General features: G+C 43.6%; 43 protein-coding genes, 1 other RNA gene and 1 pseudogene (1 of these 45 running past the window's edge). 12 read left to right on the plus strand and 33 right to left on the minus strand.

Going from position 1 to position 57,671, the window contains the following annotated elements; all coding sequences use genetic code 11:
• Positions 1 to 4: 4 nt before the first annotated feature.
• The 3 genes from HXT41_RS03875 to HXT41_RS03885 are packed head-to-tail and all read right to left on the minus strand — an operon-like array spanning position 5 to position 3,871.
• A complete protein-coding gene (locus tag HXT41_RS03875) occupies positions 5 to 1,894 on the minus strand; it encodes an ABC transporter ATP-binding protein (protein WP_116432085.1) in 1,890 nt (629 codons plus the stop codon).
• Positions 1,895 to 1,915: 21 nt separating this feature from the next.
• Entirely contained in the window at positions 1,916 to 2,863 is a 948-nt protein-coding gene (locus tag HXT41_RS03880; protein ID WP_064621662.1) for an ABC transporter permease, read from the minus strand.
• A 24-nt stretch (positions 2,864 to 2,887) separates the two neighbouring features.
• Positions 2,888 to 3,871 (minus strand): ABC transporter permease, encoded by a 984-nt coding sequence (locus tag HXT41_RS03885; RefSeq protein ID WP_033888405.1) that lies wholly within the window; start codon positions 3,869 to 3,871, stop codon positions 2,888 to 2,890.
• A 563-nt stretch (positions 3,872 to 4,434) separates the two neighbouring features.
• Here HXT41_RS03885 and HXT41_RS03890 point away from each other — a divergent pair.
• The gene (locus tag HXT41_RS03890; RefSeq protein WP_116995003.1) at positions 4,435 to 5,877 is read left to right on the plus strand and encodes an aminopeptidase C; all 1,443 of its coding nucleotides are present in this window, start codon (positions 4,435 to 4,437) and stop codon (positions 5,875 to 5,877) included.
• Positions 5,878 to 6,211: 334 nt separating this feature from the next.
• Here the strand turns inward: HXT41_RS03890 and metG are convergent, their stop codons facing one another.
• Positions 6,212 to 8,083: a methionine--tRNA ligase gene (gene metG / locus HXT41_RS03895; RefSeq protein ID WP_041160534.1), complete on the minus strand. Its 1,872-nt coding sequence runs from the start codon at positions 8,081 to 8,083 to the stop codon at positions 6,212 to 6,214.
• Between the two features lie 307 nt (positions 8,084 to 8,390).
• Here metG and HXT41_RS03900 point away from each other — a divergent pair, with 307 nt between their 5' ends.
• Positions 8,391 to 8,999, plus strand: a complete 609-nt coding sequence (locus HXT41_RS03900) for a hypothetical protein (protein WP_004108009.1) — start codon at positions 8,391 to 8,393, stop codon at positions 8,997 to 8,999.
• Positions 8,990 to 9,253 carry a hypothetical protein gene (locus tag HXT41_RS03905; protein WP_004108011.1) on the plus strand — a complete coding sequence of 88 codons (264 nt, stop codon included), beginning with the start codon at positions 8,990 to 8,992 and terminating at the stop codon, positions 9,251 to 9,253. Before HXT41_RS03900 ends, HXT41_RS03905 begins: the two co-directional genes overlap by 10 nt.
• A 31-nt stretch (positions 9,254 to 9,284) precedes the next feature.
• Here HXT41_RS03905 and rsmI read toward each other — a convergent pair whose 3' ends face one another.
• On the minus strand, positions 9,285 to 10,187 hold the full coding sequence (rsmI, locus tag HXT41_RS03910; protein WP_004108018.1) for a 16S rRNA (cytidine(1402)-2'-O)-methyltransferase: 903 nt from the start codon (positions 10,185 to 10,187) through the stop codon (positions 9,285 to 9,287).
• Between the two features lie 129 nt (positions 10,188 to 10,316).
• Between rsmI and HXT41_RS03915 the strand changes: the two genes are divergently transcribed.
• Positions 10,317 to 11,159 (plus strand): alpha/beta hydrolase, encoded by an 843-nt coding sequence (locus tag HXT41_RS03915; protein ID WP_004108020.1) that lies wholly within the window; start codon positions 10,317 to 10,319, stop codon positions 11,157 to 11,159.
• Positions 11,160 to 11,333: 174 nt separating this feature from the next.
• Here the strand turns inward: HXT41_RS03915 and HXT41_RS03920 are convergent, their stop codons facing one another.
• From HXT41_RS03920 to ptsP, 7 genes are all read right to left on the minus strand, one after another.
• Positions 11,334 to 12,851, minus strand: a complete 1,518-nt coding sequence (locus tag HXT41_RS03920; RefSeq protein ID WP_410311047.1) for a formate--tetrahydrofolate ligase — start codon at positions 12,849 to 12,851, stop codon at positions 11,334 to 11,336.
• Positions 12,852 to 13,123: 272 nt separating this feature from the next.
• Positions 13,124 to 14,731 (minus strand): C69 family dipeptidase, encoded by a 1,608-nt coding sequence (locus HXT41_RS03925; protein ID WP_076003091.1) that lies wholly within the window; start codon positions 14,729 to 14,731, stop codon positions 13,124 to 13,126.
• A 110-nt stretch (positions 14,732 to 14,841) separates the two neighbouring features.
• Positions 14,842 to 15,393, minus strand: coding sequence for a YbhB/YbcL family Raf kinase inhibitor-like protein (locus HXT41_RS03930; protein WP_102703472.1), 552 nt, complete (start codon positions 15,391 to 15,393; stop codon positions 14,842 to 14,844).
• 222 nt (positions 15,394 to 15,615) lie between these two features.
• Entirely contained in the window at positions 15,616 to 17,148 is a 1,533-nt protein-coding gene (locus HXT41_RS03935) for a PTS ascorbate transporter subunit IIC (RefSeq protein WP_012914509.1), read from the minus strand.
• A gap of 116 nt (positions 17,149 to 17,264) precedes the next feature.
• Complete coding sequence (locus tag HXT41_RS03940; protein ID WP_004104746.1) at positions 17,265 to 17,534, minus strand: PTS sugar transporter subunit IIB; 270 nt, start codon at positions 17,532 to 17,534, stop codon at positions 17,265 to 17,267.
• Between the two features lie 63 nt (positions 17,535 to 17,597).
• Complete coding sequence (locus tag HXT41_RS03945; protein WP_004108034.1) at positions 17,598 to 18,047, minus strand: PTS sugar transporter subunit IIA; 450 nt, start codon at positions 18,045 to 18,047, stop codon at positions 17,598 to 17,600.
• A 104-nt stretch (positions 18,048 to 18,151) separates the two neighbouring features.
• A complete protein-coding gene (gene ptsP, locus HXT41_RS03950) occupies positions 18,152 to 19,810 on the minus strand; it encodes a phosphoenolpyruvate--protein phosphotransferase (RefSeq protein ID WP_033888406.1) in 1,659 nt (552 codons plus the stop codon).
• Between the two features lie 275 nt (positions 19,811 to 20,085).
• On the opposite strand from ptsP, the gene HXT41_RS03955 reads away from it, so the two are divergent.
• Positions 20,086 to 20,352 carry an HPr family phosphocarrier protein gene (locus HXT41_RS03955; RefSeq protein ID WP_004108039.1) on the plus strand — a complete coding sequence of 89 codons (267 nt, stop codon included), beginning with the start codon at positions 20,086 to 20,088 and terminating at the stop codon, positions 20,350 to 20,352.
• A 99-nt stretch (positions 20,353 to 20,451) separates the two neighbouring features.
• On the plus strand, positions 20,452 to 21,531 hold the full coding sequence (locus HXT41_RS03960) for a LacI family DNA-binding transcriptional regulator (protein WP_004108041.1): 1,080 nt from the start codon (positions 20,452 to 20,454) through the stop codon (positions 21,529 to 21,531).
• Between the two features lie 12 nt (positions 21,532 to 21,543).
• Here the strand turns inward: HXT41_RS03960 and HXT41_RS03965 are convergent, their stop codons facing one another.
• From HXT41_RS03965 to HXT41_RS03990, 6 genes are all read right to left on the minus strand, one after another.
• Positions 21,544 to 22,722, minus strand: a complete 1,179-nt coding sequence (locus HXT41_RS03965) for a DNA polymerase III subunit delta' (protein ID WP_064621982.1) — start codon at positions 22,720 to 22,722, stop codon at positions 21,544 to 21,546.
• A gap of 54 nt (positions 22,723 to 22,776) precedes the next feature.
• Positions 22,777 to 23,481, minus strand: coding sequence for a dTMP kinase (gene tmk / locus HXT41_RS03970; RefSeq protein ID WP_162861150.1), 705 nt, complete (start codon positions 23,479 to 23,481; stop codon positions 22,777 to 22,779).
• 47 nt (positions 23,482 to 23,528) lie between these two features.
• Entirely contained in the window at positions 23,529 to 26,375 is a 2,847-nt protein-coding gene (topA, locus tag HXT41_RS03975) for a type I DNA topoisomerase (RefSeq protein ID WP_421788572.1), read from the minus strand.
• A gap of 131 nt (positions 26,376 to 26,506) precedes the next feature.
• The gene (locus HXT41_RS03980) at positions 26,507 to 27,841 is read right to left on the minus strand and encodes a phosphatase PAP2 family protein (protein ID WP_004108062.1); all 1,335 of its coding nucleotides are present in this window, start codon (positions 27,839 to 27,841) and stop codon (positions 26,507 to 26,509) included.
• 45 nt (positions 27,842 to 27,886) lie between these two features.
• Positions 27,887 to 27,983, minus strand: an RNA gene (ffs, locus tag HXT41_RS03985) — signal recognition particle sRNA small type.
• Between the two features lie 41 nt (positions 27,984 to 28,024).
• Positions 28,025 to 29,167 (minus strand): inositol-3-phosphate synthase, encoded by a 1,143-nt coding sequence (locus HXT41_RS03990; RefSeq protein ID WP_033888408.1) that lies wholly within the window; start codon positions 29,165 to 29,167, stop codon positions 28,025 to 28,027.
• A 172-nt stretch (positions 29,168 to 29,339) separates the two neighbouring features.
• On the opposite strand from HXT41_RS03990, the gene HXT41_RS03995 reads away from it, so the two are divergent.
• Positions 29,340 to 31,664 (plus strand): transglycosylase domain-containing protein, encoded by a 2,325-nt coding sequence (locus HXT41_RS03995; protein WP_033888409.1) that lies wholly within the window; start codon positions 29,340 to 29,342, stop codon positions 31,662 to 31,664.
• 94 nt (positions 31,665 to 31,758) lie between these two features.
• Here HXT41_RS03995 and HXT41_RS04000 read toward each other — a convergent pair whose 3' ends face one another.
• The 12 genes from HXT41_RS04000 to HXT41_RS04055 all read right to left on the minus strand — a co-directional run bounded on the left by HXT41_RS04000 (position 31,759) and on the right by HXT41_RS04055 (position 46,326).
• On the minus strand, positions 31,759 to 32,502 hold the full coding sequence (locus HXT41_RS04000) for an HAD family hydrolase (RefSeq protein ID WP_076003096.1): 744 nt from the start codon (positions 32,500 to 32,502) through the stop codon (positions 31,759 to 31,761).
• Between the two features lie 139 nt (positions 32,503 to 32,641).
• Positions 32,642 to 33,238 carry a heat shock protein transcriptional repressor HspR gene (locus HXT41_RS04005; RefSeq protein ID WP_076003097.1) on the minus strand — a complete coding sequence of 199 codons (597 nt, stop codon included), beginning with the start codon at positions 33,236 to 33,238 and terminating at the stop codon, positions 32,642 to 32,644.
• Between the two features lie 87 nt (positions 33,239 to 33,325).
• Positions 33,326 to 34,387: a DnaJ C-terminal domain-containing protein gene (locus HXT41_RS04010; protein ID WP_415692841.1), complete on the minus strand. Its 1,062-nt coding sequence runs from the start codon at positions 34,385 to 34,387 to the stop codon at positions 33,326 to 33,328.
• A 124-nt stretch (positions 34,388 to 34,511) separates the two neighbouring features.
• Positions 34,512 to 35,210 carry a nucleotide exchange factor GrpE gene (gene grpE / locus HXT41_RS04015; protein ID WP_012914519.1) on the minus strand — a complete coding sequence of 233 codons (699 nt, stop codon included), beginning with the start codon at positions 35,208 to 35,210 and terminating at the stop codon, positions 34,512 to 34,514.
• Complete coding sequence (gene dnaK / locus HXT41_RS04020; RefSeq protein ID WP_004104772.1) at positions 35,210 to 37,093, minus strand: molecular chaperone DnaK; 1,884 nt, start codon at positions 37,091 to 37,093, stop codon at positions 35,210 to 35,212. The genes grpE and dnaK overlap by 1 nt, the downstream gene beginning before the upstream one ends.
• A gap of 267 nt (positions 37,094 to 37,360) precedes the next feature.
• Complete coding sequence (locus HXT41_RS04025) at positions 37,361 to 38,092, minus strand: HesA/MoeB/ThiF family protein (protein ID WP_033888410.1); 732 nt, start codon at positions 38,090 to 38,092, stop codon at positions 37,361 to 37,363.
• A gap of 35 nt (positions 38,093 to 38,127) precedes the next feature.
• Positions 38,128 to 38,940 (minus strand): thiazole synthase, encoded by an 813-nt coding sequence (locus HXT41_RS04030; protein WP_004104776.1) that lies wholly within the window; start codon positions 38,938 to 38,940, stop codon positions 38,128 to 38,130.
• A gap of 82 nt (positions 38,941 to 39,022) precedes the next feature.
• Positions 39,023 to 39,229 (minus strand): sulfur carrier protein ThiS, encoded by a 207-nt coding sequence (gene thiS / locus HXT41_RS04035; protein WP_004108127.1) that lies wholly within the window; start codon positions 39,227 to 39,229, stop codon positions 39,023 to 39,025.
• A gap of 123 nt (positions 39,230 to 39,352) precedes the next feature.
• Positions 39,353 to 40,423 carry a glycine oxidase ThiO gene (gene thiO / locus HXT41_RS04040; protein WP_004104781.1) on the minus strand — a complete coding sequence of 357 codons (1,071 nt, stop codon included), beginning with the start codon at positions 40,421 to 40,423 and terminating at the stop codon, positions 39,353 to 39,355.
• Between the two features lie 504 nt (positions 40,424 to 40,927).
• Positions 40,928 to 43,615 (minus strand): TIM-barrel domain-containing protein, encoded by a 2,688-nt coding sequence (locus tag HXT41_RS04045; RefSeq protein WP_421788575.1) that lies wholly within the window; start codon positions 43,613 to 43,615, stop codon positions 40,928 to 40,930.
• Positions 43,616 to 43,711: 96 nt separating this feature from the next.
• Positions 43,712 to 44,548 (minus strand): TraX family protein, encoded by an 837-nt coding sequence (locus tag HXT41_RS04050; protein ID WP_004108130.1) that lies wholly within the window; start codon positions 44,546 to 44,548, stop codon positions 43,712 to 43,714.
• A gap of 77 nt (positions 44,549 to 44,625) precedes the next feature.
• Positions 44,626 to 46,326: an alpha-amylase family glycosyl hydrolase gene (locus HXT41_RS04055; protein WP_102703474.1), complete on the minus strand. Its 1,701-nt coding sequence runs from the start codon at positions 46,324 to 46,326 to the stop codon at positions 44,626 to 44,628.
• A gap of 258 nt (positions 46,327 to 46,584) precedes the next feature.
• Between HXT41_RS04055 and HXT41_RS04060 the strand changes: the two are divergent.
• The 5 genes and pseudogenes from HXT41_RS04060 to malQ all read left to right on the plus strand — a co-directional run bounded on the left by HXT41_RS04060 (position 46,585) and on the right by malQ (position 55,147).
• Positions 46,585 to 47,813 (plus strand): annotated as a pseudogene (locus tag HXT41_RS04060) (extracellular solute-binding protein).
• A gap of 159 nt (positions 47,814 to 47,972) precedes the next feature.
• Entirely contained in the window at positions 47,973 to 49,379 is a 1,407-nt protein-coding gene (locus tag HXT41_RS04065; protein WP_004108136.1) for a carbohydrate ABC transporter permease, read from the plus strand.
• Positions 49,376 to 50,299 (plus strand): sugar ABC transporter permease, encoded by a 924-nt coding sequence (locus HXT41_RS04070; protein WP_004104797.1) that lies wholly within the window; start codon positions 49,376 to 49,378, stop codon positions 50,297 to 50,299. The genes HXT41_RS04065 and HXT41_RS04070 overlap by 4 nt, the downstream gene beginning before the upstream one ends.
• Positions 50,300 to 50,610: 311 nt before the next feature.
• Entirely contained in the window at positions 50,611 to 52,620 is a 2,010-nt protein-coding gene (pulA, locus tag HXT41_RS04075) for a type I pullulanase (protein ID WP_004108138.1), read from the plus strand.
• Between the two features lie 277 nt (positions 52,621 to 52,897).
• Complete coding sequence (malQ, locus tag HXT41_RS04080) at positions 52,898 to 55,147, plus strand: 4-alpha-glucanotransferase (RefSeq protein ID WP_116773616.1); 2,250 nt, start codon at positions 52,898 to 52,900, stop codon at positions 55,145 to 55,147.
• A 296-nt stretch (positions 55,148 to 55,443) separates the two neighbouring features.
• Here the strand turns inward: malQ and HXT41_RS04085 are convergent, their stop codons facing one another.
• The 3 genes from HXT41_RS04085 to HXT41_RS04095 form a co-directional block, all read right to left on the minus strand.
• Positions 55,444 to 56,052 (minus strand): hypothetical protein, encoded by a 609-nt coding sequence (locus tag HXT41_RS04085; protein ID WP_004108152.1) that lies wholly within the window; start codon positions 56,050 to 56,052, stop codon positions 55,444 to 55,446.
• Positions 56,053 to 56,239: 187 nt separating this feature from the next.
• Positions 56,240 to 57,073 (minus strand): carbohydrate ABC transporter permease, encoded by an 834-nt coding sequence (locus HXT41_RS04090; protein WP_004104804.1) that lies wholly within the window; start codon positions 57,071 to 57,073, stop codon positions 56,240 to 56,242.
• On the minus strand, positions 57,070 to 57,671 hold the 3' portion of the coding sequence (locus tag HXT41_RS04095) for a carbohydrate ABC transporter permease (RefSeq protein ID WP_004118392.1). The gene runs 250 nt beyond the window's last position; only the last 602 of its 852 coding nucleotides appear in the window; its start codon lies beyond the right edge, outside the window — the gene reads right to left on this strand; it ends in the stop codon at positions 57,070 to 57,072. The genes HXT41_RS04090 and HXT41_RS04095 overlap by 4 nt, the downstream gene beginning before the upstream one ends.

The following is a 57,671-nucleotide window of genomic DNA, read 5'->3' on the forward strand; positions in this document are numbered from 1 at the left end:
TGAATTACCTAACATCGTCAAAATTATCTTCTTCAGAAAGAATAATACGCCTACGGTTCTTCTCAATTGTAGGATCCGGAATTGGCACAGCGCTAATCAAAGCCTGAGTGTAAGGGTGCTTTGGATTATCAAACACCTCATCCGTTTCACCAGATTCAACAATTCGACCGTGATACATAACAGCAATACGGCTAGAAATGTGACGAACCACAGCCATGTTGTGAGCCACGAACAAGTAAGCAACACCCAACTTGTCTTGCAAATCTTCAAGCAAGTTAATAATTCCAGCCTGAATAGAAACATCCAAAGCCGAAACTGGCTCATCAAGAAGCAAAAGCTTAGGATTCACAGCCAAAGCGCGAGCAATAGCGATACGCTGACGCTGACCGCCGGAGAACTGCGTTGGGAAGCGATCAACTTGATCAGGATTCAACTCAACCAATTGCATAAGCTCAGCAATACGCTGGCGAATTTCTTCCTTCGACTTCTTTTGCACGAGCAAAGGCTCGGCCAAAATATCGTAAACAAGCATACGAGGATCAAGCGAGCTCATTGGGTCCTGGAACACGTACTGAATCTTAGAACGAAGTTCGCGACGCTGCTCACGAGTCAACTTATCGTTCAACTCAGTACCAAAAACTGTAATAGAACCAGACTCAGGCTTCTTCAAGCCCATAATCTCCATCAAAGTCGTGGACTTACCAGAACCAGACTCGCCAACCAAAGCCACAGTTTCGCCTTCACGAACCTCAATACTCACACCATCAACCGCGCGAACTTCGCCAACCTTGCGTCGCAAGAAGCCACCGCTAGTAATTGGGAATGTTTTAACCAAGTTCTTAACATCCAAAACAACTTTTCGTTGTTCACGAGGAATGCCTTCAAACATTGGCTTAATTGGCTTTTCGGTTTCCGCATGAAGCAACGAGCGAACAGTTTCGCTTTCAGCTTCAAGACCCATCATTGTGCTGTCGTCGCCGCTTTCTTCTTCAGCCATAAGCATATCCATAGTCGGCTTAGAAATTGGAGTCAAACGACGAGTGCGCTTTTGATCAACGCGAGGAACAGCACCCAACAAGCCAATAGTGTACGGCTGAGTTGGGTGAGCAAAAATCTCTTCAACGCTATTATGCTCAACCAAATGACCCGCATACATAACAATAACTTCGTCTGCAACGCCAGCAATTACGCCCAAATCGTGAGTAATAAAAATCATTGCAGCGCCGGTTTCGCGCTGAGCTTTCTTCAAAACTTCCAAAACCTGAGCCTGAATAGTCACATCCAAAGCGGTAGTAGGCTCGTCGGCAATAATAATGTCAGGATTATTGGCAATAGCCATAGCAATCATCACGCGCTGGCGCATACCACCAGAAAACTCGTGAGGGAAAGCCTTCAAACGCTCAGCCGGCTTAGTAATACCAACCAAATCAAGCAATTCAATAGAACGCTCGCGAATCTGCTCTTCAGTCATGTCAGGATTATGAATAACCAAAGCTTCCTTAAGCTGATCACCAATAGAGAAAACAGGGGTTAAAGCAGAAAGAGGATCCTGGAACACCATAGCAATATTCTTGCCACGAATCTTACTCATTTCTGCATCAGACTTAGTTAAAAGCTCCTCGCCCTTATACTTTACAGAGCCTTTAACGCTAGCGTTTTTATCCAGCAAGCCCATAACAGCCAAGGACGTAACCGACTTACCAGAACCAGATTCGCCAACGATACCAATAGTCTTTCCGCGGTACAAATCAAAATTCATTCCGCGCACAGCATGCACAGTACCAGCTTCAGAAGCGAAGCTAATTTGCAAGTCGCGTACTGAAAGCAACGGTTCGTTGTTTTGATCTTCCATCGTGGTTTCTTCCTTAATAGCGTTATTTGCAATATCAGTCATGTTTATCACTCCAAACGCTCGTTAGTCGGCCTTACCAACAGACCTAGAATATGGATCAATGGCATCACGCAAACCGTCACCAATAAGCTGCACGGAGAAGGTTAGCAAAACAAGCACTGCAGACGGCACCAAAAGCACCCACGGAGAAGTCTGCACAACGCTTTGGCCAGCATTAAGCAAAGTACCAAGAGAAGTATCCGGAGCCTTAATACCAAGGCCCAAGAAGCTCAAAGCAGTTTCGCCGTTAATCGCACCAATAACACCAAGAACCGTGTTAATAATCAATACAGAACCCAAGTTTGGAACCAAGTGGCGCACAATAATGCGGAACGAAGAAACGCCCTCGAACTTAGCTGCACGAACATACTCACGTTCGCGCAAGCTCAAAGTCAACGTACGAAGAGTACGAGCGTAACCAATCCAACCAAAAGCTGTTAAGCCAAATGCCAACCACAGCCAATCGCTACCACCACTAGAAGCACTAATGATTAAAGCAATCAGCAGGAAGGAAGGAACAATCAGCAGCATGTCCAAAAGCCACATACCAACCTGCTCAAACCATCCTTCGAAGTAAGAAATAGCAGTACCAACCAAAGCAGCAATAACTGTAATGGTAATAGAGCTGACAATACCAATGGAAAGTGAACGACCAAGTCCGCGCACAACCATTGCGTACATGTCTGAACCGCCTGGCGTAGTTCCCAGCCAATGCTCTGCAGAAGGAGGAGTTGCTAGAGAAGAAAAGTCTGGTTCGTCGTAGCTCCACTTTGAAATCTTTGAGCCAAACAAAGCAAAAAGAATCAAAATTACGAACATAACCAAGCCCACAACTGCAGACGGGCGACGGAAGAATCGACGCGTATAAAGCGTCATCTTACCAGTGCGCTTAAAGTTGCCCCAGGCACCAGCAGTAGCTTTTCTATCTGCAGCAGATTCTTGAGGTTTTGAAGATACATCTTTTTTATTCATATCAAATTCACCTACACTGTTCTGCTAGTTCAAACGAATACGTGGGTCGAGCCAAGCAGAGAAGATATCTGCAAGCAGAGCACCAACTAAGGTACATACAGCACCAAACGCTGCAATAGCAACAGAACCGTTAATATCGTTCTGCATAATGGTCTGAACGAAGTAGCTACCAAGGCCGTTAATAGCAAACACGGTTTCAGTAATCACAGCACCCGTAAACACGCCTGCAATAGAGAAGGCGACGTCAACAGCTGTTGGAATCAAAGAAGTACGCAAAGCGTGGCGGCGAATAGCCAAATTCAAAGGTAAGCCCTTAGCGCGAGCCGTACGAACGTAATCAGCATTCATAGTATCGAGAAGATACGTGCGCTGCGTTAAATGATACCCAACCATGCCAGGAATTGTCATAACAATCGTCGGCAAAATCAAATGCTGAAGGAAGTCAAGAAGGAACATGAACGGGTCAGAACCTTGGTAAGAGTGCAAACCAGTAACGTAGAAAAGTCGCACGCCTGTTGCGTGGTTAATGCTAATAGCAGCAAGCACAACCATCAAACCCAAAACTGCTGCAGGAACAACCAACAGGAAGGTTGCGGTGGAATTAAGAACTCTATCTTGCCACTTGTACTGACGGATAGCAGTGTAAACACCAACGCTAACACCGAGAACAATGCCAAGAATTGTAGCGCCAGTAACCAGCTGAACAGATGCGCCAATACGAGACATAATTGCCGGGCCAACTGGAGCCTGATCTGGGCTCAATCCCCAATCCCACTTAGTAAAAATGTTGTAAATCCAACGGCAATAACGAGTAAACACTGGAGTCTGGTCGTTAATATTTGCCAAATCCAAAGAACGGTTGATTGATGCAATAGGTGGATGCGGATGCCTAGACATGTAGTTCGAACGCGGTCTCATAAAAGCACTTGTCAAGAAATATGTCATGGATACGGCAACGAACAACATCACCACATAATTCAGGCATCGTTTAACGATGTATCGTATCATTGTGACTCTTTTCTACGACTAGCCATTTTTTACCTCCATTCGGCATCCATAAATCTTGTGATTTACAGTATTGCCGATCTAACACTCGACCTTGAAAAGGGCGTGTTTGAATCGACCCTTGTCAATCCGGGACACATAATTAGTATATTTTTAGCCAAGCTATGTACAAAGAGACAAACAGAAAATATTTTTACACAACACTTTTCTCAATACCCAAGGGAAAAATTTCGTATATATAAGTTACATTATACATATCTAAACATGCAAAAAAGCGCAAAATATCAATGATTTCTAGCTATATTTTTACACAAAGATATGTATTTTAAAATCAAAAAAGTATTTTTATACATACAAAATACGTTTTATAAGCAAATATAATAAATTCAAAATTTAATTACAAAAACTGAATATTTACCGAAAAAATTGTAGTTTTACTAAAATAATTAATAGTATTCAAGCAAATGCCGAAAATAGGCATAGACAAGAAACACACGCGAGACATTGAGCAGTATACAATATTTTTTATTCGTACTTTCAACTCTAAAAGGAGAATGAATAAGCTCATGGCTGAAAACATCAAAGCCGTAACTCTGGAACATGTAAAAAATTATTCCAAACATTTCAACAAACAGCGCGCAAATCTTCTCGCAGCAAATGCAGCAGTAACAAATGGTGTGCTTAAAGCCGCAACAAGCTACCAAGGCAAGCGTGCTCTTCCTCGCGAATTCTCAATAGAATTAAAACAAGGCAGCATTACCAATCAGAAGCGCTCCGGACGCTGCTGGATGTTCGCCTCACTTAATACTTTGCGATACGAAGTAATGCATAAGTGGAATTTAGACGACTTTGAGTTTTCAGAAAGCTACCTATTCTTCTGGGACAAGATTGAAAAAGCAAACGCTTATTTGGAAAATGTGCTTTCAACACTTGATGAAGATGTTAATAGCCGACTTTTTGAGAGCATTAACTATGGTCCAATCGATGACGGCGGCTGGTGGCAAATGTTCGTCAACTTGGTAAACAAGTACGGACTTGTGCCAAAGAGTGCATATCCAGATTCACAGAACTCAGTCGACTCTGATGCATTCGTACAATACATCAATACCAAGTTGCGCGAGTTTGCATACGAATTGCGTGAAGCTCATAAGAACGGAACTTCTTTGGAAGAATTGCGCGAAATGAAAGTTCGCGATTTGGAAACCGTTTATCGCATGACAACTATTGCCCTGGGTGAACCACCTGCACAGTTTGACTTCTTCGCACGAACTAAAGATGACGATGACGATAAGAAGGACGGCGAAAAAGACGAAACCAAGAAAGATGGCGAGAAAACCGGCAAAGCTGACAAGCCAAAAACCGGCAAAGATGAGCGTCCAATGATTTGTGAATACGGAATTACTCCACTTGAGTTCGCAAAGAAGTACGTTCCAGTTGACGTAAACGACTTCGTAACAATATGCAACGCGCCTATGGAACGCACACCATTCAACAAGCTCTACCAATTTAAGTACAGCACCAACGTAGCTGAAACAAAGGAAATGGAATTTGTTAATGTGCCTCTCGATGTATTCAAAAAAGCAGCTGTAGACCAATTAAAAGATGGTCATCCAATCTGGTTTGCATGCGATTGCACGCAGTTCTCCTTGCGTGACAGTGGCTTCTTCGATCCTGCAGTTGTGCGCGTAGATGAATTGTTTGATGTGAAGTTTACATTCGATAAAGCTCACGGCTTGGAATATATGGATTGCCCAGGAAATCACGCAATGACATTCACTGGCGTGAATCTTAACAAAGATGGCGAGCCAGATCGCTGGAAGATTGAGAACAGCTGGGGCAAGGATGCTGGCGAAGACGGCTATTATGTTGGCTCAGCAGAGTGGTTCGATCGTTATGTGAACGAAATAATCATCAACAAAAAGTACCTTGACAAAGAAACTTTAGCTGTATTGGATCAAGAACCAGTAATGCTTGAACCGTGGGCGCCACTTTCGAAGCGTTGCCGTTAAATCGTTACCATTAAAATTAAGTTTGGTAACTATGTGAGCGCAGATTGCTTTTGCAGTTTGCGCTTTTATTTTTTGTTTTACTTTTTTTCACAAATTAAAAAGAAGCCCGGCGGGAAGAGAAACCCGCCGGGGCAGAGAGAAAGAGAGAAGAAGGTTTCAATTATGGGGTTCGAAAACGAACCTCGCTAATGGCGAACCATTAACATATGTTAGTATAGCTAAACATTCGTCCAAAGAAAAGAGTTTTTCCTTAAAATTTCCTTAAAATATTTTCTTTTAGAGAACCATTTGCTATGTTCTTTAATTTTACAATTTATTTATTGAGAATTTCAACCTATTTCTCACTATTTTCCAAAGATTTTTTTGCTGCAGCAAGTCTTTCCGCTTCGACACGCTGACGCTCGGACAAAGCAGATGCAAAACGCTCAAGCTCCTCCTCAACTGCTTCTTTTGAAATCTTGGCAAAAATAGGACTTGGCTTAGGCACAGGCGTACCTGCTACCAACTCCTCACTCTCCCAAGGATGAACAGTTTCCCCCAAGCGATAATCGCCCGTAATAATCGGATACTTGAAGTCTGGATTATCCAAATCTTCAACTTCTTCAATATGAGGCAAAGGCGAGAATACGCCAGTGCCACCAAGTGCTTCCCAAACTTTTTGAGCTGCATGAGGCAAGAATGGCGCAAGCAGATGATTAGCATCCGAAACAGCCTGAGCCGCAACATGCAACACAGTACCAAGGCGAGCCTCATCATCTTTAATTTTCCAAGGCTCAGTTGCAGAAATATATTTATTAATATCCGCAACTACTCGCATTGCTTCAGTAAGAGCATTCTTCTGACGATGACGCTCAATCAAACTACCAACCAAAGCAAAAGCATCAGAAGTTTGATCGAGAAGAGCGCGATCCATTGCAGTCATAGAATCTTCATCAAGAGGAGGAATTACACCAAAGTTCTTATTAATAAGATTTGCCACACGATTGACAAGATTACCCCAGCTTGCAGCAAGTTCTTCGTTATTGTGACGAGCAAACTCAGCCCAAGTAAAATCAGCATCAGAATTTTCTGGACCCGCAATAGAAATGTAGTAACGCACAGCATCTACAGGGTAACGTGCCAAAATATCCTTCACATAAATCACGATTCCGCGCGAAGAGCTGAACTTCTTGCCTTCCATAGTCATGAACTCAGAAGCAACAACCTGTTCAGGCATGTTCAATGGGCCATAAATGCCAGCCTCACCACCTTTAGAACCAGCACCGTTGTAGGCAAGCATTTCCGAAGGCCAAATCTGAGAATGGAAAGTAATGTTATCTTTGCCCATGAAGTAGTATCCAGGAGACTTAGGATCACACCACCAATCACGCCAAGCCTCTGGCTTGCCTTGTCGACGAGCCCATTCAATAGATGCAGACAAGTAGCCAATAACAGCATCAAACCAAACATATAAACGCTTATTTGGATTATCAATCCATCCTTCAACAGGAACAGGAATGCCCCAATCAATATCGCGCGTAATAGCTCGCGGCTTTACTTCATTAAATAATCCAAGCGAGAAATTAATAACATTCGTGCGCCAACCTTCGCGAGAATGAAGCCAGTTAACATTCGCTTCAGCCAAAGCAGGCAAATCTAGGAAATAATGTTCAGTTTCTTCAAAGCGCGGAGTTTCACCATTAATTTTAGAAACTGGATTAATAAGCTCATCCGGATCAAGCTCGTTTCCACAAGCATCACATTGATCGCCACGAGCACCATCTGCGCCACACAATGGGCATGTGCCTTCAATATAACGATCTGGCAAAGTACGACCAGTGGAAGGAGAAATAGCAACCTTCTGAGTGCCCTTGTAAATATAGCCGTTCTTTAAGCACTGACGGAACATTTCTTGCACAACATGCTCGTGATTTGCAGTGGTAGTACGCGTGAACAAATCGTAGCTCAAACCTAAATCGCACAAATCCTTAGTAATCACACGATTATAACGATTAGCAAGCTCTTGTGCAGAAACACCTTCCTTATCTGCTTCAACCAAAATAGGTGTACCGTGCTCATCCGTGCCAGACACCATTAATACGTCATTACCTTTCATGCGCTCGTAACGCGCATATACGTCTGATGGGACCCCGAAGCCTGCGACGTGACCAATATGACGAGGGCCGTTAGCATACGGCCAAGCAACATTCACCAAAATATGACTCATAGACAATTATTATCTTGTTCAACGCGGACAGTACATAAGAACATTGCAAAAAGAATCCCAAATATACGAGAAAAACACGCTGGATAACAAGCCTCACACGAGTTCATCCACATATCCACAAGTTATAAAACCAGCCTGGAATTGAAGCAAATATAAACATAATCTCAACTTATGCACTACGAAACTAATGCACTAGAAAACATGCACTAAAAAACAACAATATGCACAATACGAATCGTAAATAATCGCGCTGAAAAATAAATATGCAAAAAGAAAGGATTAAAGAAAATTGAAAAACCAACAAAATATGCGCAATTTATTGGATATTTGCGAAGAAACACAAACGCAATTCCCAGAATTACTTGACGACAACCATTTACCAGGTCCAATGTGCATGAAAAAACTTTCTCAAATTGGTGTATTCAATAGGCTTGATTTAAATGCAGGATATTCAAATAAGGCAGCTATTTCCACTCAAGGAAGAAGCAATATTGTGAGCAATCTTATGCCTACAGAAAGCATAGCCTGTTTATTTACTGCAGCATGGGTTTGGATAGGAGGTCATTTTCCTGAAAATATAGATGTTATTGATTATGGGCACAGAAGAAAAAAGCCGCACGGTCATGCGATTCGCGCATTTCGAAGACACTTAAACAATGAAGAATACGTAATACTTGGAAAAATTAGAATAACAACGCCAGAACGAACAATTTGCGATTTAGCGTACACTCCAAGCGAAAACGAAGAGCACGAACCTTATAGAAAAGATATTGCTCACCTATTGATATCTAAATACAGCATTGACTTGCGAAAATGCAAACGTACTATTGACGGAAACCCATATTTCCCAGGCTCAATACATGCAAGAAATTGGATACGAAACATTGCGAAAGAAGCAAACAAACCATGGAAATGAAGAACTCTTATGCAACTAAAACAAACAGCCCTCCAAAACCACCTATAATACTCACGCCATCTGTTGCTATCGACCCTGCAACAAAAATGGAAGTGCTATGGTACATCGCGCAAAAAATACCGGAACTTCGAAAATGGATTATTGCAAACCCTTCAGCAGACGCGCAAATTTTAGAATATATTTCTCAACAAGGTGGACCTGACGTTCGTTACAGTTTTGAAGTGCTATTTTCTGCGTATGACAGCAATGAATAGAAAGCAAAAAATAGTAGCAAAAGCAGAAATCTTATTTTTGATCAGGTTTATGCTCAAGACAAGACGCATAAACTTGCTTACGATTAGCAAAAGATCCGTCAGCAAACGGATGCTCTTTTACTACTTTTGTAATTGCTTCTTTTATGCGCAAACCTTCGGATTCTGCACATTCAAGCGAAAGCTTTGCAAGAGCATCAATGCTTAAATCTGTGCTTTCAGACTGCACTTCTTCATCACTTGCACCACCGATAACTAAAACTATTTCACCTCGAGGAGGATCCGCTAAAACACCATCGTGAATACTTTGCACAGTTCCACGACGAATTTCCTCAAAATCTTTTGTAAGTTCACGGCATAACGCCATTGGACGATTAGAACCAAGTACTGCCAATATGTCTTCCATTGCTTCTGCAATACGATGTGGAGCCTCATAAAATACTATTGTTCGTCGCTCGGCTTTAAGTGAGCGCAAATGCTGTTGACGCTCACCAGATTTACGAGGCAAAAAGCCTTCATAACAGAAGCGATCGGTTGGCAATCCAGAAAGAGCAAGCGCATCTAAAACTGCACTAGGACCAGGCGCGCAAGTAACAGGCAAATCTCGCTCTATTGCACGTCGAACAACAGCAAGACCCGGGTCGTTAATGGTAGGCATACCTGCGTCTGAAACAACAAGAACAGTGCTACCCTGCTCAACTTTGTCTAGCAAGCCATCTGCCTTATTTCGCTCATTATGATCGTGGTATGCGATTACGCTACCAGAAACATGCACACCAAGGCGATTCGCTAAATCATAAAGCCTACGCGTGTCTTCAGCAGCAACAATATCAGCAGTTTCAAGAAGATTAATTAATCGTGCAGAAGCGTCTGCCATATTCCCAATAGGCGTAGCAGCTAAAACAACTTTACCTAAACTATCTTCTTCGTTACACATCTTGAATCTCCTTATAAAACTTCTTAAAACTCTACACGAATTTATAAAAGAACGCACTTACAAAGCGAGGTATTTGATTAGAATTATGCTTAGTGTAATTGCAATATAAGCGAAACGAAAAGAGACACTATGAAGATTATAAATCAGAAAATAAAAAGTATAGATGGAAGCGATGCGCAGCTTATTGGGTATATTTTAGACGATAATTTAGATAGCAAAGGCTTGCAAAACCGTCCTGCAATTCTAATTTTGCCAGGCGGTGGCTTCTTGCGCGTATCGAATCGTGAGGCAGAGCCTGTTGCCATGAAGTTTGCTGCAGAAGGATTCCACACTTTTGTGTTGCGATACTCGCTTACTCCAAGCACATACCCAACTCAGCTTTTAGAAGCAGCAGAAGCGATGAGCTTAATTCGCAAAAACGCAAAAGAATGGCACGTAGATGCGCAAAAAGTTGCAATTATTGGATTCTCCGCTGGAGGGCATGTGGCTGCAAACCTTGCAACTAGCGTTAGCGACGAAGTTGAGGAAGCAAACGGGTATGCTGCTGATGACGTGCGACCAAATGCTCTTATGCTCGCATATCCTGTTATTTCTGCTGGGAAATATGCGCATAAGCCAACGTTCGATCGTCTATTTGGAGAAGTTAGCAACGAAGAGCGAACTGAACTTGTCAATAAACTTTCGCTGGAAAATCACGTGGATCGTAAAACTCCACCTGTATTTGTATGGCAAACCATTACTGATCAAACAGTTCCAGTAGAAAATTCAATAATGTTTGTGAACGCTTGCGTTGAAGCTGGAGTAAGTGTTGAAGCGCACCTGTTCCCTAAAGGACCTCACGGCTTAGCTTTGGCAGTTAAAGAAACAGCAAAACGCGACGAAAACGGAAATGTGCTTACTGAATTTGTTCAGCCAGAAGTTCAGCAGTGGGTTAAGCTTGCTTGCGATTGGTTGCATCGCACTTTTGCGTAATTTAACTTCAACTCTCCCGCGTTTGTTCCCTTTTTAACCCATTTGGTAAACAAAGCAAAAACAAAACGTCGCCCACACACCATGATTGATATGTCGACGACGTTTTGTTACTTGCTATTAATAAGTAATTTTAATTAATCTCAATATTTAAGAGAAAATCACACTATTAATATTTCACACTATTTTTGGCATTGGAGTAGTTAGTGAAGATGTGAGATTTACTTGCACAACTCCAGCTCCAGCGTGAACTTCCACTTTCTTCAATGTCACAGTGCGCTCTTCAGCAGACTTATGATCGTCGTCAGTCATAGTTGCAGGAGATTTAACAGCAACTAGCGCAAGACTGTTAAAATCAGCGCCAGCATTCGCGCACAAATCCTCAGCTGCAGATAACGAATCTTCAAAACCAGCTTTTTCAATCACACGTTCAGTTGGAACACCGTAAGCTTCTGCGCACAGCAAGTTAATTCGCTCCCTAAGCGTCTTTCCACGCCTACTTTCTGGAACTTTCGTTTCAACATCATCAGTTATTGCAGACACAAAATCGTCCAGCTGATTTGCCAAACCATCGCCACCATCGCGGAATAAATTGCCAACAATCGGCTTTCTGAATCCTAAAGACTTAGCTTGTTCCAACAATTCAGGAACTTGATTATCTTCACCTTCCCACAAATTAATCAACGGGAACGTAGGGATGTTAAGAAATTCCAAACGAGAAACATGGAATGGGTAACGCCAAGCCAAAGTTTCGTCATCTCGCCAAGTAGTTGCGCGAGTAACTACAACTGCAGCAGCAGGCCACTTTGCACCAAACTCGCGAGCAGCAATATCTAACCACTTTTGAGCACCAGCATCCGTACCATAACCTGCTTCTACAACCACAACATCATGCTCAGCGCAAGCCATTTCAACGCTTACAAGGCTTGGAATACCAAGCGAAACGTTCGCAAACGGGCCACAATGAACGTAAATTGGAGAACCATTAATCGTCTCAGTTTTTGCAGGCTTTACAGCGTCGGCAAGAATATTGGTGATTCGCCACAAATCCACAAACTCGCCAAACTGAACAGGCTTACCGTCTTTTGTGCCAGCAATCATTGAAGAAACACGATGAGAAATCTCGTCCATACTGCGCGACAACACTACGATTTGCATGAGCTCGCAAGTTGGCGTCAAAACGACGCGCTCAGGAACAGTCCCCTTGCCAAAATCAACAGCAATGCTTCGCAAAGATCGCGAAGGAACTTCGCTAACTCGAGGAACTAAAATAGTATCAAGGGCACCCTCGTCGACTGCTTTTTCCGCAAACGACACAAGCAAATTCTGCGCGCAAGCAATAGCAGCCATTTCACCACACAAACCCCAGTCAATCAACTCAGGGTGAGAAAGCGAAGACTTACCGCCACCACTTGCACCACCTTTAGAACCAGCAGCTGTAATGCCCATGCTTGGCTGACGAAGAACTGCAGCTGCGTCCACACCTCGCTCACGCAAAGCATCAACCAACGCAATAGTTGTAGTCGTTTTACCTTCTCCGCGAGAAGCTTTCAAAGGAGTATCAGCAGTAACAAGCAGAACTTTACCGCGCTTCCTAGGCTCCTCTGGATGTTGCTTTAAATAATTCAAGTACCCAAAGGCATCAATTTTTTTAACCAAACCGAATGTTGTAGTGTATGAATCAAGAATGCTCATGTACCCCTCTTTCATAGGCATATTGGCACAACTATGCATGCGGATAATGTTAATTACATGATTCATACTATACGATTGTTTGTTCGCAGCATAGGCACCACACGCAATATCTATACGCGCTATTAGCAACGTCTATAGCAAAATAACAAAAGATAACAAAAATGCCTTCCACATGAAATAAAAAGTTCATTTCTTAGGAAGGCATCTGAGTTATTAAATTATTTTCGTAAGTTTTTCCATATTAATTACGAGAAAACTTATTTAATTGCATTTCAGTGATCGGAACGATTAAAACCATTCTTCATACGCATGCTAGTGATGTACAGAACTGTGTCAAGCAAAGAATCGGTTTCTTTCTTCAACTTTGCTGCCATGTCGTCATTTGCTTCAGCCAAAACCTCGCGCACTTTGTCGTTGCGAAGCTCTGCAATAATAGCTTCAGGATCGCGAACTAAATCATCGTAATCTTCGCCTTCATTATCTTCACGCTCTGGCTCGTAATCAGCCAAATCAACGCCAAGAAGATCTGCCACGGCAGCATCCGTAGACTTGACCATTGCGTGACCAAGGGAACCGACAACTTCCTGGTAGCGCTCAATCGAGTTTGCAGTATCGTTAAATGCGGCATCCGCAAGAGCAGCAATAATGCGATTCTCCCAATAGAAGTTTTCGCTTGTTACGCGAGTAGTCGTATCTTCCAAATACTTTGGAGTGCGATTTACGTTTGGATAGAACGGAATCAAAGAATTGAAAGGATTAGAACCGTAAGTAATCCACTGAATTGCACGCATTGCTTCCGGCATGTAAGGGCGGATTTGCATTACAGCAAGCTCGCTTTGACGGTTAATGCCGATTGGACGCAACATGTGACGAGTATGCTCATCTCCAAGCTTGCCGTAAGGATCATACTCAGTGCCCTGATAGTGCGAGCTCAAAACGTACTTAACGTCTTCAATTGTTACCTTGCGCTCAGGCTGGCGAGCCCAAGGAATATCGTTGCTGTCCGGACGATGATCAGCGTCTTTACCATCCCACACTTCGTCATACGGATTCAAGAAGCGCTCCATGAACCATGCACGAGGAGTGTTGTAAACGTGGTCGGCATCCGAATGAGAGCCGAAAGCGTCACGAGGGTTAAACGGGGAAGCGTTTTCAACCGACAAATCCAAGTGATTTTCTTCAATAAACTCAAGCAAATCAGCCGAGCACATATGCTCCTCTTGAGTGTCAAAAGCATCATCTAAATCAAACTCGTCAATTCCAAGCTGGTTTGGCATAACAACATAAGCTTCATCCGGCACACGCTTAGCAATCCAATGATGACCACCGACAGTTTCAAACCACCAAATCTCGTTCACATCCGAAAATGCAACGCCATTCATCTCATAAGTGCCGTACTTTTCAAGCAATGCACCCAAACGCTCAACGCCTTCGCGAGCACTACGAATATAAGGCAAAACAAGCGTTAAGAAATCTTCTTCGCCAATTCCACCCGGCACTTCCGGCTTATAGTCAGCATCTCCAACTTTGCCTTGTTCTTTTTGAAGTTCAACCATTGGATCTGCGCCTAACACACGCTCGTTAGATGTAAGCGTTTCGGTTGCGCTCATCGCCACGTTTGCTTCGTTAACGCCAGCTTCTCCCCAAATTCCTTCGCGCAAGTCTGCGTTTGGCACGCTTGTGTATTGCATTGGATTATCCGGCAACTCAACTGTTACGTGGCTAAGAACAGACTTATAAACGCGAGGTTGATCTTCCGGCTTTACTACCACTAAACGCTTTGGATTAAATTCGCCATTGGCTGAGTCTTCATTGCGCGCAATAAGCGTGGATCCGTCGTAACTTGCTTTTCGACCAACAAGAATTGTTGTGCATGCCATATTTGCATCCTCTGTTTTTAGATTTTATATTTTATTTTAGATCTATTACTGTTTGATTCTAGCGCTTAGGCGTTAACTGCTGACCTAATTGGTTGCCCTCGTGCTTGCGTTTAGGCTTTACCAGTAAGGAACATGCCACCAGCATCTACACCTGAAGTTACGTTTCTTACTTCACGCAACAATTCATTCATATAGAATCCCGGTTTAAGGTTTGGCAAAGGCTTTTCTGTACCAAAAACTTCAAACATGTATTCATGATCTTTATCAGGAGGCTGAGGGCCGTTGTATCGCATAGTAATTGCTGAATCATTGCAACCAATAAATCTGCTTGCCTGCGAATTACGACCTTGAAGAGCTTCCGGAATCATAGAAGTCATTGTGCGAGAAAAATCTTCCGGTATTTGTAAAGCGTGAGAATCGTTAAAATCAAACATTAACGCTTCAATAGGCACGTTCGCGGCAGTCCAGTGAATCCATTCAAAACCGCATACCGGTATTGCGTCGTCGTCAACAAAACGCCAATGCAAATAATGCACGAAAGATGGCAATTTATCTATATAAAATGGAAACGAAACTACTGGAATTCCATTGATTTTATTCTGCTCCGGCGCAGCTTTAGAATAATCGTCTGGGACAGTAGTGAAATCTGTAGAAATATTCATAATTTAAGTATCTACCATTACACAACACTAATCAACTGCGCGAGTAACAAATAAACGCAAACGTTCACGTAATTTAATTGTTCAAGCAGATTGTGACGCTCAAGCAAAAAACACTACAGAAACAACGCTAACTGCATAATTTGACGGTCAATATAAAACGTGCGCCCAGAAAAATCTAAACTGGGCGCATTAACTAAAATGTAATTTTTTACCGTACTCTATTTATTTTGTAACAGCCTCCTCATGAGTTTCAGCAGCCTTAGCTGCCATAGCTGCTTTCTTAGCAGCACGCTCTTGCTTCTTAATTTCTTCAATGAACTCAGCATGCTTTACTGCAGGAAGCCAGCCAGTGTTAACAACCTTAACCTGCCATACCCAAGCCAAGGCAAACAGAATAACAGCAACAATAATCAAGCTTATAGCACCAACGCCAGCACCGAGGTGAGCGAAGTTACCCACAACAGTACCAATCCAACCAAAGTCAGCATCGCCGAAGGTGGAGTTTGCCAAGCCGAAGGAACCCATAACAGTAAGCAATACTGCTGGAAGGAATGTAATAATTAAACCGTTAATAAAACCACCGAGAATAGCACCACGACGACCACCGGTTGCATTACCAAACACGCCTGCACCACCACCATCGAAGAAGTGAGGCACCATTCCTGGGAGAATCAATGCCAATCCCCAAGCTGGACCCATCCAAATTGCAATAAGTCCGAGAGCTACAAGACCTCCAACGAAGGAAGACAAGAAGCCAATAAGAGAAGCATTAGCACCGTATGGGAATACGATTGGAATATCCAATGCTGGACGAGCGCCTGGAACGACCTTGTTAGCAATACCCTGGAATGCAGGAACCAATTCACCTAAAATAATACGAACGCCGTAGAGGATGACACTAACACCAATTCCAAATTGCAAAGCCTGAGCAAAAGCCGCCATGTAGAAGGCACTATAGTCCGTAGGATGAGACGCGAAAATCTTGAAGAGTTCCTTTACTGGCAACACAACCGAAGCCCACACTGCGAATACCAAATACAGCACAACCATCAACAAAGTCGTGGAGACCATTGAATCACGCAAGAAGCTCAATCCCTTAGGGAAGTTGATATCTTCAGTAGACTTAGACTTCTTACCAACAGCAGCACCAACAGCACCAGAAACAATGTAACTTAAGGAGTTAAAGTGACCAATCGAGAGCTTATCGCTACCAGTAATACGGTTCATAAAAGGCTGCGCAAAAGCTGGTAGAACAACCATAACCGTTGCCATAATGACAGAGCCGACAATAACAATAAGCAACTGGTTGCTTGCGCCAAAACCAACGGAAAGAACTAGAGCCAAAAGCATAGACATGAACACCATGTGGTGACCAGTCAAGAATATGTACTTCAGAGGAGTAAAGCGTGCAGCAAGAAGCATAAGAACGAAGCTGAGCACAATAATGTACGCAGAAGTAGCACCGTACTGACCTGCAGCCTGAGCAGTAATAACCTCATTTGTAGGTACAACACCATGAGCACCAGTAGACTTCAAAACCAAGTCACCAAATGGAGCAAGAGCGCCAACAACAACGCCAGCACCTGCACCCAAAATGAGGTAACCCATAGCAGCCTTTAAGCCGCCTGCAATCACCTGTCCTGCACTACGCTTGAGTGCGATAAGACCGATTGCTGCAATAATACCAATCAAATAAGCCGGCACATTCAAAATCTGCTGACTTATGAAATTTAAAACCTGAACTACAATGTTCATCTTATTTCCTTCTTTTTATTTAGAAAAAGCGAATAGCGCATGAAATAACAGTATGACTATGCCAAAGCAGTAAGCACGTAATCAGCATAATCAAACGTTTATTTGTTACACATAATTTATGCGTAACGCTCAAGCACACCCTTCACCTCTTCAACATCCATGAAATTTTCAATTGTTTCTACAGGAGTGGTAGTGCCCTCAAGCTCTGGAGCAAGCTGAGGAGAAGTGAGCACAAGATCATTCATATTGGCAGTACCTTTTGCACTTCCAGCATCGGAAGTAGTAACTGTAACATCAAGACCTAAGTCTGCTGCCGCAGCCTCAACATTGATTTTTAAAAGTACAGACGTGCCAATGCCGTTTCCGCATACACATAGAATATTCATAGATAACCTCTTTCGTTGAGTTGTATTTTTTTAATTTTGCAAAATTAGCTAATTCTTTAGTATTTAACTTTTAAGAATTGCGCGAATTTCTTTAGCGTTTTTTGCTTGCGCAAGTTCTCTAGTCTTCACAGGATTAGACAAAGCTGCAGCAACCGCGGACATAACGCCAATATGCTCATTTTCATCGTGACCTGCAAGACCAATTACTAAAGAGACCGGATCGTTGGCAGTGTTACCAAATTTAACGGGCGTACTTAAACGAATCCAGCTCAAACCACTTTTTAACACTGCTTCCGACGGGCGCGAATGCGCCAAAGCCAAGCCTGGGGCAATAACAATATACGGACCCATTTTTTCAACTGTTTCAATCATCTGATCCGTATATTCATCAGTAGTAAAGCCAGACTCCTTCAAAGCATTGCCCGCAAGACAAATAGCATCACGCCAATCTTTCGCTGCAATATCAAGGTTTACTGCAGAATCCGGGAGAAGCTCATCAATATCAGCACTCATATTTTCTCTTTTCTAAGCATGTTAATTATTCTTGATTATTTCTGATTGGTAATCGAATTTTTAATGTTCTTCGTAACGATCATATTTTGAATTACTCCCTTGGCTTATTCTTGCATGATTGAGTGGTAGAACTTTCCAGCTAAAGCCTCATGAGCTTTAGCTTTAGCTTCATCAAATGTAGTTTGAGCAAGTTCTGCTCGAACATCGTCCAAAGCAACTGGCGTCATAGAAAGCGAGTTAATACCGAGACCTGTAAGAACAATCGCTAAGTCTGGATCTGCTGCAGCTTCTCCACACACTCCGACTGGCATACCATGTGCGTTACCAGCGTCTGCAATCATTTTGATCGCGCGCAACACTGCAGGGTGCCAAGCAGTTTGATAATTAGAAACAGACCCAAGGGTTCTATCTGCTGCAAGAGTGTATTGCGTCAAATCATTCGTTCCGATAGATACAAAATCAGCAACTTGAGCAACCTCCTCGGCAACAAGAGCGATAGAAGGCACCTCTGCCATAATGCCAACCTTTTTAAGACCTTTAGATTTACCAAGTTTTACAAAATATGCTGCTTCATGTTCGTCTGAAACCATTGGAGCCATCACCCATAAGTCAGCATTCGTCACAGCATCAGCACGAGATAATGCCTCCAGCTGACCATCTAGAACATCCATATGCTGTCTTAGAGTACGCAAACCTCGAAGTCCGAGGGCAGGATTTGGTTCATCTTCAGGAGTCAAGAATGGTAACGGTTTATCTGCTCCAGCATCAAGCAATCGAATAACAACTTTCTTGCCTTCAAACTGAGATAGTAACTCTGTATAAGATTCTGTTTGTTCTTCTATACTAGGCGGTTGCTCGTTACCAATAAACAGAAATTCCGTTCGGAATAGACCTACTCCTTCTGCTCCATACTCATGAGCAGTTACGGCATCTGAGGGCTTTCCTACATTTGCCAAAAGAGGAATCAAATGACCATCTTTTGTACTTCCAGGCAATCCACGCAATTCACGAGCGCGGCTTAAACGCTCACGAGACTCTTTAACATGCGCGATCTCTTCTTCGCTAGGACTGCTTATAACATGACCATTAACGGCATCTACTACAACAATTTGATGATTCTTCAGCTGAGAGGCATCGTGTGCTCCAACAACAGCAACAATTCCACGAGCACGAGCAAGAATAGCAGTGTGACTTGTAGGACCACCATCAAGAGTGACAATTGCCTGAACCTTGCTTAAATCAAGTGAAGCTGTATCAGCAGGTGAAAGATCCCTAGCAACCAGCACAAAAGGCGAATCACTTTCCGGCACCCCAGGAGCTTCAACACCAATCAAAGATGCAATAACACGCTGGCCAACATCATGCAAATCTCCTGCACGCTCAGCCATGTAACCACCAAGATTACGCAACATGTCTTCAAATTGTGCGAACCCTTCCCAAGTGGCACGTTCCGCTGTTTTCCCCTTATCAATACCAGATTCAATTGCACTTATTAACGCTGGATCCGATGCCATCTGTGCAAGAGCTTGCATAATTGGTGCTGCTTTTCGAGTCCCCTCATCCTTTGCTTCAAGAGCCTCACTTGCACGATGGTTTAGGTCTTTATTTACTTCATTTAAAGCATTTTTAACAGCCTTTTTTGCATCCTCAGCCAACACACTAACAGCACGAGGAGAATCCTCTGGCTCATGCAAAGCAGGTGCCATACACAATACTTCACCATATGCCATCGAGCGCCCAATGCCAACACCAGTGATTACCATACTTAAAACCCTCCTTTAGGTTTAGAAACTTTATTACGGCCGCAACGCCGCATAAGCATTTCTTGTAGGTAAACGTTTCTTACTAATGAAACTATACACCATTAAAAACGTTGTTACAACAAGTGAAAACGTTTTCTGTATTTTTCAATTAATTATGCTACACTTAATGTTGAAAATAGCAAACAAAAAAACCTTAAGAAAAAAATATGGTTTGCTTTTATATGAAAAATAAAAATAAAAGCAAAATTTGTTAATTATTATTCAAAGGAGAAAAAATGGCAATTGCAACTCGTACTGTTACTATTGAAGACCCAGTTGGAATACATGCTCGCCCAGCGTCAGAATTTTCTCAAGCCGCGATGTCCTCAAATTGCATTGTAACGATTGCGAAAGGCGAAGGTACCCCTGTAAGTGCGAATAGCATTCTTTCAATTATGGGATTGGGTATTACTAAAGGAGATTCAATCACAATTACCGTTGATGGTGAAGACGCTGAAAATGTAGCTAACAATCTTGTCGATGTAGTCACGAAAGGCGAATAATATAAATAAATAAGTGTACATAAACTGACAAATAAATAATATTCAATTTGCGGTGCTGTTTACCAATAATTACAGCACCGCACTTATTCGGGGGCAAATATGACAAATCAAACTAATCAAAACGCCTCCATAACTCATGTAGCAGCTCTTGCAAAAGTTTCAATTGCAACAGTATCTCGTGTACTTTCTGGTAGACGAGCCAAAGATGACGATATTGCAAAACGCGTAAGAAAAGCTGCAGAGCAGCTTAATTATTCAGTAAATTATGCAGCAAGCGCATTAAGAAGTGACACAACTAATACAATCGGCGTAGTAATAGGCACAAGCAACGTAGATGATTCATTCAGTGTAAATATGCTTTCTGCATTGGATGAAGCAGCTCATGAAATAGATAAAATACTTCTTGTTGGAACTGGAAAAGACGCAGAAGCTCAAGAAGAACGCATAGAAGAGCTTATCGGTCATAATGTTGACAGTCTTATTGTCATGCCATCTAACAATAGTGATTTAACAAAAACACTTGAAAACTACGTTGACAATCTTCCCATTGTGCAAATTGGTGGCACTGCTACTTCATTCCACGTCAATTGGGTTGGCATGGATCAAGAATCAATGATGGAAGCTGCTTTAATACATCTTTCGCATCACGATGCCCATAATATTGCTTATTTAAGTGGAAATGTTGACTCCACACAAAGCGCAAACCTATTTGCCAATTTTCAGACTGCTGCAAGCCGATTAAGTTTACTTTCTGAGCCAGATTGGACAACTTTTGGAGAACTTACTTATCAACGTGGATTCAAGGATACAATGCGGCTTTTTTCTGATTCTACTGCTAAGCAATCTCGCAAACCAGACGCTGTTATTTGCGCAAATGACGCTGTCGCACTTGGAGCACTTCTAGCTTTAGATGAGCTTTCTTTGCAAGTTCCGCAGGATGTTCTCGTAATAGGTTACGGAGATAGCAGACAGGCAGAAATATCTGAACCAAAGCTTTCTTCAATCCGTCCTCCGTACCAGCAAATTGCACGCGAAGCAATCCGCCTAACCGCTGTCAACAAATCAGAGCAACATTGGTTACCTGCACATATGGAGTTTAGACCAGAAATCATGCGACGCGAATCAACAAATTCACCAAGAATAGGCACAAGCGATATGTCACTTCCGTGGAGGATATGATACTTTTGCATTTTATTGACTTTGCAAAAGTGAGCAAAATAGCGCTTCAAAAACAAGAGTTGCGTTACCATTTCTCGAAAGCCGACGACGAGCAGTAGCAATACTGTCAACGCAATCCAAGGCTCTACTTGCTGTCATGCTTTGTGCCAACTGGACAATTCTAGACTTGTATTCCTGATTTATAATTGGCGAAGACTTTTGCGCGTCGTTAATAACAACTAAAACGTCTCTATACACGCTATCGATTGCGTCAAGAGAACGGCATAACACGTCACGGCTTACACGAGTTACTTTACGTTTTACATCATCCTTTTTTCCAATTGCATTGTAGTTTGCGCGCAATTTGGGCGGAATGCGATCCTCATCGCCTAATCCGTTAATTCTGCGAAATTCTTTTTGTTGATCCTCAACATTTCGCTGAACCTCATCTTCTGCTTGTGCTTTTGCATCGTCAATAAGCATTGCAGCAAGCATAATTGCGTCGGCAGCATCATGCATACGAAGCAATCCTGCAACAAGCTCATCTCGCCTACTTAAAGCACGCTCATCGCTTGCGTAAATAAAAGCAGTTGCTATATTTCCTTGAGAAAGCCTGGCTGCACGACTCGCTAGCTTATTATCCGCATCCGTTTTTTTAGTAAGATATTCTGCTATAGACTGCTCGTTTGGAGTAGCTAATTGCACAAGTTGTGTACGCGAACGAATTGTTGGAAGCACATCCATAACACTTGAAGCGCATAAAAGCCAAATCGTATGCTCACTTGGCTCTTCAATCTCTTTAAGAAGAACGTTCGTGCTACGTTCCAACATTCGGTCAACATCTTCAATAATTATGATTCGCCAAGGAGCAGTGCTAGGCATCTGCTCAGAAATCCCAATTGCCTCACGCACATCGTCAATGCTAAGAGTTACGCCTTTTGTTGCAAGCGTATGCACATCAGGATGCGATCCTGCTAAAACTTCTTTGGCAGTTTTACTAAGCTCACCTTCGCCACTAATTCCATCACTGCCTTCTCCATGATCCGGACTTTCGAGAGCTGCAGCGAAAGCGCGCGCAACTTGCGCACTACCGAAGCCAGCAGATCCGCAAATCAGCCAAGATTGCGCTATTTTGCTAGCGTCCGCACAAGCAATGTTTCGCAATCGCGAAACTACCTGTTCTTGCCCAATAACGCTATCCCACACACTCATCGCTTCACCCCCTGCATAGCTTCTCTACTTCTTCACTTTATAAAGTTCGCCATTTTATTTAGTTTCAATTTCTTCAATTAAGTTATGTACGTCTTGCACAATAAGTTCAAATAATGATTTCGCCGAGAACGTTGCGTCTAATACGCGATAACGATCTGCAGACTCCTGCGCTAAATCTAAAAATGCTTCTCTAGTGCGACGAGCGAAATCTATTCCAGCTGATTCCATGCGATCTTGCTCGCGATGCAAACGCTTAAAAGCATCTTCCGGTTGCATATCTAGCAAATAAGTGCGATTAGGCCATAGCGAATCCGTTGCCCACTCACTTAAAGTTCGCACATCATCCATAGTCAATTCGCGACCGCCTGCTTGGTAAGCAAGCGAAGAATCAATATAACGATCCGTTATTACTACTGCACCACGGCTAAGTGCCGGGCGAATCACTTGCGCAACATGCTGTGCACGATCCGCAGCAAAAAGCAAAGCTTCTGTTCTGGCAGATACACTCGTGCCATGCAACAGTATTTCGCGCAAAGTTTTACCCAACTGCGTACCGCCAGGCTCACGCGTCACTACAACTTCTCGCCCCAAAGATTGCAAATAATCCTTAAGAGCCTCAACTTGCGTAGTTTTACCAACGCCATCAATGCCCTCGAAAGAAATAAATAAGCCTTTATTTGCATAAGATTGCTCACTTCTGCAGCCGCAGTTTCCTCCGCAAGCGCAGCCACCAGAAAAATCGTCATTTTTAGATGCCATATTTTTGACTCCATATGCAAGGTTTATTTAATCTTTAGATTTCATTCCTATGCTTTTTTAGCGGTAGATTTCTTTGAAGTAGTCTTCTTTGTAGAAGTTTTCTTTGCGGTAGATTTTTTCGCAGTAGACTTCTTTTCAGAAGATTTTGCAGTGCTCTTAGTCGCGCGCTTTTTGCGTTTTACGGGACCTGCGGCACGCTTTTGCGCCAAAAGTGCAAACGCATCCTGCGGATCAATCGATTCAGGCGTATACTGCTTTGGCAAAGTGCGATTCGTTTCACCATCAGTAATATAAGCTCCGTAGAAACCATCCTTAATCACTACTGGCTTTCCAGTTTCAGGATCTGCGCCAAGCTCACGAAGAGGCGGCTTGGCGGCACCACGAGTACGCTTAACGTACTTTGGTTGCGCAAATAAATCTTTCGCTTCTTGCAAAGTAACAGTAAAAATAGCATCTTCACTAGAAAGGGATCGCGTATCCGGCTTAGATTCCACAGTTTCTCCAGCAGAAGTATCTACAGCAGAATATGTTTTAGTTAAATATGGACCGTAACGACCATTATTTGCTTCGATACGAGCTAGTTTTACAACGCCTTCGGCATCAACTTCTTCATACTCACCAACCAAACGTGGCAAATTCAAGAGTTGCAACGCTTCTTGCAAAGTCAAAGTCGCTGGATCCATGGTTTTAAACAAAGAAGCCATTTTTGGACGAGCTTTAGAAGCCTTAGAAGACTTAGAATCTTCCGCGTTATCCTGCTCTTCTACCAGTGCCACGTACGGACCAAAACGACCATTGCGCACTTCTACGTTCCCACCCGTTTCTGGATCTACTCCAAGCACACGTGGACCTTCAGCATTATTCTCAAGCAATTCTCGAGCAGCATCAACAGTTAACTCATCTGGAGCTAAAGTTTCTGGCAAAGAAGCATGACGAGGGTTGCCTTCAGCATCAAGATTCTTAATGTCTTCCAAGTACGGACCATAGCGTCCAATACGCACATGCAAACCATCGCCAATGTCTATGGTATTTATTTCACGCGCATCAATTTCACCAAGCTCTGCAACCTGCTGTTGCAAACCAATATGAGCTTCATCAGCAGAATTAGCAGCACCCTCACCGGAACCGAAATAGAATCTAGTTAGCCAATCGCGACCGGTTTCTTCACCGTGCGCAATTCTGTCCAAACCATTTTCCATATCAGCAGTAAACGCGTAATCAACATACTTTGGGAAATTCGCTTCCAAAAGTTTAATTACAGCAAAAGCAAGCCAAGAAGGAATTAACGCACGTCCACGCTCATACACGTATCCGCGATCAATAATTGTAGAAATAATCGTTGCGTAAGTAGAAGGGCGTCCTATTTCCTTAGCTTCCAAAGTTTTAACTAAAGAAGCTTCAGTATATCTTGCAGGAGACTGAGTTTCGTGAGAATCCGCACTAACACTTTTAGCTTCAAGAACATCCCCAGCTTGCATTTGAGGAAGTGCCTTATCGCTTTCACCTTCAGTTGCATGAGCATTGCCAAAAACCTTCATAAAACCAGCAAAAGTAATTACTGTTCCAGAAGCTTGGAACAAAGCTTCTCCATATTCTCCAGCAGAAGCATTTAACTTAACAGTTGCTGTAAAACCTGTAGCATCAGCCATTTGTGACGCAAGGGTTCGTTGCCAAATAAGCGTATACAATTTTAGCTGATCCGCAGGTAATTTATCTGCAAGCTCGTCCGGGCTTAAGAAACGCGCTCCAGCAGGGCGAATACATTCATGAGCTTCCTGCGCTCCTGCAGACGTAGTTGCGTACTGCTTAGGAGATTGCGAAACATATTCGTCGCCAAATGCTGCACGAGCAGCACTACGCGCAGCTTCGATAGCTTCTTTGGAAAGCGTTACGGAATCCGTACGCATGTAAGTGATATAGCCGTTTTCGTATAGAGATTGTGCAGCTCGCATAGTTTGGCGAGAGCTCATTGAAAGTCGGTTTCCAGCAGTTTGCTGCAAAGTTGATGTAGTAAAAGGTGGCAAAGGACGACGACGATACGGCTTCGTTTCCATAGAGTCAACTACAAAATCTGAATTCTCAAGAGCTTTAGAAAGCTTAGATGCAAAATCAGCATCAACATGCAAAGCTTTTTGTGATTCATCTTTTGTAGAGACCAACTCACCTTTTGAATTGAAATCTTTAGAACCAGCCAAACGACGACCAGAAAGCTCGCTCATGCGCGCTTCAAAATCAACATTTTCGCCATCTGAGCCTTTAGAACTTAAAACCGCGCTAATATCCCAGTAAGACGCCTTAGTAAACGCCATACGCTCGCGTTCGCGCTCGACAATCAACCTAGTAGCAACAGACTGCACGCGTCCAGCAGAAAGACCAGGACCAACTTTCCTCCACAAAACAGGAGAAAGCTCATATCCATACAAACGGTCTAACACACGACGAGTTTCTTGCGCATCAACCATATTGTCGTCAACATTTCGAGTATTACTAAGCGAGACTTGAATTGCATCCTTAGTAATCTCATGAAACACCATACGCTTTACTGGCACAGTTGGCTTCAACGCTTCTACCAAGTGCCACGCAATAGCTTCACCTTCGCGATCCTCATCAGTTGCCAGATATAATTCGTCAGCTTTTGCGAGCGCAGACTTTAAATCGGAAACAGTTTTCTTTTTATCTGAGCCAACTACGTAATATGGCGCAAAACCATGATCGACATCTACACCAAACTTGCCAAACGCTGCTTTGCGTGAGGCTGGAACTTGGCTTGGCTGAGCGAGATCGCGAATATGCCCAACTGAAGCCATGACGGTGTAGCCATTTCCTAAATACCCGCCAATTTTTCGCGCTTTCGTGGGAGACTCCACAATGACTAGCTTATTCTGTGCTGCCATATTCGCTCCTTTCCTAACACAATCGAACATATAATTCCGAACTATATGTTTCACGCTAACTGTATCGCAACTTAAGTTATACGTCTATTACATTCCACCTCGGTGGATAAAAGCAGATAGAGTAGACAATATTACTTAGAAGCAGATGGCGGCGTCGGCGGAGCGCCTACTAATCCAAGCCTACTCAACGGCGAAGCTGTAGAGTGACGCATTACCATAATTACGCCAAAAACAAGCAAAGACACGCCTATAATCAGCCAATAAGTTGCTACATAAGATACGCTTGCAGCCCATTGAGCAAAAATATCAACACCAGGAAGAATTTGCCATATTAAATAAAGTGCATACAAACACGCCAACACACCAATCGTAATCATAGAGCTTCCTACAATTTGAACGCTAATTGAGGAACGTCGATAAGCTGGCATATCCATTCCACTACTGCGAGTGCATGCGAGCATAATAAGCGTTACAGCACCAACGATAAGTAATGACATAAGAACGTCAGAAACTCTATGCCAATGCGCTGCAACCAACGAAAGTTCCACAAGAACGCTTATAAAAGCTGCAGCTACCGCTGCCCATGCGCGCCAAACACGCGAAACTGCGCAAATAAGCAACGCACATGATGCAGTAATAAGTAAGGTATGACCTGAAGGTGCTGAATTTGCAGACAAATATTCAATACTTATAAGCATTGGGCGCGGAAGAATTTTTTTCAATGGTTCAGCAGCAGCCGAAAGAATAATAATTCCAGCACATTGACCAAGAAGCCACCAACGTTTACGAATACAAACTACTATGAGTGAAACAAGAGCAATTATTATGCTAGTAACTATAACAACCATAGAAACGCTTATAGGTCGCAAGCAAAATGCAAGCCAAGATGGCGTACCATGAGAACCAAATCCATCAATTACCATTTCTTCATAGCTTTGACCAAGTACTGTTTGCACACTAATAAACCATATGAACGCAGCAGAAGCCAAGAAAACAATTGCAATAGCAACACACCACAATATGGTAGATATTCTAGGACGCTTTATAAGCTGACCAAGCTGATCAATATCATCTGCATCTGATAGAGAATCTTTAGAAGATAACTGATTAGTCGAATACGACAAATCGGACGAGCCAGACAAATCAGACAAATCAGACAAATCAGACAAATCAGATTGACGCTTAGTTTGTTTCACAAACTGTTTTACAGACTGTTTAGAAGATTTTTCTTCATTATTTTCTGGAAATAAAGGCGATATTTTTTCGTCATTATCTTCAGATGAGATTGGAGAAAATGGCGTAATAGTATTAATCGAATCCAAAGGATGCGAATAGTCACCACCTTCACTGTTGCGATTAACATCTTGCGAAGTTCCACCTACCGGCAGCGCATCATTTTTCTCAGCAGAATCATCATGCTGATTGTCAATGCTATTGGATTGAATTCCTGCAAATTCTTCACTCATACTTTAGACTTTACGACAGTATTTACGACCGCGCTAGTTTTACGCATAATAAAACCTCCGCGCACCCACCAGAGGCCACTTACCCTTGCTGCATTTCTGCCCTGGGGGGATTGGGTGACTTAGTGCCACACGGAGGCTCTATCTATATTACACGATTTTCGCTACATGTCGAGTAGTAATAAATTATGCGCGCCACACGCTCTTGCCGTGCTCTTTTGCAAATTCAGTATCTTCATCAAGCTGAGACTCGTTAGCTTCAACATCACCAGCAATATAGCGTTCAACTAATTGACGAGCTTCACTATCTTCATGCTGAACTGCAGGAGACTTCATAAAATATGAACTTGGAGCCAAAACCGGACCAGAAAGCTTGCGATCCAAAGCAATTTTTGCGGCTCGAACAGCATCGATAACAATTCCGGCAGAATTTGGAGAATCCCAAACCTCAAGCTTGTACTCCAAATTCAAAGGAACATCACCAAAAGTAGTACCTTCCAAACGCACGAAAGCAAACTTGCGATCATCCAACCAAGCTACGTAGTCAGAAGGCCCAATATGAACATTATGCTCATCCATTTCATGAGGCACGATTGAAGTTACTGCACGAGTCTTAGAAATCTTTTTAGACTCAAGTCTTGAACGCTGAAGCATGTTCATAAAGTCCATGTTTCCACCAACATTCAGCTGATACGTGCGATCCAAACGCACACCGCGATCCTCAAAAAGTCGAGCCATAACGCGGTGAGTAATAGTTGCACCTACCTGACTTTTAATGTCATCGCCAATAATAGGAACTCCAGCATCACGGAATTTTTGCGCCCACTCAGGATCAGAAGCAATGAAGACTGGCAGGCAGTTTACAAATGCGCATCCAGCTTCCATTGCAGCAGTTGCATAAGCTTTATCGGCTTGCTCAGATCCGACTGGCAAATAAGAAACAAGCACATCAACATGCTTATCTCGCAAAACTTGAGCTACGTCAACAGGCTCAGCCTCGGACTCGTCAATCATCTCGCGATAATAATCACCTAAGCCGTCATAAGTTGGACCACGCAATACTTCTACACCCAAATTTGGTACATCAGCAAAACGAATTGTGTTATTTTGTGAAGCGCCAATTGCTTCACTTAAATCATGCCCAACCTTTAGAGAATCAACATCAAACGCCGTAACAAACTCAATATCGCGCACACGATACTGACCAAATACAGCGTGCATCAACCCTGGAATTTTCTCACCGTCATCAGCGTTTTTGTAATATTCAACGCCCTGAACCAGCGACGAAGCACAATTGCCGACACCGGCAATGGCAACGCGGATGCTCATATAGACTCCTTGCCCTGCAAAATAAGCGACATTACATTATGCCGCACCATACACATTTCATAATACTATTGCTTTAACAAATATGTACTAATATTCAATATTTTTAATCTTTTCTAAACAAAAACATGCTGTTTTGTAGAAAAATTCAACACCGGACGCTACGGTGGAATGTATGGTTGCACGTAAAGATGGAAGACGAGCGTCTACTTCGCATGAGAAAGCTACTCGAAGCATATCGTCACAATCACAAAAAAATACGAATATGCCTTCATCTGTCCCACCACGCGGACAAGAATCATATCGTCCAAATTCGTATTCTTTTGAATCAAACAAAAGCAGCCGTAATTCAAGATTCGAACGTTCTCGCGCAGCAACACGCAGAAGGCGTCGTAGAACTTGGCGAGGCAGACATCCTATTATTTTTTGGGCGCTTATCGTTATTTTTGTGCCAATTTTGCTAGGCACAATTGTTTTTGCTTATCTGTATGCAACTACAGACATACCGGCACCAGACAAAGTTGCTATGGCAGATAAGACGAAAGTGTATTATTCAGATGGCAAAACTGAATTAGGTTCGTTCGCTGAGCAAAATCGCGAAATTATCAATTGTTCAGTACTACCTAAATATGTTGGTAAAGCAATAGTTGCTTCAGAAAATCGTTCCTTCTACCACGATGGCGGAATAGATTTTAAAGGAATTGGACGCGCACTACTTCATAACATCACAAAGCACGGGCGTTGGGGCGGCTCAACTATTACGCAACAATATGCGGAAAGATATTATCTCGGTGAAACAAAAACTTATTTTGGAAAACTAAAAGAAGCTATTTTAGCTTTGAAAATTGCGCAAACTCAAGATAAAGATACAGTACTTTGCAATTATATGAATACTATTTACTTGGGTAGAGGAGCATACGGAATTCAAGCTGCAGCCAAAGCATATTTCGGCATAGAAGCAAAAGATTTGTCACTTTCGCAAGCTGCACTTTTAGCAGGTATTATTCCAGCACCAAGTAGCTGGGATCCTGCAATTGGTCCAAAAGAAGCAGGCATTCGTTTTAAGCGCGTGTTACGCATTATGAAAGAAGATGGCTACATTACAGCCTCTCAGGCAGCGCAAGCAAAAATGCCTAAAACTATTACTCAGACGACTCAAAACATTTACGCAGGTCAACAAGGTTACTTATTGCATATGGTTCGCGATGAGTTAACTAGGAATGGTGCTTTTACACAGGAAGATCTCGACAGTGGTGGATATCGCATTATTACTACTATCGATAAAGCTAAGCAAGATTTAATGTTCAAAGTTGCAAGTCCTTCTCAAGATGGACGAGGAATTGTGCCAGAAGGACTGCAAGTTGGCGGAATTTCAATAAATGCAAAAGATGGTTCAATCATTTCCGTTTACGCAGGAGACGATTATCTAAAGAAACAGCTTAATAACGCCACACAAGCGCTTTATGAGCCAGGCTCTACTATGAAGCCTTTTGCGCTTATGGGAGCAATTCAGGCTGGCACTAGCTTGGATACGATGTTCAATGGCAATTCTCCACGCAAGTTTGATGGGATCGATAAACCTGTTGGAAACTTTGCAAACATGAGCTATGGCACCATTAACTTATACAATGCAACTGCAAATTCTGTGAACACAGTGTATATGGATTTGCAAAGTAAACTTGGCGCTAAAAAAGTTGCTCATACCGCAGTTATGGCAGGCTTAAATCCTGAACGAGTCAATGGTGAGAATCCGTTTACTGTGCTCGGAAACGATTCTGTACATGTAAGCGAAATTGCGCGCGCATATGCAACATTTGCAAACCAAGGAAGACGCCCAGATTTGCATATTGTTGCCAGCGTAAAAAATCCCGACGGTAAAGAGTTCTACCGTGCACCAACAGCTGGAAAGCAAGTATTCTCACCAGCCGATGCCGCTTTAGCTACAAAAGCAATGATTGGCGTAGTGCAACATGGTACAGCAACTGAAGCTCGCGCTGTAGGTAGAGAAATTGCAGGAAAGTCTGGAACAGCAAACGATGAAACTGCTGGTAGCTTTGTAGGATTTACGCCAAATATTGTTACCGCATTTGCTATATGGAATCCAGACGCAAAAGGTAGCCCACAAGTAATTAAACCGTTCCACGGATATCTTGGCGGAAGCGACTACCCTGTGCACTTGTTTACAAGATACATGCGTCAAGCGGTAATAGGAACCCCGAATACTAAATTCCCTGAAGCAAAAGACACAGGCAAAATTGGCGGACCTGATGGAAAATGGGGATTAGGCGAACAACACACATTCACGCACGCAAAAACTGAGAATGAAGATAAGGATAAAAACAAGGACAAAGATAAAGACAAGGACAACGACAACGATTTAGACCTTGATAGCCAGCTGTATGGTCGTGACGATTCATCATCGGGCGGCGTTGGCAGCTACGATAATAATTCTGGCGGTCATGGTTATGACAATAACTATGACACAACTGGAGGAAACTAGTAAATCAACTGTAGCTAATTTACAAACAGATATGCGAATAGCTATCTAAATAAATAGCTAAATAGTTTATTAATTAGTTTTGCTAGTTTGTTAATTAGTTTCGACTCAAAACAATGTTCTCAAGCATTTTAGCAGTCACATTTTCATAACCGTTAAGTTCTGCGTGATGCTTGCTTTCAGATATGTTTGCGCGCGAAAAACCTGTTTGTGCAATTACAGTTGCTCCGGAATTAATTGCGGCAGTAAGACCAGATAGAGAATCTTCTATGGCAATGCAATTAGCCATCTGCTTCGCAACTTCCTCGTCCGTACCCTCAATGCCAACCATTTTTCCTGCAGCAAGATATGGCTCAGCACTAGGCTTTGGTTTAAATCCATCATCTCCACACACATACCCAGCGAAAGTGCCTTCTGGAGCGTGATTCACAATATTTTCAACCAAACAACGCGGCGAATTACTCACCAAAATTGAAGGAATGCCAGCATCCGTAAGGCTTTTAAGTACGTCTAAAACTCCTGGAACCCATGGCACGGATTCAGCTTCACGAGCAGCAACGTAATCAACCATACCTTTGCCGATTTCTTCTACAGTAAGTTTTGTACCGCTTGGAATCATTTTATTGGCAACAGTTTCAAGGGATCCGCCGGAACATTCCCAAGCTAAATCTTCATCCCAGTAACCACCGTATTTTTTTACTAAATAAAATTCCGACTCATGCCAATACGGCTCGGAATCTATAAGAGTGCCATCCATGTCCCAAAAAACTGCACGCAACACATGTTTTTCTTCACTAGAGTTAAGAGTACTTACACACACATTCGTCGTCTGTTCAGCCATTCACAATCCTTTATATTGCATATATTTGCTTTAGCTTTTGTAGCGCATTATTTCGCACTAATTTTGTATTACTTTTCGCACTATTAATTCTTCTCGCTAATTTCTCACTTAAGCACAATAAGTAGCCATGCCTACGTTACTATATGCTCCACGCTCTCCACAACACCACAGATTTTTCATCCAAAGACTTTCGATTTTTATAATTACTGTTATAGCTTTCCGAAGAATACGACGAAGGTAACGCTCGTCTCTCTGTAAGAATATCCCGCCTCCAGCGACGCGCATTGCGAGAACGCTGCATTTCCACAATGTCACCATCTGCATTTGCAGCAAAAATGTTGCGCTCTGAAGACTCTGCAGAATCTAACAAATGCCTTACTTGTCTTTTCAGCTGTCGATTTTCTTCTTGCAAATCAAGTATTTGCATGATGCCAGCAAGATTAATGCCTTCATTTTGGCTTAAATGCTGAGTTTGCACAATCCTGTCTATATCTCGCAAAGAATAACGGCGAGCGCCGCCTTCAGTCCTATTCGGCATTATTAAATGAAGCCGATCATACTGTCGTAAAGTTTGCGGGTGCGTATTAGTTAGGCGTGCCACATGGCTTACGGTAAATATTGGCAAATCAAGAACAAATCCTACTTCATCTGCCCCGTCAAGCGTTGCAGTACCACGCACTAAAGCAACTGCACACATTTCATACAGTGCTTTAGTTTCACGCGTTATTGGTGTCATAGCACGCCTTCCTTTGCCCTTTTTAGTATGTTTAAAGCACTGTTACAAGCAATTCAACAGTGTTTAACCTACTAAATTATTGTTAACTTAGTTTTGTCTTAATTTTTTAATTTCTTCAGCATAAGTTTCGCCAGCAGTTTTATCAAATTCTTTTGCAACGCGTCTAAGAGACATGCTCGAACGCTTTGGCAAACGAATCTGCACAACACCAACAAAATCGCCATTCTTTCCAGGCACTCCAGCACCTTCTATACGAACTTCATCGCCGCTTGAAACACAAGCTGGAACTTTGAAAGTAACAGGATTGCCGTCTATGTCGTTTACACTAACCTTTGCACCATGCACTGCTTCACTTAACGTTAGCGGCAATGTAGAAATCAAATCGTCGCCTCGCAAAGTAAATTTATCTGATGCTTCTACTTGAACATGCAAGTACAAGTCACCTGCAGCACCACCGAACTTGCCTGGCTTGCCTTTTCCTTTCAAACGAATTTTCTGTCCGGTTTTTACACCAGCTGGAATATGCGTTTTAAAAGTTTCACCAGCCGCACGCAACGATACTGTAGCGCCTTTAAAAGCTTGCTTAAATGTGAGCTTTATATCGGTTGTTATATCTTCGCCAACTTCAGGCACATTAGCTTCCTGCGGTTGAGAATACCTCTCACCACCAAAGCCACTCGTACCCTGGAATCCTGCTGAATCTTGAGAGCGCTGACCTCCACCAAACATAGAGAAAATGTCGCTCATATTTGGTCCAGCACCGTTGGATGTAAAGCGAATGCGCGAACCGTTTCCGCCCATGCCACCCATGCTGCCCATGCCAGAGCCGCCGTTGAACATAGAGAAAATGTCCGAGAAGCTCGACGCATCGAAACCGCCAGCACCACCTGCTCCTCCAGCGAAACGAGCACCACCAGCACCAAATTGGCGGATAGCATCGTAACGTTGGCGAGTTTGACTATCTTTTAGTACGTCGTAAGCTTCAGAAACATCCTTAAATTTTTCTTCAGCTTCTTTTGTTTTGTTTAAATCAGGGTGATATTTACGAGCAAGTTTGCGATACGCTTTGGTAATCGTTGCCTCATCTGCGTCTTTGGAGACACCGAGAACCTTATAAAAATCCTTAGCTAACCATTCATTTTCAGCCATTTGTGCCTCCTTTCTTCACAAGCACATTGGCTATTTCGCTTTTGACCAAATATAGTCTGCTCGTGCTAACTCTTATGAGTCAGCACGAGCAAGTTATGCAATAAAGTCACGACTAAGAGTTTCGTTAGTCATTACTTGGCGAAGAAACGACCACACGAGCGGCGCGAATAACGCGATCTCCTATTCGATATCCTGCTTCAACTACAGCATCAACAGTTTCTTTTGTAGCGTCTGGATCTGGCCTGTGCAAAATTGCATCATGCTTGGTCGGGTCAAAATCTTCGCCCTTCTCACCAAACTTTTCCACACCAAACTTTTCAAAAGCTTTATCTATCTTAGTTGCAACAGCCTTGAATGAATCATCCATTTCGCTATGCTCGCGAATGCGGTCAATGTCATCCAATGCCGGAAGCAATGCTGTCAGCACGTCAATAATTCCATGCTGTCTGAAACGATCCTGCTCTTTGGCAGAACGATTTCTGAAGTTTATAAACTCAGCACGCTCTCGCTGTAACGCTTCCAAGTACTCTGCAGCTTCTTTCTTAGCTTTACCTAAGGGAGTTAAACTGCCGCTATCCGCGTCTTGGCTGTCTTTCGATTCTGAGGATTCAGTGGAATTCGCTGTATCCTCAGAATTTGCGGAATCCGCAGAAACGTTAGCATCAGCTTGTGCATCAGCTTTCGTTTCTGCAGGATTTGCATCTTCAGCAGCTTTCGATGAAGATTGCGCAGACGATTTCGCAGAATCACCTGTAGCTTTTACACCCAGCGAGTCAGCATCTTCCATATCTTGCAAATATTCGTTGGCGTTAAAGTCGGACATTACTTATTGTCCTTATCGTCCTTGTCGTCGTCCACCACTTCGGCGTCAACTACATCATCATCCTTAGCTGCAGAGCCAGCCTGAGCGCCAGCAGCAGACTGAGCGCCAGCTTCGGCACCAGCAGCACCCTGCTGAGCGTAAAGCTGCTGACCGATCTTCTGAGCAGAAGTCATCAACTCGCTTTGAGCAGACTTAATCTTCTCAACGTCGTCACCCTTCAAAGCTTCCTTCAAAGCATTAACCTTGTCGGTAACTTCCTTAGAGATTTCATCGGAAAGCTTGTCTTTATTGTCGTTCACAAGCTTTTCAGTCTGGTAAGCAAAGGCTTCTGCTTGGTTGCGAACTTCAGCTTCTTCCTTACGCTTCTTATCTTCAGCTTCGTGAGCTTCAGCTTCCTTCACCATGCGGTCAATTTCGTCCTTTGGCAAACCGGAACCACCAGTAATAGTCATAGACTGTTCCTTACCAGTGCCCTTATCCTTAGCGGAAACATGCACAATGCCGTTAGCGTCAATATCGAAAGTGACTTCAATCTGAGGAACGCCACGAGGAGCTGGAGCAATACCAGTCAACTCAAAAGTGCCAAGAGGCTTGTTATCGCGAGCAAACTCACGCTCACCCTGGTAAACCTGAATCAACACGGATGGCTGATTGTCTTCAGCAGTGGAGAATACTTCCGAGCGCTTCGTCGGAATTGCAGTGTTGCGGTCAATAAGCTTTGTCATAATTCCACCCTTGGTTTCAATACCCAAGGAAAGTGGAGTTACATCAATAAGCAGAACGTCTTTGCGGTCTCCCTTAATAACGCCCGACTGCACGGCTGCGCCAACGGCCACGACTTCATCTGGGTTCACGGACTGGTTAGCTTCCTTACCGCCAGTAAGTTCCTTCACCAAATCCTTCACAGCTGGCATACGAGTAGAGCCACCAACAAGAACCACGTGATCAATCTGGCTTACTGAAATTCCAGCGTCAGAAAGAACGTTGTTAAATGGCGTACGGCAGCGGCCGAGCAAGTCGGAAGTCATTTCCTCAAAGTGAGCACGAGTCAAAGTCTCATCCAAATGCACTGGAGTGCCGTCAGGAGTCATTGCCAAGTACTGCATAGAAATTGAGGTGGAAGTAGAAGAGCTAAGCTCCTTCTTTGCCTGCTCAGCAGCTTCCTTCAAGCGCTGCAAAGCAATCTTATCCTTGCTCAAATCAACGCCATACTTGTTCTTAACTTCGCCAACAAGCCAGTCGATAATCTTCTGATCCCAGTCGTCGCCACCCAAGTGGTTATCGCCATTAGTTGCTTGCACCTGAATTGTGGAGAATCCGTCATCATCCTTACCAATTTCAAGCAAGGACACATCGAAAGTACCGCCACCCAAGTCGAATACCAAAATGCGCTCGTCTTCCTTGCCCTTTTCGAGGCCGTAAGCCAAAGCTGCAGCAGTTGGTTCGTTAATAATACGAAGCACGTTCAAGCCTGCAATCTTACCTGCATCCTTAGTTGCCTGACGCTGAGCATCGTTGAAGTAAGCTGGGCATGTAATAACGGCATCGGTTACCGGCTCGCCCAAGTAAGCTTCAGCATCGCGCTTCAACTTCATTAAAACCTGTGCAGAAATCTCTTGTGGAGTCCACTTCTTGCCGTCGATATCAACAGTCCAATCAGTGCCCATATGACGCTTTACTGAGCTAATCGTGCGATCAACGTTTGTTACAGCCTGACGCTTAGCAACTTCACCAACCAAGATTTCGCCGGATTTGCTGAATGCCACAACAGATGGCGTGGTACGTGCGCCTTCAGCGTTCACAATAACGGTTGGGCTGCCACCTTCAAGAGTAGCAATGCAAGAGTTGGTTGTTCCCAAATCAATACCTACTGCGCGTCCCATAATTTCTCCTTAACTAGGTATTGCACCTTTTGTGCAATTACGCTTTCCTTCAAGTTTTGCAGTTACGTGAGCTGAGCTTTATTTAGATTCCTTATTGGAAACTAGGTAAATCACCAGCTTTTTTACTTTCCAAAACTTGAGCCTACTACACTCAACTTGTAAAAGTCAACTTTTATTCCCAAAAATTACAAAAAACTTTATACAACTAGACTCAAGTTTTGCAATTTAAGCAAAATTAAGGGGAAATTCTGCAAAATTCAGTAGCATTCACGCGCTGAACTTAAAACGACGCAAAGAATTATCCAGAGCATTGTAGCGCGCCAAAACACCAATAAGCGGCGTGCCAATACCGGTTATGAGTTTGATTGCTTCAGTTGCCATCATTGCGCCAACAATAGCTGCAGTCGCGCCCAATACTGCCGATTTTGGCACTTTTTCTTTAGGCGGAGGACAAGGGTACAAGTCGCGCAATCCCGGTCCCTCCCCAGGCATAAAAACGCTTACTTGACCTTCATAATAAAGCACCGATCCGTAAACTTCTGGCGTACCAGCACTCCAAGCAGCATCCGCAATCAAAAAGCGAGTAGCAAAATTATCGCAACCATCAATTATTAAGTCGTGACTTTCTACAAGTTGCTTTGCGTTGTCTTCATTAAATCTATCTACAAGGTTGATTTTTAAACCCGGAGATAACGCTTGCAGACGCTTAGCCGCAAGTTGCGCTTTAGATTTGCCACACTGATCGACAGTATATAAAGTCTGCCTTTGCAAATTAGAAAGCTCAACAACATCGTCATCACAAATCGTAATTTCGCCAACTCCTGCTGCAGCAAGCGAAAGCAAGCATGGCGAACCAAGTCCACCTGCTCCGACCATGCAGATTTTCGCATCGCGAAGTAACTGCTGATGTTCATGCGTAAAGCCCGGCAGGAGCAAGTGGCGGCTAGTGCGTTCCACCTCAAGCTCCTGCAGGTTGTCGTAAATTTTATTAATCGTCATGTTGAATAATATGCCGAAAAATTACAGTACAAAATTTACAGTACAGAATCAGCCCAAGCGCGACCTTCAACAGGCGAAGAAGCGAGCGCATGTTCACGCTTAGGAATACGGCCAGCATCGTGAGCAAGCTTTCCAGCAGTTACAGCAGCAGCCATTGCACGACCCATCTTCACTGGGTCTGGACAGCGAGTTACAGCGCTTGCAAGAAGCACGCCAGAGCAGCCAATTTCGAAAGCTTTAACAACATCGGAAGCAGTGCCAACGCCGGCATCCAAAATCACAGGAACGCCAGCTTCCTTGCATTCTTGGACAATCAGCTCAATATTTCGAGGATTCAAAATACCAAGACCAGTTCCAATTGGAGCACCACCAGGCATAACAGCCTTCACACCAAGCGAAACCAAGCGGCGAGCCACAATCGGGTCGTCATTCGTGTAGCAAAGAACACTAAAGCCTTCTTCAATAAGCTTTTCTGCAGCAAGTAATACTTCACGAGTATCTGGAAGTAAAGTATCGTCGTCTGCAATTACTTCGAGCTTAATCCAGTCAGTTCCAAGCGACTCACGAGCCATTTTTGCTGTAAGCACAGCGTCATGCGCAGTTTTGCAGCCTGCAGTATTTGGCAAAACGTTAATATTGTGACGCTGCAACATGCCGTAAATATCCACGCCTGTTTTTGCGTGACGGCGCATTGCAACCGTAGCCACTTCCGCACCTGAAGCTACAAGTGACTTTTCCATAATGTCAATGCTCGTCATGCCACCAGTGCCAAGCAAAAGCCTTGAATGTAAAGTCTTACCGCAAAGCTGCCAAGTATCGGCACTTTCTTCTGTATTATTTTCTGTCATTTTAAGCCTTTTATTTAATATTTAAACTTAATTAAAATTAAATAATTAAGCGCACTAATTTCACGCTTAATTTTGTGGTGTTTCAGCCGCCTTGAACTGCGCTAAGAATCTCGATTTGATTACCATCACATATGACGGCTGATTCCCATTGTGCGCGAGAAAGCACATCGTCGCCAATTGCGACCGCTATACCAAGTCCTGCATCCGAACCATAACGTTGCGCAATAAGCTGAGCAACAGTTAATCCGTCTTGCGCTTCAACAATTTCACCATTGACTACGATTTGCATAATCTAACCTTTACTAACTAAAAGCTGAATTACTAAAAGTACTTTCTGCATCACACTTACGTCTATATTTGAACGCTTCACACAATTCGCAGCGGAATATAACGAATTCACTGGAATTAGCGATTAAAAGCGAGCAGGATTGCAGCTCTCCAAGAAACCCTTTTCCTTCTCAGTCAACTCTTGCTCAAGCACAAGCTTTGTAGTCAAAGAAGAACCCAAAGCGGTGAGCAAAATGCCGTGGCGGAAGTAACCAGTGGAAATCGTGGTATGCGTCTTAGGATCAATACCAATGAATGGCAAATCGTCCGGAGTTCCAGGGCGGCCGCCAGCGGTAACCTCAGTAATCGAGCATTCCTGAATGCCAGGAAGCACGCTTGCAGCATCGCGAAGTAAGTCGAGTACGCCACCAACCTTTGGAATATCGCGGTCATCTTCGCGAGAAGTAGCGCCAAGCACAAGCTCGCCTGTTTCCTTAGCGCGAGGAACCAAATAAACTGGACGATCATGCACAAATCCACGAACCACAGAGCTCAAAATTGGGCGCAAAGGCTCTGGAATAGTCATACGAATCATATCGCCCCACACAGCGCGAAGCTTAAGCTGAGGAAGCATATCCTTAGCACCCAAGCCGGATGCCAAAACTGTGTCTGGACCCAAATCGTCTGGAGTGCTTGCGCGACGCTCAATAACAACACCGCGCTTTTCGAGTGCATCAATCATTGCTGCAGTGAAAAGACGAGGGTTGATTTGATGGTCGTCCGGCACGCTTACAGCGCCAGCAATAGTTGGCGAAAGAGCAGGCTCAATCTCACGAAGCTTACTCACAGAAATATGCTCAGCTCTACGGCCGTAACGATGCTGCAAGTTTAGCAACTCGTTTACATGCTCGTTATCTGCAGCGTCACCGCCAATTACGTAAGAGCCGCACTCTAAGTAGCCAGTTGGCTTATCGGTGTACTTTGCAACCGAATCAACCAATTCCTTATACATAGTTGCAGACTCAAACATAAGAGGATACAACGCTTCTTGCTGATATTGCATTTCTGCGGTAGGAGCTAACATGCCAGCAGCATGGTGAGAAGCGCCCGAGACTGGATCTGGATCAATTATGCTAACTTTTACGCCAGCTTCCGTAAGTCTCCACGCTGTTGCTAAACCAATAATACCTGCACCAATAATACGAATATTTCGCATAATACTCCTTCCCTACGGCGGCATTACCCGCATCAGGTTTACGGTCGGCTTTCGCCCTCTCAGCCTGTATAGAACAAGCTCCCGCGTTTCGTAGCTTTGACTTTCAAAACTGCGATTGTAAAGCTGTAATATTGCCAACTTTAGCGATATTACAAACGCTACAGATAGACGCAACGAAAATATGTGATTTTCGTCACACTACCGTGTAGTATTCTAGCACTTCTGTGAAAAATTGGTTAATTGAGATGGCATGTCAAATCGCAAAACTAAGCAATTTCGCTACTGACGCAGTACGGTTTCTGCGCGAGTAACGTATAACTCCGTTTTTTCGTTACTGGCGCAGACAGCGCTCGCGCGGATTACGCTCGCGCGGATTACGCTCGCGCGCGAAACTCGCGTTGGAAGTCCACTGTACTTCCAACTTAAGCGAGTTTCCGCTCCGAGTTGCCTTCGCGCGCTACGCTCTATGCGCTCAGGCAGGTCGTCGCGCTCGCGCTGACGGAATTACTCAACCGAGCGCAGCAAAATCTCCTCAAGCGCGTGCTTTACCGAAACAGGCAGTGTGCAACGCCATTGCGCCCACTTAACTACGGAAGGCTGGTCGGTTGCGTAAGCGTTAAGCATATCAACGCTGTTGCGATACTTTTCTGCTTCCGATTCGTTCTCGTATTCAAGAGTTGAGATTTCAGCAATAGCACTTGCACTTCCGCCAGAATCTCGCACTGCATCAAAAGCCATTTCCTTGCCTCTGTACGGCACTTGCGCTTGAAGCAGGAATCGGTAAGCGTCGCCAACTTTAGGGTCGGCAGCGATTTGCAATCCACCGTCAACAATTACGCAAACTTCCGAACGAGCTGGCACGTCTTTCACAGAAACCGACAAGCTCAAAGTCGCCTCTTCGCCTTCGTAAGAAACCGCAAACTCGCTTGCGTTAAGCTCTCGGCTCCCAACAAACACGCGCACGTGAGCAAAATCTATGCAAGCAACTCCTCTAAATACAACGTTCCAGTTGCGTTTTTGCGGCACAGATTCTACGGCAGCATCACATCCTGCAACACCGGAAATAATAAATTGCGAAGAACCATTGCCGTCTCGCCACACAAAATTCATACGTGTATTAGCAGTATTTCCAGCAGACGCGGCAGCAAAATCGCCGTTATCTTCTCGCATCACAAATTCGCCGTCAGCTCCAGGGAATGCAAGAACTCGCAAAGCCCGCGGATTTTCAATGCTATTAACAGATTCAGCGGTCTCAGCACTACGCTCGCAATCTGCAACTTCCGGCAAAACTTGCAGAGGCACAATCGCTCCAGCGCGCGCAAAAGCCGGCACGCGGTCAAGTAAGCGCCACGCTTCAAATCTGCGGCCATTCCAGCCGCGAGACACATACCTGCGTCCGTCAAACAAATCGTACCAATCGCCTTCCGGCAACCAAACTCCAGCACATCCGCGCAAAGCAGCCGCGTCGTTAGGCGAAACAATCGGCGATACTATAAGCTCGCTTCCAAAACGGTACTCGTTAGGAATTTCGTAAGCCATTCCAACTTCCGGCGACTGCCAGTACATTGGCTCAATAATCGGCCTGCCATCAAAAGCCGCGCGATAATTCATCGTATAAACGTATGGCAAAAGTTCCGCGCGCAAACGAAGCATTTTCACCATTGCTTCGCGAGTCTCCCGAGGGAAATTCCACGGCTCTTTTCCAGCGAATGGCGAGCAAGTAGAGTGCAAACGATTAATAGGACTAAACGCGCCGAAAGCGTACCATCGCGCTTCCAACTCGTTATTTCTAACGCCAAGCATGTGTCCGCCAATATCGTGACTCCACCATCCGTAGCCAATATTGGAAGCTGTAGAAGTGAAGTAAGTTTGGAAAGCAAGCGAATCCCAAGTAGTAACGGTATCTCCCGAGAATCCAACTGGGTAGCGATGCGAACCAGGGCCAGCATAACGAGAGAACGTAATAGGCCATCGACCTTCGCGCGCAGCGTCCTCATAATGCATGTGGTTCAGCATCCAAAGAGGATCCAAGCCAGGCTCGCGCGTAACTCCCCCCTGCTGCCAGTCAATCCACCAAAATCGCACGCCTTCATCTTCCATACGATGATGCATGTTGAAGTAAGCCTTCACAAACTGCGGATTCGTTAAATCAAATTCCACAGCTTTGCCGCTTGCCGGATCAATGCCAGCATCTTGCGCAACTTGCGGATAATCTTTTTCAAACGCACGCACGCCGTCGCGCGGATGCAAGTTCAAAGTTGGAGACAATCCAGCAGCGTTAAGTTTACGCAAAAAAGCACGATGATCCGGGAAAAGTTCCTCGTTCCACGTATAGCCCGTCCAACCGGATCCATACTTCGGATCAACATCAGTAACATGCCAATCCATGTCAATAACAGCCGTGCTAAAAGGTATGCCTTCGCGCTTAAAACGATTATGCAATTGCAAATATTCGTCTTGACGGTAGCGATAGTAGCGGCTCCACCAATTGCTTAGCGCAAAACGTGGCAGCAGCGGCTGAGCGCCCGTAAGCTTATAAAAGTCTTGAATTGCTTGAATATAGCGGTGTCCGTAACCGAAGAAATACAAGTCCTTGTATCTACCTGATTGCTCGCTAACTTTTTGCGCACGCGACTTAACCCAAGCCCCATACGGGTTTGGTTTGCCATTTATTTCCTCAGCCGGAGCAATTTCGCAAGTTGCAGAATCGTCTAAAATAGACCATCCGTCGCGCGAAAGTATTCCTTTACCAAGTTTTACCGGGCCATTCGCCTGATCCAAAGTTCTAAAAGTTCCAAGAAGATTTCCCGGGCACGCGTCGCCGTAATGCCACGTATTAAACTGCGTGCACGGCACTCCGCGCACAACAATACTTAAACCTTCTTTGCTAAAAGCTTCGCAATTATAAGTAAGATGCAGCTTTTCAGTTTCGACTTCCAGCCATTCATTTTCGTTTGTGCGCGCACTAAATTGCGGCTGAGCGTCCGCGCTTTTGTGAGCAAAATTGCGGCAGATTACAGTTTGCGTAGGATTGTCAACAAACTTTCCATCATCGCTCCATTCAAGACGAATAAGCGAATCTGTAATAACCGTAATTCGCCACTTTTCGCCCTTAATTACCTGACTATCCTGCGCCTTTGCATTTGAATCAGTTGCGTACTTATAAAAAATTCCCAACTTGGAAGAGTCCATACTACTGCACATCTCTGCTGTTACCTTGCAACTTTGCTTATTAACAATTTTATGTATTATTTTATGTATTATTTTGTTTGCTTACAACTTATAACTTTAATGAATGTATACTGCAAACACTGACGCAATGATCAACATCAGCGGATACCACGCATACATAACACAACGGAACGTCGTCGAGTTTTTAGGACCATCACCATAAGGGCTACGATAATGCAACACAGCTACACCAATACCAGGTGTAAGCATCGACATAGCGCCGAACATTCCTGCAGTCATCTCCATAGTAATTTCGCGCTTTTTTAATAATTCAAAAAGAAGTACGAAAATAAGCAAAGTTACGCCGCCGAAGAAAATTCCATGCTGCACAAAAACTTTTCCTATCAAATTCCAAAGAAGACCCGCAATGATAAGCACGGTAATAGCAAAACCTTTACTAAATCCGCTTAAACGTTCCCTAATTGTATCTATACTCGAAAGTACGAATAGGGAAATAACCATTGCAAATACAGGATTTTGCGAACGCATGTCGAACAAACATTTTGAATTCACCAAATCGTATGGAACTTCGCAAACCACTGCTAAAATCAGCAATCTCAACATGTAAAGATTCAAATTATGCGTGTTATGGTATCCGCGTACTAGTATCCACGCATACCATGGCACTGCAGTCCAGCTTATAAATTCACAAACTAATATGACTGTCAATGCAAACATATTATTGGTTACTGTTCCGCCGAACATTCGTGCAATTACTGTGTTACTAAATGCACCTAGCATAAGCATAAAAGCGCCGAGCATTTTGAGTTTATTGAGCGTGATTCCAGTTTTTATGTTACGGTCAGCACGAATTGGTTTGCCGTTTGCATCAAGCATTTCCTTATTCGCGTTACCGCTATCACGCATTATTGCTTTACCACTATTAATACTCATTGCACGTCCTTGTTTATTTGCGCATACCTAGTTTATATAAATTTTATCCGTAGTCGCGTATCTACCTAACCTGTAATTTACATTCCAAACACTGCAAAACTTTGAGCGCCGAGTGTTAAGCAATCACCATCAACTGATATTTCTCCAATTTTCAGTAATGGATTGTAAGCAGATTCTTGCGTAAGATTCGCTAATGCTTCTAATGAAACTGTTTCACTATTTACACCTGGGTTCATAACCACAATGCTTCGTTCCACAGCTGATTCTCCTGCGCCACCTTTTGCGCAACGCTCGTAAGCAAAGCCGCGGCCGTCAACCGGAGCATACAAAACTCTCCAAGACGCGTCAGCTTGCAAAGATTTGCGACTATGGCGAAGCGCAATAAGCGAGCGCACCCACGAAAGGAAGGAATCTTCGCAATTAATTTGCGCAGAAACAGTTGGAATTTCACCACTTTCCACTGCTTGTTTTCGAGAATTTGCGCAAGTTCTTCCGTCTGCTCGCGCTTCAACAGGCAAGTATAATTTAGATTTTGCAGCCATTGAGAAGCCAAAATTCTTTGCATCATCCCATTGCATTGGCGTACGAGTGCCCGTACGAGCGTAGCCGCCTTCTTTTGTTGGAATATCGCGATATTTCATGCCAATTTCGTCGCCGTAATACACGAATGGCACGCCTGGCATAGTGAGTATCATGCCAAAAGCCACGCGACGCTCACGATCGTCAAGACGCGGAGCAAGACGCGGCGTATCGTGATTGCATGTGATGAAACTAAAGTAACCTTGGTTGCAGGTTGACTCATATTGTGGGTAATAATCGTCTAAAAATGGGCAAATACTGCCGCCACCGTGCGCATTAAAGTAGCTGTGATCGCGCTCAGAATTGTTATCTAAAGCGTTATCAACGTCACGAAGTAAACGCGCATAACCATTAGGATTGCCATCCCAGCGCCAATTCAAATAGAAGTCCATGTCGAATCCGGCAGCAAGAGCCTGACGCGGTCTGCCCCATTCGGACACAAAAGCAGCCTGCGGATACTCTTCTTTTACAGTGCCAAGCATTTCCTGCCATGCGCGAATTGTATTGTCTTTTCCAAGACTTCCTTCGCCATTATTGTCATCGTTTTTTACAAGCGAATCAGCCATATCAACTCGGAATCCATCCGCACCAAGCGAAAGCCAAAATCGCATAATATCAACCATTGCAGCGCGAGTTTCTGCCGCTTCTTTGGAATCTGGAGCGGATTGCCAAGCTCTATCCCTATGTGCAAAACCGTAGTTTAATGCAGGCTGACATTTGAAGAAGTTTAGAATATAAGTGGCGTCACGCTCAGTTTCACCACCAACAAACGGCATAGAATAGCCGCTAAACGCACTGTCGGTCCAAATGTAGCGCTTACTGAACTCGTTTTCTTGAGCTTTTGAACTTTCGCGGAACCATTCATGTTCTTCACTAGTGTGACCTGGCACTAAATCAAGCAATATGCGGATTCCTTGATTGTGAGCTTCACTAAAAAGCTGCTGCAAGTCTTCGTTAGTGCCATAGCGAGCAGCTACTTTTTTGTAGTCGCGCACGTCATAGCCCGCATCTTTAAAAGGCGAGTCATAGCAAGGATTAAGCCAAATTGCGTTGCAGCCAAGCGATTTTACATAGTCTAACTTTTTGATAATTCCTTGAATGTCACCTATGCCATCGCCATTGGAATCACAAAAACTTTGCGGATAGATTTCGTAAAAAACCGCGTCTTTAAGCCACTGAGCATGATCGTATAATGCCATTATTTCACCCTTCTAGCGTTGTGCTATTTAGTTTACACGCAACCACTTGAAAAAATTTATAGGGCGAAATATACAGATTAACCCGCCACTCATTTGCAAACGACACGATATCCGTGTATACTACACAGTGCTTACGAACGGATTTGTGAGACTTGTGACGCTGCTCTACGCAGCAATCGCGATGTTGCGCCACAACGGAGTCCGTTACTACGCCACCAAATGATATGCCAGTTTTTGGCATGATATAGGAGGTCAAGGATGACGAATATTAAGAAGATGCTGGGTGCAGGTCTTGCAGTTGCTACTTTGTTTGGATTTGCAGCTTGCGGTTCAAGCACTAACAATAGCGCTAAGAAGGCTGCTGATTCAGCACCTGTTCAGCTCACCGTTTGGGGTTCTGCTGACGATCAGAAAGATGGCGGCTGGATTAGACTGTTGAAGCAGAATTCAAGAAGGAAAATCCAAACGTTACTTTCAAGAACGCTGTTGTTGAGCCACCAGACGCTGCTAAGGCTGTTAAGCAGGATGCTAAGGCTGCTGCTGATGTGTTCCTCTTCCCTAACGATCAGCTCGGCGACTTGGTAAAGGCTGGAGCAATCGGCGAATTAAGCGATGACGCCACAAAGCAAGTTAAGGAACAGAACGAAGATACTTTGATCAAGTCTGTTACCGCTCAGGACGGTAAACTTTACGGCGTTCCTTACACCGGCAACACTTGGTTCATGTACTACAACAAGTCCAAGTTCTCCGCTGATGACGTTAAGTCCCTCGACAAGATGCTTGAAAAGGGCAAGGTTTCATTCGATCTTGCTAATGCTTGGTATCTCCCAGGCTTCTACCTCGATGGCAATATGACGCTCTTCGGCGAAAATGGAAACGATGCTAAGGCTGGCATGAAGCTCAGTGATAAGGCTGCTGAAGTTACCAAGTACATTGCAACAAAGCTCGTTGGAAACGAAAAGCACTTCGTACTTGATGGAAATGGTCGCGGCTTGGCTGGCTTGAAGGACGGCTCCGTTGATGCAATGTTCTCCGGTTCTTGGGATGCAGCCAAGGTTAAGGACGCCTTGAAGGATAACTATGCTGCAGCTGCTCTTCCAACCTTCAAGACTGAGTCTGGCGAGCACCAGATGAAGTCCTTCGCTGGTTCTAAGGCTGTTGCTTACAACACCAACACCAAGTCTCCAGAGATGGCTGCTAAGTTCGCTGCATTCTTGGGCTCCAAGAAGTCCCAGCAGATTGCTTTCGAAAAGGAAGGTGCAATTCCTTCTGACAAGTCCCTTGCTGATAGCGTAAAGGCAGAGCCAGCTGCTGTTGCTCAGATGGAAACCATTGCTAAGACTTCTGTCTTGCAGCCAGCAATTCCTGAAATGGGTAAGTTCTGGGATCCAGTTCAAGCATTCGGCACTTCTATCTCCACCGGTAAGATTACTGGCGATAATGCTGCCGCGCAGACCGCAGAATTTGCTAAGGGCTTAGAGAAGTAAGTAAACAAAACTTACTCTAGCCAACAAATCTAAATAGATGCATAAGCAGTGTTTTATGCACTTTGAGTAAAACAATGCGCCCCAGCCCCCGCTCCGGCAAGGGGTGGGGCGCATTGTTTATCTTCTACAAAATAATTTTGTTTACATGAAAGGCATGTCATGACTGGCACGACATCCACAAAGCGAGAAAGACGCCAGAAGAAGACGTCAACTGCAGAACGCTTTGCTCCTTCACCTTATTCACTGAAAGAGGCTGCAAAACATGCGGACATTCTTTCATGGATTTCTGTTGTCATATTTGGCTTTGGCAATTTTGTCCGCAAGCAATACATCAAAGGCGTTATATTCTTAGCGTGCGAAGCAACTTTATTCGTATTCTTATTTACAATTGGATTGGATTATCTTCCAAAAATCAACACTCTTGGCACAGTAGAACAGGGCAGAGTTAAAGTCAACGGATTCTGGCGATACAGTGCAGGCGATAATTCTGTAGAAATTTTACTGTATGGAGTTATGTCGATATTAGCGATTGTATTGCTTGTATATCTGGCAACTCTCGCTCTTCGCAGCGCGTACAAAGCGCAATCTGTAATGGCAGACGGCAAGAAGCCACTTAATTTCATTGATGATGCGAAGACTCTTCTTGACGAAAAAGCACACGTCGGTTTTATGACTCTTCCAACTGCTGGCATTGTGTTATTCACAATTTTGCCATTGTTCTTCATGATTTCTATGGCTTTCACAAGCTATGACGAGAATCATCAACAAAAATTCAGTTGGATTGGGTTAGACGTTTTTTCTCAATTCTTAACCGGAAAAAGTGATTTAATTAAAGCTGACGTATTCTTTGACGTATTAATCTGGACTCTTGTTTGGGCATTCCTTGCAACCTTCCTGAACTTCTTCCTCGGCATGTTCATTGCAATGATAATCAATAGAAAGTCCACTCGTCTTAAGGGATTGTGGCGAACTTGCTTCTCCCTTACAATTGCAGTTCCACAGTTTGTTTCATTGCTTATTATGAACAATATGCTTAGCCAGAACGGTGTTATTAACATTGTCTTTAAGCAAAACGGTTGGATACATCAGGAGCTTCCTTTCCTTACGGATGTAACTTGGGCTCGAGTGACGGTAATTCTTATCAATCTTTGGGTTGGTATTCCATTCACCATCATGCAGATTACAGGTATCTTGCAAAACGTTCCTGCAGAACTTTACGAAGCTGCAGAGCTCGATGGCGCAGGTTGGTGGCAACGTTTCATGAACGTCACAATGCCGTACATCATCTTTGTTATGACTCCATATTTGATTACTACCTTTACTGGCAACATCAATAACTTCAACGTTATTTACCTCTTAACAAAAGGTGGTCCAGCAAGTAGCAAAGTCAACAGTGCAGGCGGCACCGACTTGCTTATCACATGGCTCTACAAGTTGACTGTTGACCAGCAAAACTACAACGCAGGTGCAGTAATTGGTATTTTGACGTTCATTGTGCTTGCTGTCGTAGCACTGATTACGTATCGCAACTCTGGATCTTACAAGAATGAGGAGGGATTCCGGTGAGTGATAAAACTACAACTAAGAACGAAGAAGCTGTTGTAAAGAGCACTCGTAGTGTTTCTTTCCTTAAAGATCAACATGTCAGAAGAGTAATTGGAGATACTTTCTCACATTTGTTCTTGCTGGTGTTGTCAGTTATTTGGCTGATTCCAATCTTGTGGGTTTTGTTAGAAAGCTTCAACAAGAACACTGGTTCCTATCAGAAAACCTTCTTCCCAACTGAATACTCACTAAATAACTATATAAAGTTATTTACCGATACCGATGACATTAATTTCCCACGAATGTTCCTCAACACTTTGATTGTGTCAATTTTCGTGTGCATTATTTCTTTGGTGTTTGTGTTAGCGGTGTCCTTCTGCATGTCTCGTCTCCGTTTCAAAGGACGTAAGACATTCATGAATCTTGCTCTGATTCTTGGTATGTTCCCAGGTATCATGGCTGTTATTGCTATCTACTTCATTTTGAAGGCTCTTGGTTTAACAAAAGGTTCGATTGTATTAATCGCACTTATTATCGTTTATTCTGCAGGTAGCGGTGCCGGCTTCTACATTATGAAGGGCTACATGGATACTATTCCAAAGTCTTTGGATGAAGCTGCATACTTGGATGGATGCACAAAGTGGCAAGTATTCTGGAAGATTATTGTTCCAATCTGCAAGCCTATGATTGTGTTCCAAGCAATTACTGGATTCTTGGGACCATGGCTAGACTTCGTTATGGTGAAGACAGTAGTGAGAGACAATAAGGAAAACTACACAGTTGCTTACGGATTAATGGAGATGCTTACCAAAAAATATCTACCTGATTGGTACGCTGCATTCGCGGCAGGCGCTGTGTGCATTTCCATACCAATCGTAATCCTGTTCATTATTATGCAGCGCTTCTACGAAGAGTCCATGTCTGGCTCCGTTAAAGGCTGATAATTTACAGGATATAAATCTACTGAAGGCTGAGACGCTTTCGAGCGTTTCAGCCTTCTCTTTCGCTAGACAACACGAACACGTAAAAATAAAAAATAACTTAACACACTCGCCGTTTGACTTAATACGATAATGGCTATCGCATAAACCCTACCGTGTTTAGCCAAATAGTGCCGCAAAACATAAAAAAACTTGATAACAGAACAATAAGTAAATAATAAAATTTAAAAACTGTATAATTACTAATACGATTAAATAATTTAGAAAATTTAGACAATTCGCAAAATAGCGAAGGAAGAAGGATACCCTATATGACGACTCCATCTTCGGCAACATGGCCTGTATACGAAGGACCTCTTGGATTTACTTTAAACGCTAAATCTACAACATTTACTGTATGGGCACCAACTGCACAGAATGTGACGTTAAGACTTTTTGAAACTGGAAACAACAGTGAGCCAATTCAAACACACGAATTGAAACCGTTGCATGACGGAGCTTGGCGGATTAATTTCCGTAAGCGTTTAGACGGCATATACTACGATTATCTTGTTACTTTCCAAGATGGCACAGTAAATCGAACTAGTGACCCTTGGGGTGTAGCAAGCGGTGTAAATGGTGAGCGCAGCCTTGTCATAGACGATGAGCGAGTGTCTCCTGCCAATTGGCATAAAGATAAGTCTCCTAAGTTTGTGCGTCATGCAATGGTTGTGTGGGAAACGCATGTTGCAGATTTCAGCAGCAATCCTAATGGCGGCTTTAAGCCAGAGCATAGAGGCCAATATCTCGCTTTTACTGATGAACATACATCTTTGCAAAATCCAGATTCTTCTGAATGCAACTTCCCTACTGGCTTGGATTATTTAAAGCAGCTTGGCATTACTCATGTGCAACTCGAACCTATTTACGATTTTGCAACAGTTGACGAATCCGCAATCGACAATGCGCGCAAAAACGGTGCTTCAGCAGAAGAATTAGATTCTCTATACAACTGGGGTTATGATCCTCACGCTTACAACGTTCCTGAAGGTGCTTATTCTAGCAATCCTTACGACGGCACTGCGCGAATTCGCGAATGCAAAGCAATGATTGCGGCATTACATGCTAATGGCCAACGCGTAATTATGGATGTTGTTTATAATCACATGTACAAGTCTGCAGAAAACGCTTTCGAATGCATGGCTCCTGGGTATTTCTGCAGGCGAGACTCTGACGGATCTTTTGCTAACGGCTCTGGCTGTGGAAATGAAATGGCTTCTGAACATCCTATGTTCCGCAGGTTTATTATTGAATCTTTGCTGCATTGGGCACGCTGCTATCACATTGATGGCTTCCGTTTTGATCTTATGGGATTGACTGATACTGAAACCTTAAATCAGGCACGAGCTGCATTAGATGAGCTTCCTGGCGGTAAAGATATTGTTATGTATGGAGAACCGTGGAGTGCTTCGGATCCTGCTGTTGATGAAAAAGTTCCGATGGGAGATAAAGACGGCAGGAGCACTCTTAACGAGCGCATAGGCTGGTTTAGTGACGAGTCTCGCGATTCCCTCAAAGGCAACGTCATGAACCATCTCGACCGCGGGTATGTAAATGGCAATGAGCTCTGGTGCTCAGATGCGGCTCGCCAAACTCTTAATGCATGGCGTGATACTCCTTCTGCAGGTAAAGAAGTTGGACAGATTGTTCAATATACTTCTGCTCACGACGATTTGACTTTCTGGGATAAGCTTTGTATCTCTATGCGCGAGAATGCTAGCGATTTTGAGTTTGACGCTCAAGATGCACAACAAGTTGCGGATATTTTGAACGCTAATATGTTTGCAGCTGGAATTGTTTTGTGCTCTGCAGGCACGCCGTTTATGCTAAGCGGAGAAGAGTTTGGACGTACTAAGCACGGTTGCGATAATTCTTATAATCGCGGTGTACTAATGAACCAGCTTGACTGGGCGCGCGCTGAACGTTTCAATCCGCTTGTTCAATGGTATCGTGCACTTATAAAGCTTCGCGCTGAATATAGCTCATTGTATGATGGCAAACGCAAACAACTTGAAACGTCTAACCATACTGTTTTGGCTACGCGCATTGGCAATAATTTAATTGTTTGCGCAAATCCTATGTATCATGAAGATGCAACTATTCAGCTACCTGCTATTCATAGCGCAAAGGCTCAAGAGTGGCATTGCGTACTTAATTCAAGTGATTATTTTGCTAAGTGGACTGGAAAACAACCTGACACCGCGGTAAATATTACAACTGAAAAAAGCGCTGCTACCCTACACTTGCCTATCAGAACTTTTGTTGTGCTTAGCAACAAGTAATTGCGTTTTAGTAAGTAAAAAAAATAATAAACTGTCAGACGATTGCAACTAAACATGAGTAATCACAACACTTGTGTTTAGTTGCAATTACTTATAAAAACTAGCAAATATGTCGCAACGCTAATTTGCAAACGATGTCAGGTATTTATATAATTGACAGGCAGGGTGTATTTCAATCCAGAGATGTATTGATTTACACGCTATCGCCATAGTTGCACATTTGGCACGCTTACGACGATGTTAGGAATGTGCCAAATCATAAAGTAGAAGGAGCACCATGACAACAACAGCTACTGGCAAAGCTGATGCTGATAAGCCTATGGAAGAAAGCGCAGAACGTCTTGCACGTCCACTTATTAAGCTTGCTAAGGCGTGCGGCGTTGCCACTTTTTATATTGATCAGCAAGGAAGCTACACCGAAATTACAGATGAAGCATTAGTTGGAGTACTTGATGCATTAGGCATGCCTGCCGACACTCAAGACAATATTGCAATTTCATACGAGAAGGTTCAGCGCAAACGCTCTAGCGAGTTATTGCCACCAACTGTCGTTTCGTTTAATGGCGCAAAAACTTGCGTACCAATTCACGCAGGAGATGCCAAAAAAGAGCAAATTCACATTTCTCTTACACTCGAAGATGGAACAGATTATGAAGACTCGTTAGGCGATATTCAATCCGAAGACGATGGAGACTTGTTCATTGAACTTCCGGATGATTTGCCAATGGGCTACCACACTTTGCATGCCAAAGTAATCAGCGCGAATGGCGAGACGGCTCAACATGCTGATGTCACATTGATTGCCGCACCTGCGCGTATTCCATTGCCTGAAAGCGTTAAGCAAAAGCACCGTTGGGGATTCATGACGCAAATGTATTCTGTGCGTTCAAAAGATTCTTGGGGAATTGGCGATTATGGCGATTTGCGTCGCCTACTTAAGGATGCTGGAGAAATCGGCAAGGCTGATTTTATGCTGATTAATCCAATTCATGCGTGCGCTCCAGTAACACCTCTTGAGCCTTCACCGTACTTGCCTGAGTCTCGTAGGTTCTTGAATGTCACTTATATTCGTCCGCAAGATATTCCGGAATATGCTGAATTAAGTGGCGAAGATCTTGCTAAAGTAGAGCAATTGCATGAGTCTATTGCTCCTCAAAACAATAATCCAAATCCTATAGATATCAACGCTGCATGGGATGCCAAGCTTCCTGCGTTGCGTATTATTTTCAAGCAACCTCGTTCTACCGAGCGCGAGCGCGAGTTTAGTGAGTTTAAGCATCGTTCTGGTGAAGATCTTGACGCCTTTGCAACTTGGTGTGTTGCGTTTGAGGTTTGGGGTGCTCCTTGGGGCGAGAATTTGTGGTTTGACACTACAGGCAAAGGCACTCCGCAAATTGAGCGACTTAAGCGCGAACATGCTGACTTGTTTGAGTTCCATCGTTGGCTTCAGTGGATTGCTGATGAGCAAGTTGCTGCAGCTCACGCTGAAGCTAAAGCTGCTGGTATGGCAATTGGTCTTATGCAAGACATGGCAGTTGGCGTACACGGCTACGGTGCTGACGTTTGGTGGAGTCCGGAACGATTTGCTAATGGTGTAAGCGTCGGTGCTCCTCCTGATTTCTACAACCAGCAAGGTCAGGATTGGGGTCAACCTCCATTCGATCCAAATTATTTGGATGAAACTGGCTATATTGCTTACCGAGACATGGTTCATAACGTGTTCTTGCATGCAGGAGCTGCTCGTATTGATCACGTTCTTGGATTGTTCCGCTTATGGTGGATTCCACAAGGACAGGGTGCTAGAAACGGCGCGTATGTGTACTACAACGTAGATGCAATGCTCGCAGTTCTCACTATTGAAGCAACTCGCGCAGGCGGTGTTGTTATTGGCGAAGATTTGGGCACTGTGCCGAAGTATGTTTCTAAGGTTCTTGCATCTCATGGCGTGCTTGGCACTGTTGTTGAGTGGTTCACCCACGACGACGAAGCTGAAGCCGCTACTAAGAAGGCTGGAAAGAAGCAAATTATTTTTGCTAATCCGTCTACATATCGAGAGTATGCTCTTGCTTCCGTTACTACGCACGATATGCCACCTACAGCTGGTTATCTTGCCTTTGAGCATGTCAAGCTTCGCGAGCAACTTCATCTGCTTACAGACTCCGTAGAAACGTTCCAGGAGGCTGCTCAAGCTGAACGCGATGCAATGATGAAGATGCTTCTTGAGAACGGTTGGATTAGCAAAGATGCTGCTGAGGATGTTGAAGGTCATGTACAAGAGATTGTGGAAGCTATGCATGCAATTATGCTCACTTCCCCATCTTTGCTTTTGCAAGTAGCTTTGGTTGATGCTGTCGGCGAGAAGCGTTCACAGAATCAGCCTGGAACTAGTACAGAGTATCCAAACTGGCGTATTCCACTTGCTGATGCTGATGGTCGTGTAGTTCACACCGATGAAGTATTTAAGTCACCACGAGTGCTATCTATGACGGCAGTTATGCGCGGCGAAAATACACGGAAGCATGTATAATTTAATAGTTGGTTTACCGATGAACTGACTCTATTCCCCCCCTCGTAAGGAATATGATTTGCATAGTAGCAAATCAAAATATTTCTTACATGATGTCCTATGTGAGGCGAGCATCTATAATAGTGCTCGCCTCATTAATTATGGGGTTATGGGGGTTATGGAGTAAGAAGCAAACCCCCCTGCCTCAACACCGTTACTCGCGCAGTACGTAATCTGCGTCAATAACACAAATAAGCAGCAACACTCGCGCGCTAAATCGCAGCGCTCAAGCAGGTCGTCACGCCATAACGCAGAAATTACTTCTTAATATACTTTGCAAATACACGCTCTAAAATCGGAGTATGCAGCATAATAAGCGATCCCCAACCAATGAATACCAACAAAGGCAAACCCTGCGGCAAATATACGATTGATGCAAATATTAACACAATAAACACTATATCTAGCAGTGTCATTATAAGAGTTTCTTTCCAATACGAAATACCAAAAATAAGAGAATTAGCCACTGTTTTATCAATTGAATTTTTAAAACGCGCTTGTAATGCAAACACCCATTCGGCAACAATAACCCACAATATGCTCAGAATAAATTTAATAATTAAAAGTGGAGTAAACCACACGCAAAGCCATAGCCAAATAATAGCAAGCAAAACTGGTCCCATTACAGCCCAAATAATAGTAGATTCCAAAAAATTGCTAGCAAACGCGCGAAAATAAGCTGCAGTAATATGTCCTTCACCTTGCTCTGTACGTCTTGCAGCATCATGACCAGCACAAAGAGAAGCGCCGATAGTAATTAAAGGAAAGCTTGTTAAAATCATCAATATTGTAAGCCACACGGCATCAGCAAATGTTTCCATGCTTTGCGCAAACTTTGAATCTGGGCTTCCAAACGAGAAAATCATTCTATACTATCTCCTGGTTTTATGACGCAATTCCTATGCTTTACTATCTATAGATACTCTAATAACGAACTCTACCACCTAATTACAAACTAACGTAACTATTAAAAATAATGACGGTGTGCACAAACGTAATAGTATGCACACACCGCCGCTTTCACTGCCACTTGAATTTTGGAGGAGAATTAATTTATCCCTTTACTGCACCAGACATAACACCTTTAATAATGTACTTCTGGCAGATGAGGTAGAAGATTATGATTGGAACAATTGCCATAACCAAGCAGCCCATCATTGCGCCCATCTCGACAGATCCATAGCCGCCCTTCAAATACTGAACAGCTATAGAAATAGTCTTATACTTGTTGAGATCGAGCGTCAAGAATGGAAGCAGGAAGTCATTCCAAATCCACATTGCCTGCAAGATTGAAACCGAAATAATAGCAGGTCGCATAATCGGCACAATAATCTGGAAGAATATACGTGGTACAGAAGCACCATCAATCATTGCAGACTCTTCGAGTTCTTGCGGAATACCCTTAATCACACCAGTGAAAATAAACACTGCAAGTCCTGCACCAAAGCCTAAGTAAATAATCCACAATCCCCATGGAGTATTCAACTTTAAAGTGTTCGTAATGTAAGCAAGGGTGTACATAACCATCTGGAACGGCACAATCATGTTAAACAGGAACAAAACGTATAGAAGTTTTGCTGCCCAATTGTTCACACGAACAATCCACCATGCACACATTGACGTGCACAGAAGAATGAGGATTACAGAACCAACAGTTACAACAATAGTCCAGAGGAAACTCATTGGAAAATCAGTACGATTTGAACCTAATACGTAGTTAGACATTCCAACAAACGATTTTGAACTAAAAGTAAAAGGATTGCTTGCAATATCAACCTTAGACTTGAAAGAATTCAGTACCACTAAAGCTATAGGGAAAATCCATAACAAGCTTATAAGAGTGAACAGCACAGTCCATAACGCAGGATGCTTTGTTTTCTCGTTCATGCCGCTACCTCCTTCGACCTAGTGAGCATATTCTGAACCATAGCAATAACAGCCACGACAATGAAGAACATGACTGCCTGAGCCTGACCAACGCCTTCACATCTTGGAGTAGTGAAAGTTCTATAAATATTGAGAGCTAACATCTCTGTTTTCCTTGACGGACCACCGTTAGTTAATGCGAAGTTCTGATCGAAAAGCTTGAAGCCGTTGGTAATTGTTAAGAATGTGCAAACAGTAATAGAAGGCATCATCAATGGAATAGTAATCTTGAATAAAGTCTGCCTTGGGCTTGCACCATCGACAGCAGCTGCTTCCATAACATCTCCTGGAAGAGCCTGCATTCCTGCGATATAAATAATCATCATATAGCCAATTTGCTGCCAGCAAACAACAATCACAAGGCCCCAGAAACCGAATACTTCAGAGAACGTAATCGTACGATTGAAGTAGCCGAGTATACCATTTAACAAGAGCTGCCAAATATAGCTTAAAACGATACCGCCAATAAGATTTGGCATAAAGAACACGGCTCTGAATATCGTCGTGCCCTTGAACTTCTTAGTAAGCATGTACGCAATTGCAAAAGCAATAACATTAA

Source organism: Gardnerella sp. DNF01189 (assembly GCF_049244195.1).
Taxonomy (GTDB): Bacteria; Actinomycetota; Actinomycetes; order Actinomycetales; family Bifidobacteriaceae; genus Bifidobacterium; species Bifidobacterium swidsinskii.

Bases quoted from the DNA above. Each gene is read 5' to 3' on its own strand.
- HXT41_RS04085 (WP_004108152.1), bottom strand. From the start codon at position 56,052: ATGATTTTCTCGTTTGGAAGCCCAGATTCAAAGTTTGCGCAAAGCATG.
- tmk (WP_162861150.1), bottom strand. From the start codon at position 23,481: ATGGCATCTAAAAATGACGATTTTTCTGGTGGCTGCGCTTGCGGAGGA.
- HXT41_RS03880 (WP_064621662.1), bottom strand. From the start codon at position 2,863: ATGAATAAAAAAGATGTATCTTCAAAACCTCAAGAATCTGCTGCAGAT.
- HXT41_RS04050 (WP_004108130.1), bottom strand. From the start codon at position 44,548: ATGAGTATTAATAGTGGTAAAGCAATAATGCGTGATAGCGGTAACGCG.
- HXT41_RS03900 (WP_004108009.1), top strand. From the start codon at position 8,391: ATGCGCAATTTATTGGATATTTGCGAAGAAACACAAACGCAATTCCCA.
- HXT41_RS04045 (WP_421788575.1), bottom strand. From the start codon at position 43,615: ATGGACTCTTCCAAGTTGGGAATTTTTTATAAGTACGCAACTGATTCA.
- HXT41_RS03885 (WP_033888405.1), bottom strand. From the start codon at position 3,871: ATGATACGATACATCGTTAAACGATGCCTGAATTATGTGGTGATGTTG.
- HXT41_RS03945 (WP_004108034.1), bottom strand. From the start codon at position 18,047: ATGAGTGCTGATATTGATGAGCTTCTCCCGGATTCTGCAGTAAACCTT.
- HXT41_RS04065 (WP_004108136.1), top strand. From the start codon at position 47,973: ATGACTGGCACGACATCCACAAAGCGAGAAAGACGCCAGAAGAAGACG.
- thiO (WP_004104781.1), bottom strand. From the start codon at position 40,423: ATGCGAAATATTCGTATTATTGGTGCAGGTATTATTGGTTTAGCAACA.
- dnaK (WP_004104772.1), bottom strand. From the start codon at position 37,093: ATGGGACGCGCAGTAGGTATTGATTTGGGAACAACCAACTCTTGCATT.
- HXT41_RS03990 (WP_033888408.1), bottom strand. From the start codon at position 29,167: ATGAGCATCCGCGTTGCCATTGCCGGTGTCGGCAATTGTGCTTCGTCG.
- HXT41_RS03890 (WP_116995003.1), top strand. From the start codon at position 4,435: ATGGCTGAAAACATCAAAGCCGTAACTCTGGAACATGTAAAAAATTAT.
- HXT41_RS03930 (WP_102703472.1), bottom strand. From the start codon at position 15,393: ATGAATATTTCTACAGATTTCACTACTGTCCCAGACGATTATTCTAAA.
- ptsP (WP_033888406.1), bottom strand. From the start codon at position 19,810: ATGGTAATCACTGGTGTTGGCATTGGGCGCTCGATGGCATATGGTGAA.
- HXT41_RS03955 (WP_004108039.1), top strand. From the start codon at position 20,086: ATGGCAATTGCAACTCGTACTGTTACTATTGAAGACCCAGTTGGAATA.
- HXT41_RS03915 (WP_004108020.1), top strand. From the start codon at position 10,317: ATGAAGATTATAAATCAGAAAATAAAAAGTATAGATGGAAGCGATGCG.
- HXT41_RS03960 (WP_004108041.1), top strand. From the start codon at position 20,452: ATGACAAATCAAACTAATCAAAACGCCTCCATAACTCATGTAGCAGCT.
- HXT41_RS03940 (WP_004104746.1), bottom strand. From the start codon at position 17,534: ATGAATATTCTATGTGTATGCGGAAACGGCATTGGCACGTCTGTACTT.
- HXT41_RS04010 (WP_415692841.1), bottom strand. From the start codon at position 34,387: ATGGCTGAAAATGAATGGTTAGCTAAGGATTTTTATAAGGTTCTCGGT.
- malQ (WP_116773616.1), top strand. From the start codon at position 52,898: ATGACAACAACAGCTACTGGCAAAGCTGATGCTGATAAGCCTATGGAA.
- HXT41_RS03935 (WP_012914509.1), bottom strand. From the start codon at position 17,148: ATGAACATTGTAGTTCAGGTTTTAAATTTCATAAGTCAGCAGATTTTG.
- HXT41_RS04030 (WP_004104776.1), bottom strand. From the start codon at position 38,940: ATGACAGAAAATAATACAGAAGAAAGTGCCGATACTTGGCAGCTTTGC.
- HXT41_RS04025 (WP_033888410.1), bottom strand. From the start codon at position 38,092: ATGACGATTAATAAAATTTACGACAACCTGCAGGAGCTTGAGGTGGAA.
- rsmI (WP_004108018.1), bottom strand. From the start codon at position 10,187: ATGTGTAACGAAGAAGATAGTTTAGGTAAAGTTGTTTTAGCTGCTACG.
- HXT41_RS03995 (WP_033888409.1), top strand. From the start codon at position 29,340: ATGGTTGCACGTAAAGATGGAAGACGAGCGTCTACTTCGCATGAGAAA.
- HXT41_RS03875 (WP_116432085.1), bottom strand. From the start codon at position 1,894: ATGACTGATATTGCAAATAACGCTATTAAGGAAGAAACCACGATGGAA.
- HXT41_RS03905 (WP_004108011.1), top strand. From the start codon at position 8,990: ATGGAAATGAAGAACTCTTATGCAACTAAAACAAACAGCCCTCCAAAA.
- metG (WP_041160534.1), bottom strand. From the start codon at position 8,083: ATGAGTCATATTTTGGTGAATGTTGCTTGGCCGTATGCTAACGGCCCT.
- HXT41_RS03925 (WP_076003091.1), bottom strand. From the start codon at position 14,731: ATGGCATGCACAACAATTCTTGTTGGTCGAAAAGCAAGTTACGACGGA.
- grpE (WP_012914519.1), bottom strand. From the start codon at position 35,210: ATGTCCGACTTTAACGCCAACGAATATTTGCAAGATATGGAAGATGCT.
- HXT41_RS04005 (WP_076003097.1), bottom strand. From the start codon at position 33,238: ATGACACCAATAACGCGTGAAACTAAAGCACTGTATGAAATGTGTGCA.
- pulA (WP_004108138.1), top strand. From the start codon at position 50,611: ATGACGACTCCATCTTCGGCAACATGGCCTGTATACGAAGGACCTCTT.
- thiS (WP_004108127.1), bottom strand. From the start codon at position 39,229: ATGCAAATCGTAGTCAATGGTGAAATTGTTGAAGCGCAAGACGGATTA.
- HXT41_RS03965 (WP_064621982.1), bottom strand. From the start codon at position 22,722: ATGAGTGTGTGGGATAGCGTTATTGGGCAAGAACAGGTAGTTTCGCGA.
- HXT41_RS03980 (WP_004108062.1), bottom strand. From the start codon at position 27,841: ATGAGTGAAGAATTTGCAGGAATTCAATCCAATAGCATTGACAATCAG.
- topA (WP_421788572.1), bottom strand. From the start codon at position 26,375: ATGGCAGCACAGAATAAGCTAGTCATTGTGGAGTCTCCCACGAAAGCG.
- HXT41_RS04055 (WP_102703474.1), bottom strand. From the start codon at position 46,326: ATGGCATTATACGATCATGCTCAGTGGCTTAAAGACGCGGTTTTTTAC.
- HXT41_RS03920 (WP_410311047.1), bottom strand. From the start codon at position 12,851: ATGAGCATTCTTGATTCATACACTACAACATTCGGTTTGGTTAAAAAA.
- HXT41_RS04090 (WP_004104804.1), bottom strand. From the start codon at position 57,073: ATGAACGAGAAAACAAAGCATCCTGCGTTATGGACTGTGCTGTTCACT.
- HXT41_RS04000 (WP_076003096.1), bottom strand. From the start codon at position 32,502: ATGGCTGAACAGACGACGAATGTGTGTGTAAGTACTCTTAACTCTAGT.